47 protein-coding genes, 1 pseudogene and 1 riboswitch (1 of these 49 cut by a window edge) are annotated in these 57,112 nt (G+C 66.9%); of the genes and pseudogenes, 26 read left to right on the forward strand and 22 right to left on the reverse strand.

The features are described 5' to 3' along the window. A pseudogene (locus tag ACE3P9_RS09020) lies at positions 1-337 on the reverse strand (transposase); the annotation flags it as partial. 55 nt (positions 338-392) lie between these two features. Continuing rightward, positions 393-2,087, reverse strand: coding sequence for an ArnT family glycosyltransferase (locus tag ACE3P9_RS09025; protein WP_374493494.1), 1,695 nt, complete (start codon positions 2,085-2,087; stop codon positions 393-395). Between the two features lie 305 nt (positions 2,088-2,392). Between ACE3P9_RS09025 and ruvB the strand changes: the two genes are divergently transcribed. From ruvB to metF, 11 genes are all read left to right on the forward strand, one after another. Continuing rightward, entirely contained in the window at positions 2,393-3,460 is a 1,068-nt protein-coding gene (ruvB, locus tag ACE3P9_RS09030; protein WP_374493495.1) for a Holliday junction branch migration DNA helicase RuvB, read from the forward strand. A gap of 413 nt (positions 3,461-3,873) precedes the next feature. Next, positions 3,874-5,304 carry a glycosyltransferase family 2 protein gene (locus ACE3P9_RS09035; protein ID WP_374493498.1) on the forward strand — a complete coding sequence of 477 codons (1,431 nt, stop codon included), beginning with the start codon at positions 3,874-3,876 and terminating at the stop codon, positions 5,302-5,304. Beyond that, a complete protein-coding gene (locus tag ACE3P9_RS09040; RefSeq protein ID WP_374493499.1) occupies positions 5,301-6,002 on the forward strand; it encodes a hypothetical protein in 702 nt (233 codons plus the stop codon). Before ACE3P9_RS09035 ends, ACE3P9_RS09040 begins: the two co-directional genes overlap by 4 nt. Continuing rightward, positions 5,999-7,054, forward strand: a complete 1,056-nt coding sequence (locus ACE3P9_RS09045) for a hypothetical protein (protein ID WP_374493501.1) — start codon at positions 5,999-6,001, stop codon at positions 7,052-7,054. The genes ACE3P9_RS09040 and ACE3P9_RS09045 overlap by 4 nt, the downstream gene beginning before the upstream one ends. Then, positions 7,051-8,928, forward strand: a complete 1,878-nt coding sequence (locus ACE3P9_RS09050) for a hypothetical protein (protein WP_374493502.1) — start codon at positions 7,051-7,053, stop codon at positions 8,926-8,928. Before ACE3P9_RS09045 ends, ACE3P9_RS09050 begins: the two co-directional genes overlap by 4 nt. Before the next feature lie 64 nt (positions 8,929-8,992). Further along, on the forward strand, positions 8,993-10,228 hold the full coding sequence (wecB, locus tag ACE3P9_RS09055; RefSeq protein ID WP_374493504.1) for a non-hydrolyzing UDP-N-acetylglucosamine 2-epimerase: 1,236 nt from the start codon (positions 8,993-8,995) through the stop codon (positions 10,226-10,228). Positions 10,229-10,239: 11 nt separating this feature from the next. Continuing rightward, on the forward strand, positions 10,240-11,142 hold the full coding sequence (locus ACE3P9_RS09060; RefSeq protein ID WP_374493506.1) for a YaiO family outer membrane beta-barrel protein: 903 nt from the start codon (positions 10,240-10,242) through the stop codon (positions 11,140-11,142). A gap of 24 nt (positions 11,143-11,166) precedes the next feature. Continuing rightward, positions 11,167-11,949 carry a hypothetical protein gene (locus tag ACE3P9_RS09065; protein ID WP_374493508.1) on the forward strand — a complete coding sequence of 261 codons (783 nt, stop codon included), beginning with the start codon at positions 11,167-11,169 and terminating at the stop codon, positions 11,947-11,949. Positions 11,950-12,009: 60 nt separating this feature from the next. Next, a riboswitch (S-adenosyl-L-homocysteine riboswitch) is annotated at positions 12,010-12,097 on the forward strand. A gap of 78 nt (positions 12,098-12,175) precedes the next feature. Continuing rightward, the gene (gene ahcY, locus ACE3P9_RS09070) at positions 12,176-13,612 is read left to right on the forward strand and encodes an adenosylhomocysteinase (RefSeq protein ID WP_374493511.1); all 1,437 of its coding nucleotides are present in this window, start codon (positions 12,176-12,178) and stop codon (positions 13,610-13,612) included. A gap of 92 nt (positions 13,613-13,704) precedes the next feature. Beyond that, the gene (locus ACE3P9_RS09075) at positions 13,705-14,460 is read left to right on the forward strand and encodes a TlyA family RNA methyltransferase (protein WP_374493513.1); all 756 of its coding nucleotides are present in this window, start codon (positions 13,705-13,707) and stop codon (positions 14,458-14,460) included. Positions 14,461-14,570: 110 nt separating this feature from the next. Next, positions 14,571-15,413, forward strand: a complete 843-nt coding sequence (metF, locus tag ACE3P9_RS09080) for a methylenetetrahydrofolate reductase [NAD(P)H] (RefSeq protein ID WP_374493515.1) — start codon at positions 14,571-14,573, stop codon at positions 15,411-15,413. A 70-nt stretch (positions 15,414-15,483) separates the two neighbouring features. Here metF and ACE3P9_RS09085 read toward each other — a convergent pair whose 3' ends face one another. Continuing rightward, a complete protein-coding gene (locus ACE3P9_RS09085; RefSeq protein ID WP_374493516.1) occupies positions 15,484-16,395 on the reverse strand; it encodes a DUF808 domain-containing protein in 912 nt (303 codons plus the stop codon). Positions 16,396-16,465: 70 nt separating this feature from the next. Further along, the gene (gene tyrS, locus ACE3P9_RS09090; RefSeq protein ID WP_374493518.1) at positions 16,466-17,716 is read right to left on the reverse strand and encodes a tyrosine--tRNA ligase; all 1,251 of its coding nucleotides are present in this window, start codon (positions 17,714-17,716) and stop codon (positions 16,466-16,468) included. 395 nt (positions 17,717-18,111) lie between these two features. Here tyrS and ACE3P9_RS09095 point away from each other — a divergent pair, with 395 nt between their 5' ends. After that, complete coding sequence (locus ACE3P9_RS09095; RefSeq protein WP_374493520.1) at positions 18,112-19,683, forward strand: M23 family metallopeptidase; 1,572 nt, start codon at positions 18,112-18,114, stop codon at positions 19,681-19,683. A 48-nt stretch (positions 19,684-19,731) separates the two neighbouring features. Next, positions 19,732-20,934 carry an anhydro-N-acetylmuramic acid kinase gene (locus ACE3P9_RS09100; RefSeq protein ID WP_374493522.1) on the forward strand — a complete coding sequence of 401 codons (1,203 nt, stop codon included), beginning with the start codon at positions 19,732-19,734 and terminating at the stop codon, positions 20,932-20,934. Between the two features lie 161 nt (positions 20,935-21,095). Here the strand turns inward: ACE3P9_RS09100 and ACE3P9_RS09105 are convergent, their stop codons facing one another. Then, positions 21,096-21,989: a 23S rRNA (adenine(2030)-N(6))-methyltransferase RlmJ gene (locus tag ACE3P9_RS09105; RefSeq protein ID WP_374493524.1), complete on the reverse strand. Its 894-nt coding sequence runs from the start codon at positions 21,987-21,989 to the stop codon at positions 21,096-21,098. Between the two features lie 305 nt (positions 21,990-22,294). Between ACE3P9_RS09105 and rplM the strand changes: the two genes are divergently transcribed. Further along, complete coding sequence (gene rplM, locus ACE3P9_RS09110) at positions 22,295-22,723, forward strand: 50S ribosomal protein L13 (protein WP_374493526.1); 429 nt, start codon at positions 22,295-22,297, stop codon at positions 22,721-22,723. A gap of 12 nt (positions 22,724-22,735) precedes the next feature. Beyond that, on the forward strand, positions 22,736-23,128 hold the full coding sequence (gene rpsI / locus ACE3P9_RS09115; protein WP_374493528.1) for a 30S ribosomal protein S9: 393 nt from the start codon (positions 22,736-22,738) through the stop codon (positions 23,126-23,128). A 317-nt stretch (positions 23,129-23,445) separates the two neighbouring features. On the opposite strand, the gene ACE3P9_RS09120 is transcribed toward rpsI, so the two are convergent. After that, a complete protein-coding gene (locus ACE3P9_RS09120; RefSeq protein ID WP_374493530.1) occupies positions 23,446-24,408 on the reverse strand; it encodes a LysR family transcriptional regulator in 963 nt (320 codons plus the stop codon). An 18-nt stretch (positions 24,409-24,426) separates the two neighbouring features. Here ACE3P9_RS09120 and lysA point away from each other — a divergent pair, with 18 nt between their 5' ends. Next, complete coding sequence (lysA, locus tag ACE3P9_RS09125; protein ID WP_374493531.1) at positions 24,427-25,677, forward strand: diaminopimelate decarboxylase; 1,251 nt, start codon at positions 24,427-24,429, stop codon at positions 25,675-25,677. 312 nt (positions 25,678-25,989) lie between these two features. On the opposite strand, the gene glmS is transcribed toward lysA, so the two are convergent. Next, positions 25,990-27,852 (reverse strand): glutamine--fructose-6-phosphate transaminase (isomerizing), encoded by a 1,863-nt coding sequence (glmS, locus tag ACE3P9_RS09130; protein ID WP_374493534.1) that lies wholly within the window; start codon positions 27,850-27,852, stop codon positions 25,990-25,992. Positions 27,853-28,075: 223 nt separating this feature from the next. On the opposite strand from glmS, the gene ACE3P9_RS09135 reads away from it, so the two are divergent. From ACE3P9_RS09135 to ACE3P9_RS09150, 4 genes are all read left to right on the forward strand, one after another. Further along, positions 28,076-28,594 carry an Lrp/AsnC family transcriptional regulator gene (locus ACE3P9_RS09135; protein ID WP_374493535.1) on the forward strand — a complete coding sequence of 173 codons (519 nt, stop codon included), beginning with the start codon at positions 28,076-28,078 and terminating at the stop codon, positions 28,592-28,594. Between the two features lie 140 nt (positions 28,595-28,734). Beyond that, positions 28,735-29,730: a DnaJ C-terminal domain-containing protein gene (locus ACE3P9_RS09140; RefSeq protein ID WP_374493537.1), complete on the forward strand. Its 996-nt coding sequence runs from the start codon at positions 28,735-28,737 to the stop codon at positions 29,728-29,730. 29 nt (positions 29,731-29,759) lie between these two features. Further along, positions 29,760-30,116, forward strand: coding sequence for a MerR family transcriptional regulator (locus ACE3P9_RS09145; RefSeq protein ID WP_374493539.1), 357 nt, complete (start codon positions 29,760-29,762; stop codon positions 30,114-30,116). 55 nt (positions 30,117-30,171) lie between these two features. Beyond that, the gene (locus tag ACE3P9_RS09150) at positions 30,172-30,843 is read left to right on the forward strand and encodes a glutathione S-transferase family protein (protein WP_374493599.1); all 672 of its coding nucleotides are present in this window, start codon (positions 30,172-30,174) and stop codon (positions 30,841-30,843) included. A gap of 45 nt (positions 30,844-30,888) precedes the next feature. On the opposite strand, the gene ACE3P9_RS09155 is transcribed toward ACE3P9_RS09150, so the two are convergent. The 7 genes from ACE3P9_RS09155 to ACE3P9_RS09185 form a co-directional block, all read right to left on the reverse strand. Next, on the reverse strand, positions 30,889-31,203 hold the full coding sequence (locus tag ACE3P9_RS09155; protein ID WP_374493540.1) for a hypothetical protein: 315 nt from the start codon (positions 31,201-31,203) through the stop codon (positions 30,889-30,891). An 86-nt stretch (positions 31,204-31,289) separates the two neighbouring features. Further along, positions 31,290-32,693, reverse strand: coding sequence for a bifunctional UDP-N-acetylglucosamine diphosphorylase/glucosamine-1-phosphate N-acetyltransferase GlmU (gene glmU, locus ACE3P9_RS09160; protein ID WP_374493542.1), 1,404 nt, complete (start codon positions 32,691-32,693; stop codon positions 31,290-31,292). A gap of 42 nt (positions 32,694-32,735) precedes the next feature. Beyond that, positions 32,736-33,311: a signal peptidase II gene (gene lspA, locus ACE3P9_RS09165; RefSeq protein ID WP_374493543.1), complete on the reverse strand. Its 576-nt coding sequence runs from the start codon at positions 33,309-33,311 to the stop codon at positions 32,736-32,738. Next, positions 33,312-36,143, reverse strand: coding sequence for an isoleucine--tRNA ligase (gene ileS / locus ACE3P9_RS09170; protein ID WP_374493545.1), 2,832 nt, complete (start codon positions 36,141-36,143; stop codon positions 33,312-33,314). 136 nt (positions 36,144-36,279) lie between these two features. Next, entirely contained in the window at positions 36,280-37,335 is a 1,056-nt protein-coding gene (locus ACE3P9_RS09175) for a bifunctional riboflavin kinase/FAD synthetase (protein WP_374493546.1), read from the reverse strand. An 86-nt stretch (positions 37,336-37,421) separates the two neighbouring features. Next, positions 37,422-38,288 carry a hypothetical protein gene (locus ACE3P9_RS09180; RefSeq protein ID WP_374493549.1) on the reverse strand — a complete coding sequence of 289 codons (867 nt, stop codon included), beginning with the start codon at positions 38,286-38,288 and terminating at the stop codon, positions 37,422-37,424. 84 nt (positions 38,289-38,372) lie between these two features. Beyond that, on the reverse strand, positions 38,373-39,644 hold the full coding sequence (locus ACE3P9_RS09185; RefSeq protein ID WP_374493551.1) for an NRAMP family divalent metal transporter: 1,272 nt from the start codon (positions 39,642-39,644) through the stop codon (positions 38,373-38,375). 213 nt (positions 39,645-39,857) lie between these two features. Here ACE3P9_RS09185 and purN point away from each other — a divergent pair, with 213 nt between their 5' ends. Together purN and ACE3P9_RS09195 are read left to right on the forward strand one after the other, a co-directional pair. After that, a complete protein-coding gene (purN, locus tag ACE3P9_RS09190) occupies positions 39,858-40,472 on the forward strand; it encodes a phosphoribosylglycinamide formyltransferase (protein WP_374493553.1) in 615 nt (204 codons plus the stop codon). Beyond that, the gene (locus tag ACE3P9_RS09195; protein ID WP_374493554.1) at positions 40,469-41,275 is read left to right on the forward strand and encodes a hypothetical protein; all 807 of its coding nucleotides are present in this window, start codon (positions 40,469-40,471) and stop codon (positions 41,273-41,275) included. Before purN ends, ACE3P9_RS09195 begins: the two co-directional genes overlap by 4 nt. Before the next feature lie 423 nt (positions 41,276-41,698). On the opposite strand, the gene ACE3P9_RS09200 is transcribed toward ACE3P9_RS09195, so the two are convergent. Beyond that, positions 41,699-42,865, reverse strand: coding sequence for an NAD(P)/FAD-dependent oxidoreductase (locus ACE3P9_RS09200; RefSeq protein WP_374493556.1), 1,167 nt, complete (start codon positions 42,863-42,865; stop codon positions 41,699-41,701). A gap of 230 nt (positions 42,866-43,095) precedes the next feature. After that, positions 43,096-46,617 carry a transcription-repair coupling factor gene (mfd, locus tag ACE3P9_RS09205; protein ID WP_374493558.1) on the reverse strand — a complete coding sequence of 1,174 codons (3,522 nt, stop codon included), beginning with the start codon at positions 46,615-46,617 and terminating at the stop codon, positions 43,096-43,098. A 302-nt stretch (positions 46,618-46,919) separates the two neighbouring features. Here mfd and ispD point away from each other — a divergent pair, with 302 nt between their 5' ends. Then, positions 46,920-47,675, forward strand: coding sequence for a 2-C-methyl-D-erythritol 4-phosphate cytidylyltransferase (ispD, locus tag ACE3P9_RS09210; protein WP_374493560.1), 756 nt, complete (start codon positions 46,920-46,922; stop codon positions 47,673-47,675). Between the two features lie 60 nt (positions 47,676-47,735). Then, positions 47,736-48,248, forward strand: coding sequence for a 2-C-methyl-D-erythritol 2,4-cyclodiphosphate synthase (ispF, locus tag ACE3P9_RS09215; protein ID WP_374493562.1), 513 nt, complete (start codon positions 47,736-47,738; stop codon positions 48,246-48,248). A gap of 106 nt (positions 48,249-48,354) precedes the next feature. Here ispF and ACE3P9_RS09220 read toward each other — a convergent pair whose 3' ends face one another. After that, positions 48,355-50,001, reverse strand: a complete 1,647-nt coding sequence (locus ACE3P9_RS09220) for an ATP-binding protein (protein ID WP_374493564.1) — start codon at positions 49,999-50,001, stop codon at positions 48,355-48,357. A 175-nt stretch (positions 50,002-50,176) separates the two neighbouring features. Beyond that, positions 50,177-50,917 carry a two-component system response regulator OmpR gene (gene ompR / locus ACE3P9_RS09225; RefSeq protein ID WP_374493566.1) on the reverse strand — a complete coding sequence of 247 codons (741 nt, stop codon included), beginning with the start codon at positions 50,915-50,917 and terminating at the stop codon, positions 50,177-50,179. Positions 50,918-51,199: 282 nt separating this feature from the next. Here ompR and ACE3P9_RS09230 point away from each other — a divergent pair, with 282 nt between their 5' ends. Together ACE3P9_RS09230 and ACE3P9_RS09235 are read left to right on the forward strand one after the other, a co-directional pair. After that, positions 51,200-51,562 (forward strand): hypothetical protein, encoded by a 363-nt coding sequence (locus tag ACE3P9_RS09230; RefSeq protein ID WP_374493568.1) that lies wholly within the window; start codon positions 51,200-51,202, stop codon positions 51,560-51,562. Positions 51,563-51,636: 74 nt separating this feature from the next. After that, a complete protein-coding gene (locus tag ACE3P9_RS09235; RefSeq protein WP_374493569.1) occupies positions 51,637-52,374 on the forward strand; it encodes an SIMPL domain-containing protein in 738 nt (245 codons plus the stop codon). A gap of 154 nt (positions 52,375-52,528) precedes the next feature. Here the strand turns inward: ACE3P9_RS09235 and lapB are convergent, their stop codons facing one another. From lapB to ACE3P9_RS09255, 4 genes are all read right to left on the reverse strand, one after another. Then, the gene (lapB, locus tag ACE3P9_RS09240) at positions 52,529-53,707 is read right to left on the reverse strand and encodes a lipopolysaccharide assembly protein LapB (RefSeq protein WP_374493570.1); all 1,179 of its coding nucleotides are present in this window, start codon (positions 53,705-53,707) and stop codon (positions 52,529-52,531) included. 302 nt (positions 53,708-54,009) lie between these two features. Then, positions 54,010-54,342 carry an integration host factor subunit beta gene (locus ACE3P9_RS09245; protein WP_374493572.1) on the reverse strand — a complete coding sequence of 111 codons (333 nt, stop codon included), beginning with the start codon at positions 54,340-54,342 and terminating at the stop codon, positions 54,010-54,012. A gap of 205 nt (positions 54,343-54,547) precedes the next feature. Then, complete coding sequence (gene rpsA, locus ACE3P9_RS09250) at positions 54,548-56,233, reverse strand: 30S ribosomal protein S1 (RefSeq protein ID WP_374493573.1); 1,686 nt, start codon at positions 56,231-56,233, stop codon at positions 54,548-54,550. 149 nt (positions 56,234-56,382) lie between these two features. Then, positions 56,383-57,112: the final stretch of a bifunctional 3-phosphoshikimate 1-carboxyvinyltransferase/cytidylate kinase gene (locus tag ACE3P9_RS09255; RefSeq protein ID WP_374493576.1), read on the reverse strand. It continues 1,358 nt past the right edge of the window; only the last 730 of its 2,088 coding nucleotides appear in the window; the start codon falls outside the window, past its right edge; it ends in the stop codon at positions 56,383-56,385.

The following is a 57,112-nucleotide window of genomic DNA, read 5'->3' on the forward strand; positions in this document are numbered from 1 at the left end:
CGCGTCGCAGATCAAGAACTTGCTTGAGGCGCTGCGCCCCAGTCTCTTGCGGGCCGCGCCAACCTGATTTTTTTAATGCCTGCTCGAGCAGGCTCACCCCATCCCTGTCCACCTCGCTCCACTTGGCAAAGTACGAATGCACCGTACGCCACTTGGGAAAGTCACTGGGCAGCGCTCGCCACTGGCAGCCCGTGCGCAGCAGGTACAGCACAGCGCAAAACACCTCGTACAGATCCACCGTCCTGGGCTTGGTCTTGCGACGGGCAGTTTCCAGCAAGGGCAGGATGTGGGCAAACTGGGCGCGGCTGATGTCGCTGGGGTAGGTCTTGGTGCGCATCCATCGATTCTCTCTGAATCTGCTATCGGATCGTGAACACGTTCTTAGCCTCGTCCTATCGTGAGACCGGCGCGGGGCATCCGGCCAGCCGGTGGGCATCTGCCGGAGTGAGCTGCCACAGCCGGCGGTGGTCGCGGTCCGAGGCGGGGGCCTGCCACACGAGCGGAGCATGGGCCAGCAGCGGCAGAGTGCGTTCCACATCGACACTGCCCCAGAGCCACAGGGTGTGGGTCAGTGTGGGGCTGCACAGGCGCTGGCGGAACTGCGTGAAGGTGAGCAGGTTGTCTTGCCGGACGGCGGGATCGAACTCCCCGGCATCCCATAGCTCCTTGCGCCAGGTGTCGCCCCACATGGCTTCGGGGTCGTCCCATACGCTGACGATCCAGGAGGGGGTGGGCTTGGCCAGATGGAACTGCAGGTCGGAGGCCAGGCTGTCGAGCATGACCACCTGATCGCCCGGCTGCAGGCGCGGGGCGAGCCAGCGTGCGGCAGCAGCGGCAGGCTGCGGGCGCATGAGCGTGATGGCGATCACCGTGGCCAGGCACAGCGCCACTGCGCCCAGCACCGTGGCACCGACCAGCCGCGGGGAGGGGCTGCAGGCATTCGCTGCCATCTGCTCGGCTGAGGCTGAAGAACTGCGGGGCTGTTCGCTCGAGATGCCCATCCCGATGCGCACCACCAGGAAGGCCCAGGCCGGCAGCACGGGCAGGATGTAGCCCACCAGCTTGGATTCGGGCATGGAGAAGAAAAGAAGAATGAGCAGCAGCCAGACCACGGCCAGGCGGTCGAGGCCGGCGGCGCTGTCGGGCGGGACGGGGCGGCCCCAGGCTCCCATAGCCGGCAGACTGCGTGCCGCCGGGCCGGAGGACCGGCGCCAGAGCGGGCGCAGGAACCAGAGGGTCCAGGGCAGGCACATGAGGATCAGCGTGGCGGGATAGAACCAGGCCGGGTGGGCATTGTTGAAGCCGCCTGCGGCAAAGCGCTGGAACTGCTGGTAGACGAAGAAATAGTGAAAGAAGCCCGGAAAGCGCTGTTCCATGGCTCCATACCATGGCAGCACCACGACCGCAAAGAGCCCCATGCCCACGGGCGAAAGCAGTCGCAGGATATCGGCTCCGCGCCGCTGCCAGGCCAGCCACACCAGCAGCACCCCGCCGGGCAGCACAATGCCGATCAGGCCCTTGGCCAGCACGCCCAGTCCGGCCAGTCCGTAGGCGATCCAGACCCAGCGGCGGAACGGGCGCTGCCGTTGCGCCTGCAGCACGGCATGGGCGCCCGCCAGAATGGTGACGCTGATGAGCGCGCCGACCAGCATGTCCAGATTCAGGTATTGCCCACCCCCGAACAGCAGCGGCATGGTGGCGAGCACGAGCAGGGTCCGGCCGGCAATGCGCGGGCCGGCATGGCTGCGCAGGAAAAGGTAGGTGCCCATGCTCATGGTCCAGGCGGCCAGGGCAGCGGGCAAGCGGGCGACCCAGGGTGCCGCCCCCAGCAGCTGCATGGCTCCGGCAGCAAGCCAGTAGTACAGCGGAGGCTTGTGAAAGAAGGGCATGCCGTCGAGGCGTGGGGTGATCCAGTCCCCGCTGAGCAGCATGTGCAGGGCCACGCTGCCGTAGCGCCCTTCGTCCGGCATGGCGAGGGGGCGTATCCCAATGGTGGCCAGCAGCCACAGCGCCAGCAGCACGCCCGGCACAAGAAAGGGATGGCGCGCGCAGCGGGCGCGCCAAGGGCACAGGGAGAGGGAGGGCATGGGCCTGAGGGAGTGGGGTAAGGCGGAAAGACCGTAGGGCACCGAGCAGACGGTGCCGCCGCCAGCGGGCTTCGATGTACCACGCCAACAGCCGAACTGGAGCCGCAGAGCGGTTGCGCATGCTACAGGAAAAACGTGACGCCTAGATGACATTTGCGTGACGCGAATATGTCATCCGGGTGTCGTGCGGCATGACCTGCCTCCGGAGGGGATGCTGGGGGATGGGGGCTTTGCACAACCGCGCCCATCTGGCCGACAATGGGCGGCCTGTGTTTCGCCCCCGGTGGGCGCCGATGGATACCCCCATGCCCCTGCATACCGACAGTCTTTCCACCCTGGATTCCGAACCGGCACCGCGCATGGTGTCGGCTGCCCCCGTGTCGACGGGCGAGGAGGTGCTTGAACGCGCCCTGCGTCCGCGCCTGCTCGATGAATATGTGGGGCAGCACAAGGTGCGCGAGCAGCTCGAGATCTTCATCGGTGCGGCCCGCAAGCGGGGCGAGGCGCTCGACCATGTGCTGCTGTTCGGTCCGCCGGGGCTGGGCAAGACCACGCTGTCGCACATCATTGCGCATGAGCTGGGCGTGAACCTGCGTCAGACGAGTGGCCCCGTGCTCGAAAAGCCCAAGGACCTGGCAGCCCTGCTCACGAACCTCGAGCCCAACGATGTGCTGTTCATCGACGAGATCCACCGACTGAGTCCGGTGGTCGAAGAAATCCTCTACCCGGCGCTGGAGGACTACCAGATCGACATCATGATCGGCGAGGGCCCGGCGGCCCGCTCGATCAAGCTCGACCTGCAGCCCTTTACCCTGGTCGGAGCCACCACGCGCGCGGGCATGCTCACCAATCCGCTGCGGGACCGCTTCGGAATCGTGTCGCGGCTGGAGTTCTACACGCCGGAGGAACTGGCCGCCATCGTCACCCGCAGTGCGCGTCTCATGGAGGCGCCCATCGACGCCGAAGGCGCCTTCGAGATCGCGCGCCGCAGCCGCGGCACCCCGCGCATTGCCAACCGCCTGCTGCGTCGGGTGCGCGACTATGCCGATGTGAAGGGCACCGGGCGCATCACGCTGGACATGGCCCGCAGGGCACTGGCCATGCTCGATGTCGATCCCCAGGGCTTCGACCTGATGGACCGCAAGCTGCTGGAGGCCGTGGTGCACCGTTTCGATGGCGGGCCGGTGGGACTCGACAACATTGCGGCAAGCATCGGGGAGGAGCCCGGCACCATCGAGGATGTGATCGAGCCCTACCTGATCCAGCAGGGCTTCCTGCAGCGCACCCCGCGCGGACGGATCGCCACATCGGCCGCCTACCGGCACCTGGGCGTGCTCCAGCCCGAAGGGGCGCAGCCGGGAGGGCTGTTCTGAGTGCGCCGCCCAGTGAGGGGATGTCGTCTGGGGGGGCAAAGAGGGTTTCTGGCCTTGTGGAGCGGCTGGTTTGATGCATAAAAGATGATTCAAATCATGGGGTTGCTCCGCTCGGCTGGCGTTGCGTTGCGGAAACATCTCTCCTTGAGATGACGCAAAGTGAGGGGGATTTCACAGGAAGAAACCATGATGGGAACGGTTCGCACCGGGAGCGGATGCACTGCACTTCTACAATGTCATGACCGCCAGTTTTAAGGAAGGACATGTACATGCATGCAGCTTCTCATGCTGGCAAGGGCTCCCCGTCGGGACATTCTGTCTGCGATGCGTCATGAGGGGCAGGCCCTGGGAATGGCAGCTCCGATGCAGGTGCCATGTCGGTGGGCAATGGTTGCAAGGAGGGAAGACAGGGCATGATGGGGCTGTCGTCCGGATTCTGGGAAGTGCTGCGCGGTGCCCTGATGGGCATCGTGGTGCTGCTCGCCTTCTATACCGCGCGCCATGTCATGTTTTCCCTGCAGCGGCTGTTCGGGAGGCAGCGCGGGCTGTATGCGCCCGTGGCGCTCGGGCCCTGGCCCCGGGTGACGGTGTTCATTGCAGCGCACAACGAGGAGGAGGTGATTGCCGACTGCCTCGAATCGCTGCTCGCGGTGGACTATCCGCACGAACTGCTGACGCTCATGCCGGTCAATGACCGCTCCAGCGACGGAACCTACGACATCATCGAGTCCTATGTGCGCCGCTATCCCGGGCGCATCCGGCCCTTTCACCGCAAGGACGGCAAGCCGGGCAAGGCGGCAGCCCTCAAGGACGCCACGCAGATCGTGCGCGACCACGGGCTCGGGGACATCATTGTGGTCTTCGATGCCGATTACACCCCCAGCCGCAGTCTGCTCAAGCAGATTCTGGCGCCATTCTTCGATCCGGAGGTGGGCTGCGTGATGGGGCGCGTGGTGCCGCAGAACGCGGGGGTCAATCTGCTCACGCGCATTCTCGACCTCGAACGTTCGGGCGGCTACCAGGTCGACCAGCAGGCGCGGGAGAACATTGTGGGCGTGCCCCAGTATGGCGGCACCGTGGGCGGTATCCGGCTGCGTGCGCTGGCCGATGCCGGAGGCTGGCACGACGACGTGCTGGCCGAGGACACGGATCTGACCTTCCGGCTGCTGCGCACCGGCTGGCGCACGGTCTACATCAACCATGCCGAGTGCTACGAGGAAGTGCCCCAGAGCTGGGCGGTGCGGGCCCGCCAGATCGGCCGCTGGGCCAAGGGGCACAACCAGGCACTCGCCCGTCACGGCTGGCGCGTGCTGCGCCAGCGCACCATGCCCTTTGTGACGCGGATCGACGCCACGGCGCTGCTGGGCGTCTACATCATGGCCCCCATCCAGATGCTGGGATGGATGCTGGCCCTGCTGATGTTCTATGGGGAGCAGGGGGCGAATGTGCTGGCATATCTGTCGCTTGCCACGGTGATGGTGTTTTCGTGCTTCGGCAACTTTGCTGCGTTCTTCGAGGTGGCAGCGGCCGTGCATCTGGATGGACACCGGGGGCGGCTGCGGCTGTTGCCCCTGCTGGGCGAGGGCTTTCTGGTGAGCGTGGTCAGCATCACCAAGGCGACGCTCGACCTGATGGTGCTCGACCGCCTGCTGAACCGGCAGTTTCAGTGGGACAAGACGGCCCGCTACCGCCGTTCGCAGGGGGCAGCGGCCTTGCCGGGCAGCGTGCCGGTTTCTGGGGGGGGCCTGTCGCCGGCATTGCCCGCGCCGGGAGGACTGCCTGCCGGACATGCCGCTGCACCCGGCCCGGCTGCCGTGCCTGCGACGGAAGGGAGGGCGGCATGAATCTGCCTTCCTGGGGCTGGGCCATTCTGCTGCTTGTGCTGACACTGGTCTGGTTTGTGCTGCCGCTCGTTCCCGCGTTCTGGGAGCTGTGGCGCAACCGCGATGCAGATCCCGTGGAGGTCGATCCGCTGGGCTCGGCGCTGATTCCCCTCTCGGACGGCAGCCTTGATGTCGATGGCGCGGCGGGGCCCGTGAGGCTGGCGGCAGGCCAGCGGTTTTACCGTGTGCAGGGAAGCTGCATCCGTTTTGGACGGGGGCCGTGGCTGGAGGATCGTCCCGATGCCCTGGGGGTGCATGTGGCCTTCGATGAGCGCCCGACCACCCACGCGGGGTCGCTCACGATCCCGCGCGGACAGACGCTGCAGGGCAGTCAGGTGGTGCATGGCGATCTCGTGATGGAGGAATCCAGCGTGCTCGATGGCAGCGCCAAGGTGCATGGACAGGTGCGCATGGCGCGTGGCTGTCTGGTGACTGGCACGGTGTTCGGCATGGACCGCATGGCCGTGGGGCCGGGCGGGCGTCTGCGCGGGACCGTGTCGGTGCAGGAGTCGCTGCACATCGCGGCGCATTGCGCGCTGGGCTGGGCCGACCAACCCGTCAGTGTGTCGGCCCGGCGCATCGTGGTGGGTGAAGGCACCACCGTGCATGGCGTGATCTGGGCGCTGATCCAGGGACGGGTGGAGGCGGAGGCTGCATGAAGGCGCCACGGACTTCCCTGCTGGTGGCGTGCCTGGGGCTGGGCACCGCCCTGGCGTTCGGCAGTGGCCAGGCGCAGGCGGCCGGTGCTGAAGGTGTCGCCGGCGCGCCTGCAGCGGCCGCATCGCCGGGGCTGTCCGCCTTTGTCACGCCCGACGGCGCCCTGCGGATCCGTTCCCGTGGCCACGCCTCGCTCCCCGGCCAGCCCGAGATCGACCCCTATTTCGCCACGCAGGCGCTGATCATCGAGCGCCGTGCGGGCAACCGGCAGGCCGATGCACTGGTGGTGGGCTGGCTGCGCTGGCTGCTGCCCCGGCAGGGGGCCGATGGCCGCATCGCCCGGTTCTGCGGTGCGGACGGGGTATGGCGAGCCTGTGCTCCGGCGGATGCGGACGATGCCATGGCGGCTTCGCTCATCGAGCTGCTGGCGCGCAGCCGCGACCTGCTGCCGGCAGCGATGCACGCGTCTGCGGATGTGGCCGACCGCCGGGCCCATGCCCTGCTGCGCCAGCTGCGCCGCCCGGATGGGCTGTACCGGGCCCATGCAGGAGAAGGCCCGGCCTATCTCATGGACAACGCCGAGGTGCATTCGGCCTTGCTGGCTGCGGGCCAGCGGCAGGAAGCCGCAGCGCTGCAGCGTGCCATGGAGCATACGTTCCATCACGGGCCGGGACTCTGGTCGCCCGCCGATCCGGCCTATGCGGAAGGGCCGGCGTTCTATCCGCATGCTGTGGCGCCGACCTATCGGTGGCGCGAGGGGCTCATCGATGCACCGGCGCTGCAGGCGGAGGCGGCAGCCTGGCTTGCCCTGTACGGGCGGGCATGGCTGGAACGCACGGCCGACCCCTATCCGTGGGGCATCGTGGCCTGGGCCATGCATACCACCGTGCCACGGGCGGCCGGCTGCTGGCGGCTGCGGGCCCGTGCCGTATGGCCCACGGCGTACTGGACTGTGCTCGATCAGGCAGTGGAAGATGCGCTGGCGCTGCAGGGCATCGTTCCGGCCGTGGCGCCCGAACTGTGTCCCGCCACCGGCAGGGGGGAGGGGGCATGACTGCGACGCGTCCCCAATTTCTGCGCTGGGAGGTGATGCTGGCCCTTGTGGTGCTGGCTCTGGGCTATTTTGCGTGGCAGGACCAGCGTGCCGCGCCGGTGCAGGAGGGGGCAGTCGTGCTGCTGGTGCCGGACGGCATGTCCGCCAGCGCGCCGCAGGCCCGCATGTGGCGCGACGCTGCCTCCGAGGAGGGGGTGCAGCTCCAGGTGCTGGCGGTGAGCGAGTGGGCGCGCGCCGTCACGCGGCACCACCGGCAGTGGCCTGCGCTCATCGTGCCCGACACTTTTCAACGCAGCCTCGATGACACGGCGGTACGCCTGCTGCGCGAACAGGTGCGTGCCGGCACGCGGCTGATGCTGGTGTACGACGCCGGCCTGCTGGACGGGCAGGGGCACTATGCGCCCGGAGCGTCGCGCTTCTCGGACCTGACGGGGATGCAGTATGGCCTCTATGACACGCTGCACGCGGGCATGACCACATCGAGCCAGATCCGGGGTTCGGCCGCCATGATGGAGCATCTGCAGATTCCGCCGGGCCGGTATCTTGATCTTCATGCCGATTTCCAGCATGACTCGGTGATGTTCAGCGGGCGGCCCATGAGCCGCGAAGTGGCCGTCAACGGCTACCGGCAGGGCGATGAGGGGCAGACCTTCCCGGTGCTGGTCACGCGGGGCCAGCCGACGCAGGTGCTGCTGCACTCCGAGCAGGGCTACCCCATCCTGTCGCGGCAGGTGCTGGGCAAGGGCGAGACGCTGTTCGTCAACCTGCCCATCGGCTATCTCAAGCAGCGCACCGACGGCATCTTTCTGTCGGGCATGCTGCGCTATTTCGTGCAGGACATGCTCGGCTGGCCACGTCTGGCCAATACGCCGGACGGCAAGGGCGGCATCGTGCTGAACTGGCACGTCGATTCGACTCCCGCCATTCCTGCACTGCAGGAGCTGCAGAAAGCTGGAGTGCTCGACGAAGGGCCGTACTCCTACCACTTCACCGCCGGGCCCGATGTCTACCACCCCGGCGATGGCGCCGGCATGAACGTGCCGGCCAATCCCGAGGTGCGGGCCCTCATCCAGGATCTGGCGCGCAGGGGCAATGCCATCGGCGACCATGGCGGCTGGATCCACAACTACTTCGGCGAGCGCATCAACGACAGCAACGGCCCCGAGTACGTGCAGTATCTCGACCTCAACCAGCAGGCCCTGACCGCGGTGCTTGGCTACGCTCCGCGCGAATATTCAGCGCCGGTTGGCAACACGCCGCGCTGGACCCTGCGCTGGCTCGAGCAGCACCACTTTCTGGGCCTGTATCTCACCGGCGACATCGGCATGGGCACCACCCGCACCTGGCTGGGGCAGGAGCGCCTCAGCCCCACACTGTGGATGTTCCCGGTGCTCACCATGGGGGAGCTTGCCACGGCCGAGGACGTGCACCAAGAGGGCGTACCATTGGCGCTCTACAGCGACTGGCTGGGGGCCGTGGTCCGTTTCGTGCGGGAGAACCAGGCCGTGCGGCTGGTGTATTTCCATCCGCCGGGCGCCGTCATGGTGCTGCCGGCCGTGCGGACCTTCGTGCAGGAGATGCGTGCCTGCCGGCTCGCCGGTGACTGCCGCTGGTTCACGCTCACCCAGATGGCGGATTTCATGAACCGGCGCGAAGCGGTCCAATGGACGCACACCCTTGCGGCGGAGGGAGACGTGCTGTCCGCATCCGCACCGCAGACGCTGGCGCAGATGAGCTGGTGGGTGCCCCAGGCACGGTTCGGCCGGCCGGAGGTGCTCTCCGGACAGGTCCGGATCGACGCCCATGGGAACCAATGGCGCATCACGGTCCTCTCAGGAAAGGACATCCGCGTGCGCCTGCCGCATGCACGATGAGCTGCAGTCACGAACATCACAAGAATGTCACAGGGCCTCGTGCCCCTACAGGGAGGAAAAGAACATGCATACCCTTCATAGCGCGCCGGTCGTGCTGGCCATGGGCACACGGCCCGAGATCATCAAGATGGCCCCGGTGGCCCTGTGTCTGCAGCGGCTGGGTGTTCCCGTGCGGATCCTGCATACCGGCCAGCATGACGAGGAGATGGCCCTGCCGCTCTACCGCTTCTTCGGCCTCGTGCCCCACGCCAGCCTGACGCTGGAGCGCCGGCAGCCGGGGCTGGCTGCGCTCTCGGCCGAGCTGCTCGACATCATCACTGCCCAGCTCACGGACTGGCGTCCCTCGGCCGTGCTGGTGCACGGCGACACCAGCAGCGCGGCCATGGCGGCACTCGCCGCGTTCTACCAGCGCATTCCCGTGGGGCACGTCGAGGCAGGGCTGCGGTCGGGGCAGATCTATGAGCCCTTCCCCGAGGAAATGAACCGCCGCCTCATCGGGCAGCTGGCCACCTGGCACTTCGCGCCCACGGCCCGGGCCGTGTCCAATCTGCGCCGCGAGGGGCTGGAGGAGGGCGTGTTCGAGGTCGGCAACACCGTGGTCGATGCCGTGCGCTGGGCCGATGCCCGCCTGCGCCGCATGGCCGAGGAGGGCGCGCCCCTCGATGTGCCTGCGCTCGACTGGTTTGCCCGCACGGGCTGCAACCGCCTGGTGCTCGTGACCGCCCACCGGCGGGAAAACTGGGAGGCCATGAGCCAGATCGCCAGTGCCGTCAACGACATTCTGCTGGCCGAACCCGGGCTGGCCGTGGTCTGGCCCCTGCACCCCAATCCCGCCGTGCAGCAGGCCGTGCGCACCGTGCACGACGCCGTGCCCGAGGCCGTGCGTCGCCGCTGGCTGCTGGTGGCGCCCCAGGACTATCCGTCCATGGTCTCGCTGATGGTACATTCCGACGTGCTGCTGTCCGACTCTGGCGGCGTGCAGGAAGAGGGCGCCTCGCTGCACCGGCCGGTGCTCGTGCTGCGCAACGTCACGGAACGACCCGAACTCATTTCGAGCGGTGCGGGGCGCCTCGTCGGCACCGACCGCCGCCAGGTCGCCGCGCACACCCTGGAGCTGCTGCGCGATGCAGCGGCCCGGCAGCGGATGCAGACGCCCGTCAATCCCTTCGGGGATGGCCAGACCGGCCAGCGCATTGCCCGGCTGGTGGCGCAGGGGGTGCGACGTGGCGGGGCGGTGCCTCCCCAGGCCGCCGAGCCGCCTGCCGCACCCCGCAGCGTTCCTTCCGTTCTTCCTGCCTGAAGCGTTGTCCCATGCGTATGTCCCTGTCTGTTTCCCTGTTCCGCCCCGTCGGGCTGCTGCTGGCCACCGTGTGTGCGGGGTCGGCGCTGGCCGCCGAAGCCGCCGACACGCCAGCCGTGGCCCCCGCCGCTGCAACCCCTGTGGTGCCTGCGGCCACGGCAGCCGAAACCACCGCGCCCGTGGAGGCAGTGGCTGCAGCCACCGCCCACGAGATCGAGATCGGCGGCAGCCATGCCGGGCTCAGCGACGGCAGCGCCAGCTGGCGCGATGGCTACGTCAAGGGCACGCACGGCTTCGGGACCCAGGGCACCCTGGCGTGGGAACTCGATGCCCAGCGGCACTTCGGCGAGCAGGGTACTCTGGGCAGCATTGCCTACACGCGCGACCTGACGCCCGACTGGTATGGCTCGGCCGGCCTGAGCGCTGGCTCTGCCAGCTACATGCCCCGTGTGCGCACCGACCTGTCGGTGTACCGCAAGTGGCTGGAGCGCCGGCAGCTCGTCACCGGGCTGGGACTCATGTGGTCGCGCAGCGGCGATGGCGTCCACCACGACCGTGCCGCCACCCTCAGCGGGTCCTATTACTTTGCCGATCTGCCGCTCGTGGCCCAGACCGGCGTGGTGGTCAACACCTCCAGCCCCGGCTCCGTCACCACGCGCCGATGGTTCGGTGCCGTCACCTACGGACAGGCCCGCCATTACTACCTCACGCTGCGGCACGACGTGGGGCATGAGGGCTACCTGCCCGCCGGGCAGGATGCTGGCAGGGCATTCGATTTCTACAGCCGCGTGACCACGGCCTCCTGGCGCCAGTGGATCACGCCGCGCATGGGCTTTGTCGTGGGCGGCGAGCACTACGTCAATCCCTACTATCGCCGTCAGGGCGTCACGGCCGGGCTTTTTGCCGATTTCTGAGCGGCTCCCGCAGCGCTGCAGTCCATGCCGGCCGGTCCTCCCCATTCGCCCTTCAGCCGGCCTCCACCTCCGCGGGCCAGCCGACGCTATCCGCTGCGTGCCACGACCGTGGTCGGCAATGTGCTGCTCACGGCAGCGATGCTGGCGCTGGTATGGCAGCTCTGGCCCTCCATTGCCCGCTGGTGGTTCGAGGGGCTGCAGTTCTGGCTCACGCGGATCGATCTGCCCGGCCTGAGTCTGCAGCGCCTGCCGCCGCGCCTGCCGTGGGACGAGGCACCGCTGCGCATCCGGCTCGACACCCCCCTGCCCACGGGCACGCAATGGTGGGGCTGGGTGGTGGTGAGCGCCGCAGCCTTTGGGCTGTCCCTGCGGCTGTCGCGCGAGCGGCTGCCGCTCATCTATCTGCTGCGCCTGCTGGTGCTCATGCAGGTCAGTGCGCTGGTGTACTTCTGGTTCTGGCCCGCCCGCCTGCCGCTCACGCTGGCCCATTTTGCCGAAGACGTGGTGCAGGTGGCAGGCACGCTGCTGTTCGTCACGCCGCTGCTGCACGGCATCATCCTGTACGTGTTTCCCATTCCGCTGTGGCATAAAGTGCTGGCCACGGGGCTCTCGCTCGGCTTTGTGGTGGTGGCACTCCCCCTGCATGTGAGCGTCCTGATGCTGCTGGTCTCATGGGGCTCGGCCATGCTGCTGCCGCTGCTGTACTTTCTGGGGACGCTGCTGCCCTATCTGATGGGGCTCATCGGCATCTACGGCGACATGCTGTCGCTGGCGCCGGGCGAGCATTCCCTCCGGCATGAGTGGTGAGCGCGCGGGGCAAGGGCCGGGCAGCTGGCGGGGCATACGGGGCGCCGCTATAATCGGGCTCCTTCCAAGGAGCGTTGCAACACCGGGCCCCGTGCAGAGCCATCCGGTGTCAGGCTTGGCATCATTTCCTCAACGACGCTCACCCCCCTTGATCCGGTGCGGTGAGCCTGCGTGTTCCTTCAGGAACTCCGTACCGGTAGTCATTACCGTTTTTCAGGAGTCTCCCATGAATGCCCCCCACGCTCCCGTGGCCCCTTCCGACAGCGCCATCGCCGACATCCAGCTCGCCGACTGGGGCCGCAAGGAAATCCGCATCGCCGAAACCGAAATGCCTGGCCTGGTGGCCATCCGCGAAGAATACGCGGCCCGCCAGCCGCTCAAGGGCGCACGCATTGCCGGCAGCCTGCACATGACCATCCAGACCGCCGTGCTCATCGAGACGCTGCAGGCGCTCGGTGCCCAGGTGCGCTGGGCTTCGTGCAACATCTTCTCGACCCAGGACCATGCTGCCGCCGCCATCGCGGCCGGAGGCACGCCGGTGTTTGCCATCAAGGGCGAAACGCTGGAGCAGTACTGGGACTACACCCACCGCATCTTCGAATTCGGCGCAGCCGGCACGGAAGGCGAAGGCCCCAACATGATCCTGGACGACGGGGGCGATGCCACGCTGCTGATGCACCTGGGCATGCAGGCCGAGCAGGACGCCAGCGTGCTCGATCATCCGGCGAGCGAGGAAGAACGCATTCTGTTTGCCGCCATCCGCAGCCACCTGGCCGCCGACGCAAGCTGGTACAGCCGCAAGAGCGCCCAGATCCTCGGCGTGACCGAAGAAACCACCACCGGCGTGCACCGCCTCAAGGAAATGTCCGCCAAGGGCACGCTGCGCTTCCGCGCCATCAACGTCAACGACAGCGTCACCAAGAGCAAGTTCGACAACCTGTACGGCTGCCGCGAGTCGCTGGTCGACGGCATCAAGCGCGCCACCGACGTGATGGTGGCCGGCAAGATCGCCGTGGTGTGCGGCTATGGCGATGTGGGCAAGGGCTGCGCACAGGCCCTGCGGGCACTCTCTGCCCAGGTCTGGGTGACCGAGATCGACCCCATCTGCGCTCTGCAGGCCGCCATGGAAGGCTACCGCGTCGTCACCATGGAATACGCCGCCGACAAGGCCGACATCTTCGTCACCACCACCGGCAACCGCGATGTCATCCGCTACGAGCACATGGCGCGGATGCAGGACCAGTCCATCGTCTGCAACATCGGCCACTTCGACAACGAAATCCAGGTGGCCGAGCTGGAAAAGCACTGCCGCTGGGAAGAGATCAAGCCGCAGGTCGACCACGTCATCTTCGAGGACGGCCACCGCATCATCCTGCTGGCGCGCGGACGCCTCGTGAACCTGGGCTGTGCCACCGGCCACCCGAGCTACGTGATGAGCAGCAGCTTCGCCAACCAGACCCTCGCGCAGATCGAGCTCTTCTGCCACGCCGACTCCTACGACGTGGGCAAGGTCTACGTGCTGCCCAAGCACCTCGACGAGAAGGTCGCGCGCCTGCAGCTCAAGAAGCTCAATGCCCAGCTCTCCGAGCTCACCGACACGCAGGCAGCCTACATCGGCGTGCCCAAGGCCGGCCCCTACAAGCCCGACAGCTACCGCTACTGATCGGGACGGCCGTCCGTTCGCCTGTCCGCCCATTTGCCCGCCGCAGTCTCGTCCTGTGGCGATCCCGACCTTCCTCGTCCTCCGAACTGCCCATGCGCGCCGATCAGCTCCTCGTGGAACGTGGCCATGCCGCCAGCCGCAGCCAGGCCCAGCGTCTCATCGCGGCCGGCGTGCGCTGGCGGCTGCCCGGTGCTGCCTGGCAGACTGTGCGCAAGAACGGCGAGGAGCTGTCCGCGCAGGCCGAGCTGCAGCTGCAGGATGCCGCCGAGGCCCGCTACGTCAGCCGTGGCGGACTCAAGCTCGAAGGGGCACTGCAGGCCACGGGGCTGAACCCCGCAGGCTGGCAGTGTCTCGATGTCGGCCAGTCCACCGGCGGCTTCACCGACTGCCTGCTGCATGCGGGGGCCGCCCATGTGGTGGGGCTCGACGTCGGCCAGGGCCAGCTCCACGAGCGCCTGCGCCACGACCCGCGCGTGACGGTGCACGAAAAGGTCAACGCACGCGACCCTGCCGCGCTGGCCACCGTGCTCGGTGCGTCCGGCAGCGGCTTCGACCTGCTGGTGGGCGACGTGTCCTTCATCTCGCAGACGCTGGTGCTGCCGGCGGTGCTGCCCCATCTCCGCCCGGGCGGGCAGCTGCTCATGCTGGTCAAGCCGCAGTTCGAGCTCCAGCCCGGGCAGGTCGGCAAGGGCGGCATCGTGCGCGATGCGCGGCTCCATGCCGAGGTGGAGCAGCGCATTCGCGCGGCCTGTGCCGCCCTGCAGGTGCAGGTGCTGCACTGGCTCGACAGTCCCATCGAGGGCGGCGACGGCAACCACGAATTCTTCGTGCACGGCAGGCGGGCCTGAGGTCCAGAGTGCCGGGCTCCTCCGCATGGCGTGTGCCCGGACTGCCGGCTTGTCTGGTCGATGCCTGACCGTCCATTTTCAGAACACCCCCATTCCTTTCGAGAGATGCCATGACCGCTCCCTCTTTCAGCTTTGAATTCTTTCCGCCCAAGACCCCCGAAGGCGCCGAAAAGCTCCGCACCGTGCGCCGCCGGCTCTATGCGCTGCAGCCCGAGTTCTGCTCGGTGACCTACGGAGCCGGGGGCTCCACCCAGCAGGGCACCTTCGACACCGTGTGCGCCATCCATGCCGAGGGCATGGCGGCCGCCAGCCACTTCTCGTGCATCGGCGCCACGCGCGAGCGGGTGCGCGAGCAGCTCGACGAACTGCTGGCAGCCGGCATCACCCGGCTGGTGGCCCTGCGCGGCGACCTTCCCAGCGGCCACGGACTCGGGGGCGAATTCCACCATGCGAGCGATCTGGTGAGCTTCATCCGGGTGGAAACCGGCGACGCCTTTCACATCGAGGTGGCAGGGTATCCCGAGGTGCATCCCCAGGCGCGCAGCCCCCAGGCCGACCTGCGGGCGCTCAAGGCCAAGGTCGATGCCGGAGCCAATGGCGTCATCACGCAGTATTTCTTCAACGCCGATGCCTACTTCCGCTTTGTCGACGACGCGCGGGCACTGGGCATTGCCACGCCCATCGTGCCCGGCATCATGCCCATCACCAGCAGCAGCCAGCTCATCCGGTTTTCCGATGCCTGCGGCGCCGAGATTCCCCGCTGGCTGCGCCTGCGACTTCTGGAGCTGGGGGACGACACCGAGAGCATCAAGGCTCTGGGCACCGAGGTGGTGGCCGGCATGTGCGAGCGCCTGCTTGCCGGAGGTGCGCCAGCCCTGCACTTCTACACCATGAACCAGAGCGCCGCCACCCTGGCGATCTGTGCCCATCTGGGACATGCACCGGCTGCGTAACGCAGGGGGCTGAGCGGAGGTCCGGCGGCCTGGCTGCCGGACGGTTTGTGGCGGAGGAAAATTCGGCCGTTCAGCTGCGGCGGGGGATCAGCCGCCGGGCCAGGCTCACGCCGGCGAGCACCACCGCTCCGAGCATCAGCCCGACGCCCATGTGGGCGCCCATCACGGCCACCGAGCCGGCCAGACCGCCCCAGTGCAGCTCCACCCCATGCAGCCCGTGGGCCAGCGGTCCGATGCCGTGGGACAGAATGCCGCCGCCCACCAGGAACATGGCCAGCGTGCCCAGCACCGAGAGCACCCGCATCAGCCAGGGCATGGCGTTCACCAGCGCATCGCCCAGCCGCTGCCCTGCTGCCGTGCGGGAGCGGCGGCGCAGCCAGAGCCCGAAGTCGTCGATCTTCACGATGGCCGCCACGATGCCGTAGACCCCGAGCGTCATCAGCACGGCCACCAGGGCGAGCACCGTCAGGCGTTCCGTCAGCGTGGCCTGGGCGGGCAGGGTGCCCAGGGTGATGACAATGATCTCGGCCGACAGCACGAAGTCCGTGCGGATCGCGCCACGGATCTTGTCGCGCTCGGCCGCTGCCACATCGGGGGCCTCGTTGGCGCGCACCACTTCGGCATGGTGGGCGGCCACCTCGTCCGGGTGGGGCCGCAGCGAGTGCATGACCTTCTCGACGCCTTCGAAGCACAGGTAGGCCCCGCCCAGCATCAGCAGCCCCTGCACCAGCGCCGGCCAGAGCGTACTGACGAGCAGCGCCAGCGGCACCAGAATGGCCTTGTTCACCAGCGAGCCCTTGCACACGGCCCACACCACAGGCAGCTCGCGCCGGGCATCGACTCCGGCGACCTGCTCGGCATTGAGCGCCAGGTCATCGCCCAGCACGCCAGCCGTCTTGCCGGCGGCCACCTTGGTCATGGCCGACACATCGTCGAGCAGGGTGGTGATGTCATCGAGCAGGGCGAGGAGACTGGTGGCCATGGGGCAGACTGGGAAAGGGGGGCTGCAGGGAGCGGAGTGGGGCGAAGAAAGACCGGCTGGGCGGCTGCGCTCAGGCCAGCGTCGCGCGCAGGAACTTGCGCTTGCCGACCTGCAGCACATAGGTGCCGGCGCCGAGCTTGAGCCCGCGGTCGCTCACCACCGAGCCATCCACCCGCACGCCACCGCCGTCGATGAGACGGTTGGCTTCGCCCGTGCTCGCCGTGAGGCCGCTCATCTTGAGCAGCACGCCAATGCCCAGTGCTCCACCGTCACCCAGCGCGAGCGTGCGCTCGTCGATCTGGTCCGGAATGCCGCCCTTGCTGCGGTTGATGAAATCCTGCTCGGCCGCGTCGGCCGCAGCGGCGCTGTGGAAGCGGGTGGTGATCTCGCGTGCCAGCATCACCTTGGCGTCCTTGGGGTTGCGTCCGGCCTCCACCTCGCGGCGCAGGGCGGCAATGTCGTCCTCGCTGCGGAACGACAGCAGGGTGTACCAGCGCCACATCAGCGCGTCGCTGATCGAGAGCACCTTGGCGAACATGCTGTTGGGCGCTTCGGTGATGCCGATGTAGTTGCCCTTGCTCTTGCTCATCTTGTCCACACCGTCGAGCCCTTCAAGCAGCGGCATGGTCAGGATGCACTGGGGTTCCTGCCCGTATTCCTCCTGCAGGTGGCGGCCCATGAGCAGGTTGAACTTCTGGTCGGTGCCGCCGAGCTCCAGGTCGGCGCGCAGGGCCACCGAGTCATAGCCCTGCATGAGCGGGTAGAGGAACTCGTGCACGCTGATGCTCTGCCCGGCATGGAAGCGCTTGTGGAAGTCGTCGCGTTCCATCATGCGGGCCACCGTGTACTTGGCGGCGAGCTCGATCATGCCGCGCGCGCCCAGCGCATCGCACCATTCGCTGTTGTAGCGGATCTCGGTGCGCGAGGGGTCGAGCACCCGGCTGGCCTGCTGGTAGTAGGTTTCGGCATTGGCCTTGATCTGCTCGGCAGTGAGGGGCGGGCGGGTGGTGTTGCGCCCGCTCGGATCGCCGATGAGGCTCGTGAAGTCGCCGATCAGGAAAATCACCGTGTGCCCCAGGTCCTGGAGCTGCCGCATCTTGTTGAGCACCACCGTGTGGCCCAGGTGGATGTCGGGCGCCGTGGGATCGAGCCCCAGCTTGATGCGCAGAGGCTGGCCGCTGCGTTCGGCCTTGGCGAGCTTGCGCACCCAGTCGTTCTCGGGCAACAGCTCGTCGCAGCCACGCCGCGTGACCTGCAGCGCATGCGCTATCTCAGGAGTGATTTCCAACTGCTTGTTTTCGCTGATATCGGGGGTGTGCATAAGAAAATTCTGAAGCGCGGCAGGAGCTTGGGAACCCCCGCCGGATGATGGGCCTTGTTGCAATTTTTCAGGCTGGCGACAGAGAAAACTGCCATACTGCCGCTCGCGGGGCATGTGCATCGGGCCGTGCCACACGGCCATGGATGCCCCGCAGGTCGCCCGCCATTTTATGCTTTTGCCATGGGGCCGGGGGGTGTGCTCCCGGCACGCTGTGTGCCGCTGCACTTCCCTGCCGACCGTCCGTGAGACAGGCGGTGCGGGTGACCCATTCCCCTTTTCTGCCCGGCGCGCCGCGCCCCTGCGACAGGTGTGCATGTCACACTGTCGGGGCCAGGGAGCCTCTTTCCGTGAAGGCCACGGACGTCGCGCCCTGCATGCCATTGTCGCCTGTGTGTATGACCTTGCCCGATCAGTTGCCCGTTTCCGTTTCTCCCAGCGTTCCGTCTTCCTCCCCCTCCACGGCTTCCGATGGCCCCACCGAGGCGTCCGTTGCCGCCGTGCCCTCTGCACGTCTGTCCGGCATCACCCGGACCCTGGCGGAGGCTGCAGCCGAGGCGCGTGACTGGCTGCGGCGCCATCCCCTGATGGGCGCGGGAGCGGCTGGGGTGTCGCTGCTGCTGGGAGCCGGAGCGGCCTACGCTGTGGCCACACCCACCCTGTCGGGGCCTGTCACCGTGCGCCAGGTGCGCGAGCAGGTACAGCCCCTGTTTGCCCTCGACGAGCAGGAAGCGGCTCTCCAGGCCCATCCCTCCACCTTCTACCGCAGCACCGAAACCCGCGAATCCGACACCGCCTCCTCCCTGCTGTCGCGCCTCGGGGTGAGCGATGCCGCAGCCGAGGACTACCTGCGCGCCACACCCGAAGTGCGCACCACCGTGCTGGGGCTGCAGCGCCGCCTCGTGCAGGCCGCCTATACGTCCGATCTGCGGCTGCAGAGCCTGCGGGTGCAGTGGCTCGATGCCCAGGACCCCCATCTCAGCCATCTGCTCGTCATCGAGCGCGATGCGACCTCGGGGGCGTTCGGGCATCGCACCGCTATTGAGGTGGCCGACGTGCAGCCGGCCCTCGCCACCGTGCCGCTGGGGGGCAACTTCTTCCGCGATGCGGCCGCCGCACAGGTGCCGACCGCCGTGGCCGAGCAGGTCCTGCGCATCTTCGATCCCGTGGTGGACACGGCGCGCATGGCCCGCAAGGGCGACCACCTCACCGTGGTGTACGAGCAGATCTCGCTGGGGGGCCAGGTCGTCGGCCATGGCCGCGTGCTCAGCGCCACCGAGCATGTGGCCGGCAAGGATTACCGCGTCGTGTGGTTCCCAGCCAAGGGGACGGCAAACACCTCCCGCACACCGGTACCGGCAGACGCCGATCTGCAGGCCCCTGCCGGCGATGGCCAGACCGCCGACGCCACCCCCGAATACTTCACCCCCGAGGGACACAGTCTGGCCGACCGCCCGGTCTACCGCGCGCCGGTGCCCGGGGCGCTGGTCACCAGTCCCTTCGAGCCCTACCGCATCCACCCGCTGTTCGGCACGGCCCGCCCCCATACCGGCATCGATCTCGGGGCGCCTGTCGGAACTCCCGTGCACGTGGCTGCCGACGGACGGGTGCGCTTCGCGGGCGAGCAGACGGGCTACGGCAACGTCATCATCGTCGAACACGGCAAGGGCCGTGCCACCCTTTACGCCCACCTGAGCCGCATGGACGTGCGCGCCGGACAGCGTGTGCGCGCCGAGGACGTGATCGGCGCCGTGGGCACCAGCGGCTGGACCACCGGCCCGCACCTGCACTTCGAGACCCGGGTGCGCGACGTGCCCATGGATCCCCAGGTCGCCCTCAAGGAAGGACACACCGAGCGCATTGCCGCCGGCCAGCGTGCCGCCTTCCGGCGCGTCGTGGCTGCGGCCGAGCGCGACTGGCACTATGCCCAGGACGCCCTGCCGCAGACCCAGGTGGCCCGCGCCGACTGACATCGCATCGCGGCTGCAGGGCAGGGCCTATCGCCTATCATCCCTGCCATGAATGCCCCGACTTTGCCCGATCTCCGTTCTTCGTCGTCGCCCGCGCCTGCTGCCCATGATCCGGCAGCGTCGGCAGGGGTGCTGTGCATCGGGCTCATGTCCGGCACTTCGCTGGACGGGGTCGATGGCGTGCTTGTGCGCATCGCCCCCCATCGGGCGGATGCCCCCCTGCAGCTTGCCACCCTGGCCTTTGCCGGCATCGACATGCCGCAGGCCCTGCGTGCCGAGCTGCTGGCCCTCAACACCCCGGGCGAGCACGAACTCCACCGCGCCGCGCTGGCTGCCAACGCTCTCATGCGGCTCTATGCCGACTGCATCCACACACTCTGCGCCCAGGCAGGGGTGCCGCCTGCCGCCGTGGCGGTGGCCGGGGCCCATGGCCAGACCGTCCGGCACCGGCCCGGACTGTACGACGGCACCGGCTACACCCTCCAGCTCGTCAATGGGGCCCTCCTCGCTGAGCTGGCCGGCATGCCGGTTGCCTGCGATTTTCGCAGCCGCGACGTGGCAGCAGGAGGGCAGGGGGCACCTCTCGTGCCGGTCTTCCATCAGGCGCTGTGGGGCCGGCAGGGGCAGGCGCTGGCCGTGCTCAACCTGGGAGGCATTGCCAACCTGACCCTGCTGCAGCCAGGACAGCCACCTCTGGGCTTCGACTGTGGCCCGGCCAATGCCCTCATGGACCACTGGTGCCTGCAGCACACCGGCCTGGCCTATGACGCCGATGGCGCCTGGGCCGCGCAGGGCCGTGTGCACGCGCCGCTGCTCGCACGGCTGCTGGCCGAGCCCTTCATCGACCAGCCTCCGCCCAAGAGCACGGGGCGCGATCTCTACAACCCCGCATGGCTCCTGCAGCAGCTCGAACCCTTTGGGGCGCTGGCCCCGGTCGACGTGCAGGCCACGCTGACGGCCTACACGGCCCAGGCGGCCGTGCTGCATCTGCAGCGCCATGCCTCGGCGGTGCGGCAGCTGGTGGTGTGCGGGGGCGGCGTGCGCAACGGCCAGCTCATGCGCCATCTGGCCGCGGCCCTGCCGGAGGTGCAGGTGCAGTCCTCTGCCGCATTGGGGGTCGATCCCCAGGCTGTCGAGGCCACTGCCTTTGCCTGGCTGGCACACTGCACGCTGGCCGGGCAGCCGCTCGACATGCGTGCCATCACCGGCGCACGGGGACCGCGCGTGCTTGGCTGCCTGTACCCGGCCTGAGCCATCGCCAAGGGCGATGGCAGTGTGGGGGCTGGCTGTGTGCAGGAGGGCAGGGGCAGATCAGGGAGCAGCGCTTCGTCGCACTGAGGGCAGGCGTGCCCATGCCGCATGCGCACCCACATCCGCCCCTGCAGCCGTTGGCAGTTTCCGTCGGCGCTTGTTTACTTGGACGTGTCCACCGTCCATGCCGCTCCGCCTCCCCGGCGCAGCATGCGATGCACCACGGGCAGCGCCTGCTCCAGCTCTGCCTTGAGCACAAAGGGCGGATTGATCATGAACACCCCGCTGGCGCGCAGGCCGTCGCGGCCCGACACATCCTGATCGCCACGGCCAATCGAGAGCGTGGCGTGCAGCCATGGCCGGTCGGCCTGCTGCGCCAGTGTCCTGAGCCGCCGGGGCAGCTCGTGGGCCTCGGGGCGCGGAATGACCGGGTACCACACCATGTAGCAGCCCGTGACAAAGCGCTGCATGGCATCCTGCATGCAGCTCATGACCTGCGCATAGTCTGTCTTGAGCTCGTAGCTCGGGTCGATCAGCACCACCCCGCGCCGGCTGGGCGGGGGCAGCAGCGCCTTGAGCCCCGTGAAGCCGTTGTTGCGCACCACCTGAATCTGCCCCGCGTTGGGCAGCTCGGCCACGTTCTTGTCGAGCAGGCGGCTGTCGGTGGGATGCAGCTCGAACAGGCGCAGCTGATCCTGCGGCCGCATCAGCGCTGCCGTGATGAAGGGCGATCCGGGGTATCTGCGCAGCGTGCCGCCGGCATTGAAGCCCGCCAGCAGCCGCAGGTAGGCAGCCAGCGCCTCGGGCGCCTTGGCCTCGTCCGGTGCGCCGGGGCCATACTGTTGCCACAGCGGCAGCACCCCTTCGAGTGCCTCTCCGCTGGTCTGTGCATCGCCGCCATCGAGGCGGTACAGGCCGGTACCGGCATGGGTATCGGCCACCAGCAGGGGCGTGTCCTTGGCCGTGGTGAGGTAGCGCAGGGTGGCAATCAGGGCCATGTGCTTGAGCACATCGGCGTGGTTGCCGGCATGGAAGGCGTGTCGGTAACTGAACATGGTCCCGCCATCCTATCGCACCTCCGGGCAGATCGGGGCGCCGCCGCTCCGGCGGACGGCATCGGCATAGCCGTCGTGCCGGGACGACGTTCCCGTGCATAGCCATTGCCCCACGGCCGGCTCCTTGGCTATAATGGAGAGCTTGCCCGCGGCTGGGCTCCGCAGCAAGAGCAGTACCCCCACCTAAGAGGTTCTCACCAGAAGAACACCGACCGTGGAATAGAGCCCACGCACGTGGCCGCAGGTGTTTCTGTGGCCGCAGGCTTGCGAAAAAGCCGTCAAACCACCTCCCTTAAGGAAAACACATGAAAACATTCAGCGCAAAGTCCGCTGAGGTGCAACATGAGTGGTTTGTGATTGACGCCACCGACAAGGTGCTCGGACGGGTAGCCAGCGAAGTTGCCCTCCGTCTGCGCGGCAAACACAAAGCCATCTATACGCCTCACGTCGATACCGGCGATTTCATCGTCGTCATCAACGCCTCCAAGCTCAAGGTGACCGGTACCAAGTCGCTCGACAAGATGTACTACCGTCACAGCGGCTTCCCCGGCGGCATCTATGCCACCAACTTCCGCGATCTGCAGGCCAAGCATCCCGGCCGTGCGCTCGAGAAGGCCGTCAAGGGCATGCTGCCCAAGGGTCCTCTGGGCTACGCCATGATCAAGAAGCTGAAGGTCTACGGCGGTGCCGAGCATCCGCACAGCGCCCAGCAGCCCAAGGCGCTGGAAATCTAAAGGAGCGTTGCAATGATTGGTGAATGGAACAATGGCACCGGCCGTCGCAAATCCAGCGTCGCCCGCGTGTTTCTGAAGAAGGGCTCCGGCAAGATCACGGTCAACGGCAAGGACATCGAACAGTTCTTCGGCCGCCAGACCTCGATCATGATCGCCAAGCAGCCGCTCGTGCTGACCAACCATGTCGAAACCTTCGACGTGATGGTCAACGTCCAGGGTGGCGGTGAATCCGGCCAGGCCGGCGCCGTGCGCCACGGCATCACCCGCGCGCTGATCGACTATGACGTCAATCTCAAGCCCGAGCTGAGCAAGGCTGGCTACGTCACCCGCGACGCCCGCGAAGTGGAACGGAAAAAGGTCGGCCTGCACTCCGCACGCCGCGCCAAGCAGTTCAGCAAGCGCTGATCCTGCCCGCCCCCTCAAAAACCGCACCAGGCCCCGGCCGGTGCGGTTTTTTTTGTTCTGATCATCCGAATAGGGGCATGCAGTGCATCTGCATGGGGTTGCCCCGCGCACGCGGGGATAGGTCCAAAATCATTGGCATACGGCGGGTCGCATAGTGGCCTCCTTCAATGCTAATGGGATTGAATCCTACTCCCGCAAGGCCACCTGTCCAGCCTGCCGACGCTGCGGCATATTTTCATTTTTTGCGGCAAGGCGTTTCACGTACCGGCAGTGTCCCTGGAAGTGGTGTAACAGCGTAAGGAATGAGTCCATGGAACTCATAGTGAGTGATGATGCTGGTTCAAGGCGGCACAGGCTTTGCGGACGGTGTCTGCGAGAACGCACTGCAGGGGGTGCGGAGCTGCGATTTCCGGCAGAAGCATATTCACTTGGTAACTGATGGCAACGGTAAGCGGCCGCACTACCAGGTCCGGTCCGCTGAGTTCCAGTGCGGTGATCGGATTTACGATGGCAACGCCCAGGCCCTGACGCACCATGGCGCAGACGGCCACTGCGCTCGTGGTTTCAAGCAGGGTTGCGCGATGTACTTTAGCGTCTTCGAACATTGCATCAATGGCGGTTCGATACGGGTCGCCAACCGCGAGACTGATGAAGCGCTCGCCTGTAAAGTCGTGTGGTTGCAGTCGAGCCTTGTGGCACAGGCTGTGATCACGTGGCAAAACAGCCACTTCATTGACTTTCAATAAGGGCTGCAAGGCAACTCCAGCAGGTGCTTCTTGGGTTTCACTCAGTCCAAGGTCAAAACGCTGTTCACTCATGGCTTGCTCCAGCCAGGGCGACTCTAAGGGATGCACGCTGACTCCTAGTTCAGGATGTGCATGTGAGAAATATACCAGTGCGCGGGGTACCAAGGCATGGGCCAACGCCGGCAAACACGCAATGCGCAAGCGACCTGTCACTTGCGTGCGCAATTCGCTGGCGCGCGCTGCGATCTGTTCCAAGCCTATAAACGAGCGCTCTACTTCTTGCATCAGCGCAAGTGCCCGCACGGTAGGACGTAACCGGCCCCGCACCCGGTCAAAAAGGTTAAACCCCAGTAACTGCTCCAGACGACCCAGCTCGCGACTCAAAGTGGGCTGGCTTGACGCGCACGCGTCCGCTGCACGCCCCAGGTTGCCGTGCAGCATGATGGCGCGAAACATCGTCAGCTGGCGATGAGTCAAATTCATATCAATATTGAATAGGTGTGCAACAAGAATAGCATTGATTGAATCAACCATGAAGAGGATCATCCACCCATGAACCCTTTTACTCCCGCCACCATCGCTCCTTTGGCCCTGCGGTTCGGTACCCCGCTGTGGATATATGATGCAGACACCATTACGCGCCAGATTGCTTCTCTGCGGTTGTTTGACGTAGTGCGTTTCGCTCAGAAAGCCAACTCCAATACACACATCCTTCGCCTTATGAAGCGACATGGCGCAGTGGTGGACTCGGTGTCTTTTGGGGAAATCGAACGCGCGTTGGCTAGTGGTTTTACGCCGGGGTTGCACAACGGGCACGCAGACATCGTGTTCACGGCCGATCTGCTGGACCGCGCTACGCTTGCGCGCGTGGTGGAACTCAATATTCCCGTGAACTGCGGTTCCATGGACATGCTAGACCAATTGGGTGCGGTCAACCCGGGGCACCCGGTGTGGCTACGCATCAACCCAGGGTTCGGGCATGGTCATTCCAAGAAAACAAATACCGGTGGCGAGCACAGCAAGCATGGCATCTGGCATGGCGATCTAGTACGCGCCTGCGAAAAGATTAAGTCCAACGGCCTGGCCTTGCAGGGGCTGCACATGCACATCGGCTCAGGCGTGGACTATGCGCACTTGCAGGAAGTGTGCGGTGCCATGCTGAAGCTGGTAGAGGTAGTGAATGAGCAGGGTTTGGATCTGCACGCCATCTCTGCGGGCGGCGGTCTGTCCGTTCCCTACCAGGCCGGTGAATCCACGATTGATACGGCGCACTACTTTGCATTATGGGATGCCGCGCGCCATGCCGTGGAACAACTGCTGGAGCACCCAGTGAAACTGGAAATAGAGCCGGGCCGCTATTTAGTGGCCGAGTCCGGCGTGCTGGTCACCGAGGTACGCGCCACGAAGCAACAGGGTACCAACCATTTTGTGATGGTGGACGCCGGCTTCAGTGATCTGGTTCGCCCGGCCCTATACGGCGCCTACCACGGCATGGGGTTGATTCACTCTGATGGCACAGCGGTTAATAGCCTGCAGTTTGACACGGTGGTTGCAGGGCCTCTGTGCGAGTCGGGAGATGTGTTTACGCAGGGAGACGGTGGCGAGGTGTTGCACCGGTCCTTGCCGCAGGCGCAGGTAGGAGATCTGCTGGTGTTGCACGACACCGGTGCGTATGGTGCCTCCATGTCATCGAACTACAACGCACGCCCACTGATTGCCGAAGTGCTGATGGAAAATGGTGAGCCCCGGCTTATTCGACGAAGGCAGACGGTGGCTGAGCTGCTCGCGCTGGAGGCGGTGTAAGGTATCTATGGTCGAAAGGCTGCTTAGGAGAAAGCTGACTGGCTGCTTGGGGGCAGAAGTTGGCCTTCGCTGGATGGGAAAGCTGCCGTTCAAGGGCTCCCAAGGCAGAACTGCAGTAAACGACAGATTGCCGCCCGATTCCGCGCATTAGGCCAACGGCTGGATTGACTGAAAAACAGCCGTCCAGTATGCCTTCAACTATGGCCCCTTCACACGCGCCCCTAACTAAAAAGTAGGGGGGCATCGGCCTCCTCTCTTCGCTCAGAGTCCGACTAACTTTATTTGTTCCGGTCAGGATGGGCTTGTCAGCCCTTACTCCACCGTCACGCTCTTGGCCAGGTTGCGGGGTTTGTCAACGTCGGTGCCTTTGGCGCAGGCGGTGTGGTAGGCCAGGAGCTGCAGGGGGACGACGTGGAGGATGGGGCTCAGGGGGCCGTAGTGTTCGGGCATGCGGATGGCGTGGATGCCTTCCTCGCTGTGGATGTTGCTGTCGGCATCGGCGAGGACGTAGAGTTCGCCGCCACGGGCGCGCACTTCCTGCATGTTGCTCTTGAGCTTGTCGATGAGTTCGTCGTTGGGGGCAACGACGACCACGGGCATGTCCTTGGTGACGAGGGCGAGAGGGCCGTGCTTGAGTTCGCCGGCGGGGTAGGCTTCTGCGTGGATGTAGCTGATTTCCTTGAGCTTGAGGGCGCCTTCCAGTGCGATGGGGTAGTGCAGGCCGCGGCCGAGGAAGAGGGCGTTGTCCTTCTTGGCAAAGGTTTCGGACCACTGGATGATCTGCGGCTCCAGCGCGAGCACGGCCTGCAGGGCCATGGGCAGGTGGCGCATGTGCTGGAGGTAGTCTTCCTGGTGGGCGTCGTCGACGGTGCCCTTGACGCGTCCGAGTGCCACGGTGAGCAGGAACAGGCCGGCGAGCTGGGTGGTGAAGGCCTTGGTGGAGGCGACTCCGATCTCGACGCCGGCGCGGGTGATGTAGGCCAGCTGGCATTCGCGCACCATGGCGCTGGTGGCGACGTTGCAGATGGTGAGGGTGTGGGTCATGCCCAGGTGCTGGGCGTGGCGCAGGGCGGCGAGGGTGTCGGCGGTTTCGCCGCTCTGGCTGATGGTGACCACGAGCGTGCGCGGATCGGGGACGCTGGTGCGGTAGCGGTATTCGCTGGCGATTTCGACGTCGCAGGGCACGTGGGCGATGGCTTCGAGCCAGTACTTGGCGGTGCAGCCGCTGTAGTAGCTGGTGCCGCAGGCAAGGATGAGCACGCGGTCGATTTCGGTGAAGACGGTGCGTGCGTCCTTGCCGAAGAGTTCGGGCACGATGGCCTGCACGCCTTCGAGGGTGTCACCCAGGGCGCGGGGCTGCTCGAAGATTTCCTTCTGCATGAAATGGCGGTAGGGGCCCAGCTCGGCCGCACCGCTGTGGGCGTGCACGGTCTTGACGGGGCGGTCCTGCGGGCCGAGGCGCTGGCCGGCGTTTTCGATCCAGTACTTGCCGATCTGCAGGTCGACCACATCGCCTTCTTCGAGGTAGATGATCTGGTCGGTGACGCCTGCCAGGGCCATGGCGTCGCTGGCGAGGTAGTGGGCGCCGTCCTGCCCCACGCCCATGATGAGGGGGGAGCCCGCACGGCCGCCGATGACGCGGTGCGGCTCGTCGCGGCACATCACCGCCACGGCATAGGCGCCGTGCAGCTGGGCCAGGGCGGCCTGCACGGCGGCAAAGAGATCGCCGGTGTAGAGGGAATCCACCAGGTGCGCGATGACTTCGGTGTCGGTCTGGCTGGCGAACTGGTAGCCCTTGGCCTGAAGCTGCTGGCGCAGGAGCTCGTAGTTCTCGATGATGCCGTTGTGCACCACGGCGATGTGGCCGGGGCGCTGCTCCGGGTTGGCGGGCGGCACGCCGGGGCCGTAGCTGAAGTGGGGGTGGGCGTTGTAGACGGCAGGGGCGCCGTGGGTGGCCCAGCGGGTATGGGCGATGCCGGTGTGACCGGTGAGATGCTCGTGCTCGACCTGCGTGGCCAGCTCGGCCACGCGCGACGTGCTGCGGGCGCGCTGCAGGCCCTGGTTCCAGACGGCGACGCCGCAGGAGTCATAGCCCCGGTATTCGAGGCGCTGCAGGCCCTGCACCAGGAGGGGAACGACGTTGGAGGTGGCGACTGCGCCGACGATACCGCACATGGAAATGCTCCCGAAAGGAGAGAAAAAAGGAGAGGGGCAGGGGGCGAGGCCCCCAGGGCCGGAACGGGCTCCACAGGCTGTGCACCTCCGCTGTCTTGGCATCATACGGGGAGGTGGTGGAAATGAAATTTCAAAAACAAAGACTGTGTGGAATAATAAATTTCATAGTGCATTGCGAAAAATAATATTTCACATGAGTCGATGTTTATGAGCTTTTATTGCCATGCCTGAAGCAAATGATTCCCATGCGGTGCTCGATGCCGTGGACTGGCGCCTGCTGCGTCAGTTGCAGGCCGATGCCAGCCTGACCAACCAGGCGCTGGCCGAGCGCTGTCACCTTTCGGCACCCACCTGCCTGCGGCGGGTGCGGCGTCTGCATGAGCTGGGGCTCGTGGAGCGCACGGTGGCCATTCTGGATGGCGATGCGCTGCGCGCGCAGGGGGTGCCGAGTCTCACCGCCGTGGTGGAAGTGACTCTGGATGTGCAGGCCGAGGAGCAGCAGCGGGCGTTCGAGGCGCGGGCGGTGGCCGATGTCGCGGTGCAGCAGTGCTACCGCACCTCGCCGGGGCCGGATTTTGTGCTCATTCTGACCGTGGCGGACATGCCGGCCTTTGCCGAGGCCAGTGCCCGGCTTTTCACGGCCGATGCCAATGTGCGCAACGTGCGGGCCTTCTTCAGCCTGCGTCGGGCCAAGTTCACGGTGGAGCTGCCCCTGGGCGATGGGGGGGCTGCCCAGGGGTGAGGCGGAAGACGCAGGAGCCGGTGCGGTTGCGCTATGCTGGAACCTATTGATGCGGGGGCAACTGGCACCATGTATCAAAAAGATGAATGACTTCCGGCTGCAGGGTCTCCGTGCAGCCGGCCCCAGGAGATGCAGCCCTCATGAAATTCAAGGACTACTACGAAGTGCTCGGCGTGGACAAGAGCGCCACTGCCGACGAGATCAAGAAGGCCTACCGCAAGCTGGCCCGCAAATACCATCCGGACGTGAGCAAGGAGCCCGATGCCGCGCAGCGCATGGCGGAGGTCAACGAGGCCAATACCGTGCTGTCCGACCCCGAAAAACGGGCCGCCTACGACAAGCTCGGTGCCGACTATGCGCAGGGCATGGGGGCAGGCGGCGCAGGGGGCAACGGCAACTACCAGCCGCCGCCCAACTGGGACGCCGGATTCGACTTCCACGGAGGCGAGGGCTTTGGTGGGGGCGATGCGCAGGGCTACAGCGATTTCTTCGAGCAGCTCTTTGGCCGTGCTGCCCGTGCGCGTGGGGCGCAGGGCGGGGCACGGGGCAGCGCCGGTGCGCACACCACCAGCATGCGCGGCGAGGACCAGCACGCCAGAATCGAGCTCGATCTGCAGGACGCCTACCAGGGCGCCGAGCGCACCCTCACCCTGCAGGGTGCGCGTGCCGATGCGCAGGGGCACATGGTGCCCGAGCAGCGCACGCTGCAGGTCAAGATTCCCAAGGGGGTGCGTGAAGGGCAGATGATCCGCCTGGCAGGGCAGGGGGGACCGGGGTTCAATGGAGGGGCGGCTGGCGATCTGCTGCTGCAGGTGGTCTTCAAGCCCGATGCGCGCTGGCGTGCCGAAGGACGCGACGTGTACCAGCGGGTGCGCGTGGCGCCCTGGGAGGCCGCCATCGGTGGGCCGGTGCAGGTTACCACGCCTTCCGGATCGACGGTCGAGGTGTCGGTGCCTGCGGGTTCCGGCGCCGGGCGCAAGCTCCGCCTCAAGGGGCGCGGGCTGCCGTCCAGAGAGCCGGGCGATCTGTACCTCGAACTCGAACCTGCGATTCCCGGTGCCGTCACGCCCGAGCAGCGCGCAGCCTGGGAGGCCTTGGCCAAGGCCTATCCCGGCTTCGATCCCCGCGTGGCCTGAGGGCCTGAACGAACAGGAAGTGTACAGACATGGCTGAAAATTCCCAAACCCTTCCCCCCGTGAGCGTGCCGGCCGATCTGACGGAATTGCTCTCCGACCATTCTCTGTCCCTGGAGGATCTGGCCCGGGCCTGCCGCCGCGCGCCCGAATGGGTGTCGTCCCATGTGCGCGAAGGCGTGCTGGCGGTCACCCAGACGGCAGACGACCCCGCCGTGTCGGCCGAGGACTGCGGGAGCTGGCGGTTTTCCTCCTTTACCGTGGTTCGCGCACGCCGCATTGCCGATCTGGAACGCATGTTCGATGCCGATCCGCAGCTGGCAGCCCTGACCGTGGATCTCATGGAAGAAGTGGACGCCCTGCGGCGCCGGCTGGCGCCCTATCAGTGACAGTGAGCACCGTGTGAGCCCTCCCATGTGTTCTTCCGATGCATCTCCGAAAGCCATGGAGCCCTCTGCGACCTCGGGCGCGGGAGGTGGCGCTCCCGCCACGCCGCTCGTGGTGATGGGGCGGCGGCCTTCGATCAATGTGCGCAAGGTGCTCTGGACCTGTGCGCTTCTGGAGTGTGACTACACACTGGAGGAGTGGGGCACCGGGGATCTGCGCCTGCAGTCGGAGGCGTACCGCCAGATCAATCCCAATGGGCTGATTCCGGCCCTGCGTGACGGAGACCTGGTGCTCTGGGAGTCGAACACCATCTGCCGCTATCTGGCCGCCCGCCATGGACGTACCGACCTGCTGCCCACAGAGGCCGCCGCCCGGGCGCGGGTGGAGCAGTGGATGGACTGGCAGGTCGCCGAGCTGGCTCCGGCCTGGCGCTATGCCTTCATGGCGCTGGTCAAGCACAGCCCGGCGCATGCGAGCCCGTCGGCCCGCAAGGAGAGCGTGGCGCAGTGGAACCGGCTCATGGCCATTCTGGACGATGGACTGCGTCGCCACGGCCCCTATGCCGCCGGCGAGCACTTCACGCTGGCGGACGTGGTGCTGGGCCTGTCGACCCACCGCTGGCTGTCCACCCCCATGCCCCGGCCTGTGCTGCCGGCGGTGGAGGAGTACATGGCACGGCTGGCGCAGCAGCCTGGATTTGCCGACTGGGTCGCCAACGGCCAGCCGTGAGCCGCACGGCTGCCGTGTGAGCTCTGCACTGGCGGGGAGGCGGAGTCAGGGCTCCGCAGCAGGCTGCGTCGTGACAGGTGCAGCGCCTGTGCTTGCGTCTGTGGGCCAGGCCACCTGCCAGCGCGAGAGGGCGAAATAGGCCTGGATGTCTGCCATGTCGTACATCCATGCATCGAAGGGATCGGCCATGTCCGGCGTGCGCGACACATACACCATGTAGTGCTCGCCGTCCGGGACCACCTGGACGTGACAGCCACATTCTTCCCCCGCCACGATGCGCCCCACGGCATGCAGATGCTGCGGGTCGAACGCCAAGGTGGTGGAGACCGGGGAGGGGGCGGGGGCGGGGGCAGTGGGCATGGCTTGGAACGGAGCTGGGCAAGGGGCGGAAAGGCAAAGGCACGCCAGCGACATGGCAGGGAGCCATGTCGTGGGAGCGCGTCCGTTCAGGCGGGCTTCTTCTTGACCGGGCGCTGGTAGCCCATTTTCTGGTGCAGCGGGCCCCGCACCACGGTGAGTGCGCCCGGCGGGGTGTCGCGGCCCACGGTGCTGCCGGCGCCCACGGTGCCGCCGGCACCGATGGTCACGGGAGCCACCAGCACGCTGTTGCTGCCGATGTGCACGTCGTGCTCGATGACCGTGCGGTGCTTGTTGGCGCCGTCGTAGTTGGCCGTGATGCTGCCCGCGCCGTAGTTGACGCGCTCGCCCACGGTGGCATCGCCCAGGTAGGCCAGATGATTGGCCTTGGCGCCGTCGGCGAGGGTGGAGTTCTTCACCTCGACGAAGTTGCCGATGTGCACCTCGCGGCCCAGCCGGGCGCCGGGACGCAGGCGGGCAAAGGGGCCGATGAGGTCGCCCGCGCCGATTTCCACGCCGAGCTTTTCGCCGTCCACGTGGGTGAAGGGATGGATCACGGCATCGTCCGCGACGGTGCAGTTGGCCAGCACGCAGTGCGCACCGATGCGCACGCGGTTGCCCAGCGTGACGGTGCCCTCGAAGATGCAGTTGATGTCGATTTCCACGTCCTGCCCGCAGGTGAGCGCGCCGCGCACGTCGAGTCGGGCAGGGTCGCGCAGGCGCACGCCGGCCTGCATGAGGCGGTCGGCCGTGCGCTGCTGGAAGGCACGTTCGAGCGCCGCGAGCTGCTGCGGGCTGTTGACGCCAGCCACCTGCACGGCGTCGTCGATCTGGTGGGCGACCACCGGCACGCCGTCGGCCACGGCCAGACGTACCACGTCGGTGAGGTAGTACTCCTGCTGGGCATTGTGGTTGTCGATGCGGGTAAGCCAGTCCTTGAGCAGGCGGGCCGGCGCAGCCATGATGCCGCTGTAGATTTCCTGGGTGGCGAGTTCCTCCGGGGTGCCGTCCTTCTGCTCGACGATGCGGGTGACATGGCCCTGGGCATCGCGCAGGATGCGGCCGTAGCCGAAGGGGTCCTGCATGCGCAGCGTGAGCAGCGCGAGCCGCTCGCCCGCGCAGGCCTGCACCAGCGCCTCGATGGTGGCGGCCTCGGTCAGGGGCACATCGCCGGAGAGCACCACCACGATGCCGTCATCGCCCAGCACCGGCACGGCCTGCTGCACGGCATGCGCGGTGCCGAGCTGCGGCATCTGGCGCACGAACAGGCGGCGGGGGCCGGTGGCGTCGGGGCGGGCCAGGGCTGCCTCGACCTGTTCGGCACCGTGGCCGGTGACCACCACCACCTGACGGGCCTGCAGCTGCGCGGCCGTGTCGAGCACGTGCTGCACCAGCGGCTGGTGGGCGAGCTGCTGCAGGACCTTGGGGATGGCGCTTTTCATGCGCGTGCCCTTGCCGGCAGCCATGATGACGATGTCGAGGGGGGTGTTCATGGGGGAGGGTCTCTCAGGGGAGAAGGGGGCCGTGCGCCAGGCTCAGCGGCTGCTGGAGCGCACGCGGAAAAGCTCGTCGAGGATCAGGCAGATGGCACCGATGGTGATGGCCGTGTCTGCCACGTTGAAGGCCGGGAAGTGCCCGCCCACGAACAGCGGCGAGAGCCAGCGCCAGTGGAAGTCGAGAAAGTCCACCACGTAGCCGTGCCACACGCGGTCGAGCACGTTGCCGATGGCGCCCCCGAGCAGGCTCGCCATGGCGAAGCTGAAGAGCTTCTGGTGCGGGTGGGTGCGCAGCATCCAGACGATGAAGGCTGCCGCCCCCACGCCGATGCCCATGAACAGCCAGCGCTGCCAGCCGCCCGCGTGCGACAGAAAGGAAAACGCAGCCCCGTAGTTGTGCACGCGCACGACGTTGAAGAACCCCGTCACCACGGTGCCGTCGCCGAGGCCGTAGGTGGCCACGATGAGGTACTTGGTGAACTGGTCGAGCATGAGCCAGAGCGCCGCGAGCGACAGCCACAGCGCCAGGCTGGCATTGCTGCTGCCATGGCTGTTGCTGCCGCGAGCACTGTGCACGCGGCGCACGCCGTTGGAGCGGGAGCGGGTGGCGGCCATTCAGGCAAACTCCCGGGTTTCGCCGCTGCCGAACAGGTTGCTCACGCACCGGCCGCAGAGGGTGGGGTGGGCGGCATCGTGGCCGACGTCGTCGCGGTAGTGCCAGCAGCGCTCGCACTTGGCGTCCTGCGACGCACTCACTTCCACCGACAGGGCCTCGCCGCTGCGCAGGGTGACCTGGGAGGTGATGAGCACGAACTTGAGGTCGCTGCCCAGGCTGGCAAGCAGGGCGTGGTCCTCGGGCGCGGCGGTGATGACGAGGTTGGACTGCAGCGAGGAGCCGAGCTGGCCGGCGGTACGCAGTTCCTCGATCTGCTTGTTGGCCACATCGCGGATCTGGCGCAGGCGCTCCCACTTGGCAAGCAGGGCATCGTCGCCCGAGGGCAGGCCATGGAAGGTTTCCAGGAAGATGGAGGGGCTGTGGCCGATGAGCTTCCAGGCCTCTTCGGCGGTGAAGCTCAGGAAAGGCGCCATCCAGCGCAGCATGGCCTGGGTGATGTGCCACAGGGCGGTCTGGGCGCTGCGGCGGGCATGGCTGCCGGGGGCCGTGGTGTAGAGGCGGTCCTTGAGCACGTCGAGGTAGAAGCCTCCCAGATCCTCGGAGCAGAAGAGCTGGAGCTTGGCCACGACGGGGTGGAATTCGTAGACCTGGTAGTGGGCCAGCACCTGGGACTGGAACTCGGCGGCACGGGTGAGGGCCCAGCGGTCGATTTCGAGCAGCTCGTCGAAGGGCAGGGTCTGCGTGGCCGCATCGAAGTCGCTCGTGTTGGCGAGCAGGAAGCGCAGGGTGTTGCGGATGCGGCGGTAGGCGTCGATCACGCGGGCCATGATCTTGTCGTCGCCGGCAATGTCGCCCGAGTAGTCGCTGGAGGCGACCCACAGGCGGATGATTTCGGCGCCCCACTTCTTGTAGGCGTCCTGCAGGTCGATGCCGTTGCCGAGCGACTTGCTCATCTTGCGGCCCTGGCTGTCCACGGTGAAGCCGTGGGTGAGCAGGCCGCGGTAGGGCGCGCGGCCGTTGAGGGCGCACGACAGCAGCAGCGAGCTGTGGAACCAGCCACGGTGCTGGTCGTGACCTTCGAGGTAGAGGTCGGCCTCGGGGCCCGTGTCGTGGTGCAGGGCGGGGTGCGAGCCGTGCAGCACGTGGCTGAAGGTGGAGCCCGAGTCGAACCACACCTCCAGAATGTCGGTGCTGCGGATGTAGTGCGGAGCGTCCTCGGGGCCGAGGATGTCTTCGGTGGGCGTGCGGCTCCAGGCCTCGATGCCGCCCTGTTCGATGATGCGGGCGGCCTGGTCGAGGATGTCCATGGTGCGCGGGTGCAGCTCGCCCGTGGCCTGGTGCATGAAGAAGGGAATGGGCACGCCCCAGCTGCGCTGCCGCGAGATGACCCAGTCGGGACGGTTGGCGATCATGTCGCGCAGGCGGGCCTTGCCGTTCTCGGGGTAGAAGCTGGTCTGGTCGATGGCGGCGAGCGCCATCTGGCGCAGGGTGTAGGGGGCCTTGTCTTTGGTGAACACGCCTTCGCCCTCGTCCATGCGGATGAACCACTGGGCCGTGGCGCGGTAGATCACGGGGGTCTTGTGGCGCCAGCAGTGCGGGTAGCTGTGGGTGATGGTTTCGGTGGCCAGCAGGCGGCCGGCGTTGCGCAGGGTGTCGAGAATGACGGGGATGGCCTTCCAGATGTGCTGGCCGCCGAACAGCGGAAAGTCCGGCGCGTACTGGCCGTTGCCCTGCACGGGGTTGAGGATCTGGTCGGTGGTCATGCCGTGCGCGACGCACGAGTTGAAGTCGTCCACGCCGTAGGCAGGAGCCGAGTGCACGATGCCGGTCCCGTCGGCGTCGGTGGCGTACTCGGCCAGATACACGGGGGCAAGGCGGCGGTAGCCGGGGTCCACGTCGTACAGGGGGTGCTCGAACTCCAGGCCGTCAAGCGCCTGGCCCTTGACCGTGGCCAGCACGGTGCCTTCGAGGCCATAGCGCTGCAGGCACGACTCGACCAGCGAGCGGGCCAGTACCAGCAGACCCTTGGACGTGTCGACCAGCGCGTAGTCGATCTCGGGGCCCATGTTGAGGGCCTGGTTGGCCGGAATGGTCCAGGCCGTGGTGGTCCAGGTGACGACGTAGGCATCGCGCTCGAACGGGGCCACGCCGAAGGCGGCCGCCAGTCGGGCGGGGTCGTGCGCGCGGAAAGCCACGTCGAGCGTCTGGCTCTTCTTGTCCTGGTACTCGATCTCGAACTCGGCGAGCGACGATCCGCAGTCGAAGCACCAGTACACGGGCTTGAGTCCGCGGTACACGAAGCCGCGTTCGATCACGCGCTTGAACACGCGCAGCTCGTTGGCCTCGTTGGCGAAGTTCATGGTGCGGTAGGGGTTGTCCCATTCGCCGAGCACGCCCAGCCGCTTGAAGTCGGCCTTCTGCTGGGCGATCTGTTCGGTGGCGTAGGCGCGGCTCCTGGCCTGCATCTCGTCGCGGCTCAGGCCCCGGCCGTATTTCTTCTCGATGGCGTTCTCGATGGGCAGGCCGTGGCAGTCCCAGCCCGGCACGTAGCCGGCATCGAACCCGTCGAGCTGGCGGGCCTTGTTGATCATGTCCTTGAGGATCTTGTTGACCGCATGGCCCATGTGCAGCTGGCCGTTGGCGTAGGGCGGGCCGTCATGCAGGATGAACAGCGGCGCGCCATGCCGCGCGGCGCGCAGGCGGGTGTAGAGGCCTTCGTCCTCCCACTCCTTGATCCAGCCCGGTTCCCGCTTGGGCAGGTCGCCGCGCATGGGGAAGGGGGTGTCGGGGAGGTTGAGGGTCTTGCGGTAATCGTGTTTCTGGTCGGACATGATGGTGGAGAGATGAAAGGGGGTGTCCAGGCTGCGTGCGGCAGGGGAGGGAGAAGGCGGAAGGGAGCGGACGGATGCGGGCCGGATGCTCAGGCGGCAGCCGGCGCAGCCGTGGCGCCGTCGGGCTCGGCCGCCGTCAAATTCGGTCGCGTGTGGTCTGGCGGCGCGTCTCGCTGTGGCGCGAGGCAAACCAGTCGCGTGCGTCGGCGCAATCCTGGGCAATGCCCTGTTGCAGGGCTTCCAGACCGTCGTATCTGCGCTCTTCGTGCAGTTTGTGCAGCAGTTCCACGCGCACGATTTTACCGTATGCCCCTTCCGGGCCCAGGGCGGCCGGCCATTCGAGGCAGTGGGTTTCGAGCAGCACGCGGCCGCCGTTGACATCGTGGGGATCGAGGGAGGGGCGCACCCCCATGTTGGCCACGCCGGGCAGGGGACTGCCATCGGCGGTGAGTCCGTGCACCCGCACCACGAAGATGCCGCTGGCAGCAGGCTTCCAGTGCGCGAAGCGCTGGTTGAGGGTGCGGATGCCGAGTTCGCGACCGAGCTTGCGGCCGTGCACGACGTGTCCGCTGATGGTGTAGGGGCGGCCGAGCAGGCGCGCGGCTTCGGCCATGTCGCCCCGCGCCAGGGCCTCGCGCACCTCGGTGCTGCTCACGCGGATGCCGGGATCGGCCGGCAGGGCCTGTCCGGGCGTGGCGGGACGGGGCACCTCGTAGCTGTTCATGCGCGAGACCTCGAACCCCAGGGTGCGGCCGGCCGCGTCGAGCATGGCATAGTCGCCGGCGCGCCGTGCACCGAAGCGGAAGTCATCCCCCACGAGCACGTACTGCGCGCCCAGGCCGTCGACCAGCACCTGGCGGATGAACGCTTCGGGCGACAGGCTGGCCAGAGCCTCGTTGAAGGGCAGGATCACGGTCTGGTCGATGCCTGCGGCCGCCAGCTCGCAGAGCTTGTCGCGCAGGGTGGCGATGCGGGCCGGGGCCAGTTCGGGTCTGGAGAACTTCTCGGCAAAGAAGTCGCGCGGATGCGGCTCGAAGGTGAGAGCGCAGGCGGGAAGGCCCCGGTTGCGGGCCTCGTTGCGCAGCAGGGCCAGCATGGCCTGGTGGCCGCGGTGCACACCGTCGAAATTGCCGATGGTGAGTGCGCAGGCAGGCGCCAGGTCGGGGTGTCGGAAGCCGCGGAAGATTTTCATGACGGGCTATTATCCACCGACCGCCCGCCGTCCATCATGGCCGGCAGCATCCAACCCCGCAACCCGTTGCGCATCGGGCCGGGCCATCATGGCTGATCGGCCACGAGCAGGGCCTTGTACCGGGCGGCCGTCTGGCTGCAGATCGGAGCGGTGCCGGGCTGGGCAGCCAGCTGCAGCAGGGGACGGTCCCAGCTGGCGGTGTACTGCTGGCGCAGCTGCCGGATGTCGTACCCATGGGCCAGGGCCTGCTGGGCTTCCGGGGCAAGGAGGGGCGTCTGGCCCGGCAGGCAGCTGGCCAGCATCACGTGCAGGGGCAGCAGGTCGCGGGCGGTGTTTTCGACCGTGTGGGCCTTGATGTCGGCTGGGCGAGGCACGGCGGTGCGTGCCACTTCCAGCCAGTGCTGCGCGGCATCGGCATGGCCGCTGCGTGCGGCATGCATGGCGAGGGCCTCGGCCGTGCGCAGCTGCTGCAGCGCGGGAAGGGAGGAGCGGGAAGCCGGGGCGTCGAGCACCTGGGCCAGCCACGCGGCGAGCCGGTCTGCGAGTGCGGTCCGCGAGGTCTCGGCCGGCAGGCGCACCAGATCGGCCAGCATCTGCGTCTGGGCCTGCAGCGCCACGGCGGACAGGCGTCCATCGGCCTGCACGGGGGGCTGCGCGAGCCAGGGGGCGACGCGCTGCTGGAAGCGCTCGGCCCGCTGCTGCAGCTCGGGCAGGTCGGCCATTTCGGATTCTTCGCGCTGGCGGTAGTGGGCCACGGCCAGTCGGGTGCGGGCCGCATCTTCGGCGGACACGAGTCCGGGCACTACCGTGGTCCAGTAGGCCAGATTGGCCACCAGTCCGCTGGCTTCCTGCTGGTCGTCCATGGCGCGCACCAGGGCGCGGGAGCTGTAGATGCTGCTCACGGCCAGCGCCACGAGGGCGGCGGCCGTGGCGGCGACGGTTCTGGCTTTCATGGCGGACGATTATCCCCGAACTCTCCGGGGCGGTCCCCTCACGGGGGAGAGTGGAGTGTGGCTGGCAGTGGAAAAGCCGCCCGGTCAGGCTGCTCCGACGACGCTCCAGAGCATGGCCATGACGGCGAACAGCATGACCGCAGTGGCCACCCAGCCCAGCACTTCCAGTCGGATCGAGAGCGTGAATTCGCCCAGGATGTCCTGCCGGCGGCCCAGCCACATCATCATGGCCATGATGGGCACGGCCGCGACGCCGTTGACGATGGCGCTCCATACCAGGGCCTTGATGGGGTCGAGCGGGGTGAAGTCGAGCAGCAGCCCGCCGATGGTGGCGAGCACCAGCACGGTGTAGAAGCCCTTGGCTTCGGTCATGCGGTGGTTGAGGCCCGAGCGCCACTGGAACACGTCCGCCACCGCGTAGGCGGCCGATCCGGCCAGCACGGGCACGGCGAGCATGCCGGTGCCGATCACGCCCAGCGAGAACAGCAGGAAGGTGAAGTCGCCGGCAATCGGGCGCAGCGCCTCGGCGGCCTGCTTGCTGCTCTGGATGTCGGTGACGCCGTGCTGGTGCAGGGTGACGGCCGTGGCCAGCATGATGCAGAAGGCGATCACGTTGGAGAACAGCATGCCGACGTTGGTGTCGAGCTGGATGCGCGAGAGGTGTTCGCGCATGAAGAGCTGGTCCTGTGCCACGGGCTGGGCATTGAGCTGCTGGCGCAGCTCGGCTTCCTGAGAAGCCTGCCAGAAGAACAGATAGGGGCTGATGGTGGTGCCCAGCACCGCCACCACCATCATCCAGTACTCCGAGCTCTTCTGCATCTTCGGCAGCAGGGCCGTGTGCACCATGATGCGCCAGTCCACCTGGAGCATGAGCAGCACCGCCACATACGAGAGCAGGGCCAGCGTGAACCACTTGAGCACGCGCACCATGGACTCGTAGTTGAGCCAGACCGGAATGACGGCACACAGCAGCCCGAAGATGAGGGCATGTCCATGCTGCGGACCGCCCACCACGAGCTGCAGGGCCTCGCCCATGGCAGCGATGTCTGCGGCGATGTTGAGGGTGTTGGCCAGAACGAGCAGCAGCACCATGGCCAGAGCCAGCCAGCGCGGCATGACGCGGCACATGCTGCTGGCCAGGCCCTTGCCGGTCATCCAGCCGATGCGTGCGCTCACCATCTGGATCCCGATCATCAGCGGCGCCGTGAAGATCAGCGTCCACAGCAGCCCGCCGCCGAACTGGGCACCGGCCTGCGAGTAGGTGGCGATGCCGCTGGGGTCGTCATCCGCCGCACCGGTGATCAGCCCGTTGCCGAGCTGGTTGGTGAGTTTCTTGGCGTGGCGGAAATACTGCATGCAATCCCCTGGGAAAAAGAAAGAGACGACGGGGCGCGGCGCACCCTGGGGGCAGGGTGCTGAGGCTGGGCGGGATTATCCACGAGTATGTGACGGATGTGTGTCCATCTGTCTGCTGCAGGTGGCCTGGCAGAGTCGGTGGTGGCCTCTGGCATGCCCGGCGTTCCCATGGCGCCGGAAGCGCGGGCGGGACGCATGCCGGATAATGGCAGGATGGTTCAGCGCAATATCGTCATACTCATTTCCGGCGGCGGCAGCAACATGGCCGCGATCGTGCAGGCATCGCTGCGCGCACATTGGGCACAGCGCTTCGGCGCACGGGTGGCCGCCGTCATCAGCAACAAGGCAGAGGCGGGCGGACTGGCATTTGCCCGCGAACACGGCATCGCCGCCGAGGTGGTGGATCACAAGGCCTTTCCCGACCGGCAGGCCTTTGATGCCGCCCTCGCGGCATGCATCGACCGCCACGAGCCGGCACTGGTCGTGCTTGCCGGGTTCATGCGCATCCTCACGCCGGAATTCGTCGCCCGCTATGAGGGGCGCCTCCTCAACATCCATCCCTCCCTGCTGCCGGCCTTCCCCGGTCTGCACACGCACCAGCGCGCCATCGAGTCCGGGTGCCGCTTTGCCGGTGCCACGGTGCACCAGGTCACGGCCGAGCTCGACCACGGGCCCATTCTGGCTCAGGCCGTCGTGCCTGTGCTGCCGGACGATACAGCCGACACGCTGGCCGCCCGGGTCCTCACCCAGGAACATCTGATCTATCCGGCCGCCGTAACCTCCTGGCTGGAGCAGCAGATGGCACGCGCCGCACGGGAGCTGGCATGAGCGCGCCCCATCAGTCCGACCGGCCGGATACGCCGGACGTCCCGGACGTGCTGGTGACCGTGCCCGCACCCTCCGACATCGTGGTGGCATGGTCCGAAGCGCCGCAGCTGCTGTTTCTGCTCTTCCACGCGGCGGGCGAACAGCCTGCTTCCCTGCTGCCGCTGGCCCAGCGGCTGGCCGCCCAGTTTCCGCAGGGCGTGGTGGCCTGCGTGGCAGCGCCCCATGCGTGGGACGAAGGGGCAGGCTTCCAGTGGTATTCCCTGCGCGGCCTCATGGCCGGCAATCTGCGCGAACGTACCCAGCCAGCGCTGGCCGAATTCGCCTCCACCGTCCGCGCCTGGCAGCGGCAGTGCGGGCTGGGCCCCGAACGCACGGCCATCGTGGCCCATGGGCAATCGGCCATTCTGGGGCTTGAGGCACTGGCCCAGCTGCCGCCTTTCTGTGCACGGCTGTTTGCCATCGGTGGGCATTTCGTGACCTTGCCTGCGCACCTGCACGACCAGACCTCCCTGCACTGGCTGCACGGCCGGCTCGACGCCACGGTGCCCTACCAAGCCGCCATCGAGGCCGCTGCACACCTCAAGGCCCTCGATGCCGACTTCTCCGTCGACGTGTTCGCAGACACCGCAGCGGGCCTCACCGACGAAATGGGCGACCGCATCGTGCACCTCCTGCAGAACCACGTGCCCCAGCGCATGTGGCGCGAAGCCATGGCCAGCGCCGGCGCAGCCGCCGCCGCTACAGACGAAGACGGCGAAGCCTCTTCCAGCCATCCGCCCGCACCCGGCCCCACACTGCACTGAATGCCTGCGCGCCCATGGGGTGCAGAGGGATTGTGCACGTCTGTCCAATGCCGTGAGTTCGTAGACCCTCTGGCCCTGCCTCGTCTCCACGGACATCCAGTCATGCAGCCAGACGGCTGCACCCCCGGATTACCCGAGGCATGAAACCGTTGGCCGAATGTTTCCCCTGGGCAGCTCTCCAATCCGAAGTGCCACACTGCCCAACCGGGCAATGTCCGCATATGGAATCGAGATACAGACATTTGCAAGCTGAAGTTGGCATCGCGTCAGTTGCGGAGTGTTTCGGCGACCAGCAAGGTGTGAGCCATGGAACCCGGAGCCAGTCTGTTTCTATGCTCCATTCCAAAAGACACAGGCCCCTTCAGGGGCTGAAGGGGCCTGTGGGCAGTCCAGGGCACTCGGCCTGCTGGCCGGGTGCGGAAGTCAGGCTGCGTCGGTCTGGGCCGGGGTGCGCAGGCGGGCGGCGCCGAGGGCTTCCTCGGTCAGGCCATGCCGTTGCAGCAGCTCCGGCAGCGGCTGGCGCAGGGCCAGCGCGGCGGCGGCCATGCCCATGGCGGGGCTGGACTGGATGCCGTAGCCTCCCTGTCCGGCGACCCAGAAGAAGTCGCTGATGGCATCGTCGTAGCCGTTGACCATGGCGCCGTCGGACGAGAAGGTGCGCAGGCCGGCCCAGGTGTGGCTGGGGCGGCGGATCTGCAGGGTGGTCATTTCCTCGATGTGGTAGATGCCGGTGGCGACGTCGAGTTCTTCGGGTTGCACGTCATGCGGCGTGGTGGGGTCGGCGTTGGCGGGAGAGCCGAGCAGCTGGCCGGCGTCGGGCTTGAAGTACCAGTCTTCGCCGATGCCCATGACCATGGGCCAAGCATGCACGTCGACGCCCTCAGGGGCAGGGAAGGTGAAGGCCGAGCGGCGGCGGGGTTCGAGCCCCAGGGGCTGGACGCCAGCCATGGTGGCGATGGTGTCGGCCCAGGCGCCTGCCGCATTGATGAGCACCTTGGCGGTGTAGGTGGTGCCGCCGGCCGTGACCTGCCACAGGCCATCGTCGCCCCGGGCGATGGCTTCGACGCCCGCGTTGCACACGAGGTGGGCGCCCTGCTGGCGTGCGCCGTGCAGATAGCCGCCGTGGATGGCGTGCACGTCCATGTCGGCAGCCTCGGGGTCGATGATGCCGCCAAGCACTTTGTCGCGCCGCAGCACCGGAACCAGCGCACAGGCTTCGTCGGCGGTCAGCTTGCGGGTGCGGGGGTTGAGGTTGCGGAACACTTCCCATTCGAGTTCGAGCATTTCGGCCTGCTGGGGCGAGGCCACCGTCAGGGCTGCCCGCGGGATGACGAGCTCGTGTTCGCTGAACCCTTCGGGCGGGTGCAGGAAGAATTCCTGGCTGGCGACCGACAGGCGGCGGACCTGCAGCGGGCCGTAGCCTTCCATGAAGTGGGCGGCCGATCGTCCGGTGGAGTGGTAGCCGGGCTGGGACTCGCGTTCGAGCAGGATGATGCTCGCGTGGGGGGCAAGCCAGTAGGCGGTGGATGCGCCGGCAATGCCTGCGCCGATGATCAGATAGTCAGCATGGGTCGGAGTGGTGGAGGTCATGATGCGTGAGGGGAGGCCTGAGGGTCAGGAAAAGCGCCGGTGTCAGCGCAACCGGGTTGCACCAGCTTTGTGAGTGGGTGTCCGGTTGTCAGCTTCATGCAATATTCGCGCCAGTTTGGCGCTCTTTTGGTCTGCTCCATGCTGGTGCACCCAGGGGCGGAGACACAGCGCCCCATCCCGGGGGTGCAACCGCGTCTTCTGCTCCAGGATGGCGCACCGGGAAGTGGCGTTCAGGCCGTTTCGGCACAGGAGGCGTCCGCGGTGCGGGTGGGTTGGCCGAGGCTCTTGAGGATGTCGCGCACCAGCATGGCGCGGTCCACGGGCTTTTCGAGTGCACGCTCGATGCGCAGCTTCTCGTTGCCTGCGAGCTTGACGGCCCTGTTGCCCTGGATGAGCCGGATGATGGCGAGCGGATCGACCGGGGGCTGGGGCTTGAAGGTGATGGTGATGACGCTGGGAGCGGCTTCCACCTTGGCCACGCCATAGGGCTGGCTGAGCACGCGCAGGCGATGGACCTGGATGAGCGTTTCGGCCTGCGGGGGGAGCTTGCCGAAGCGGTCGACCAGCTCCTCGACCAGACGGTCGATCTGCCCTGAAGTCTGGGCGGTGGCGAGTTTCTTGTAGAAGGACAGGCGCAGGTGCACGTCGCCGCAGTAGTCGTCCGGCAGCAGGGCAGGGGCGTGCAGGTTGATTTCGGTGACGGCATGCAGGGGGCTGAGCAGATCCGGCTCCCGACCGGCCTTGAGGGCCTTGACGGCCTCGGCCAGCATCTCGTTGTAGAGCTGGAAGCCGATTTCCATCATGTTGCCGCTCTGGTTCTCTCCCAGTACCTCGCCAGCGCCCCGGATTTCGAGGTCGTGCATGGCCAGGTAGAAGCCGCTGCCGAGCTCTTCCATCTGCTGGATGGCTTCGAGGCGCTGGGCCGCCTGCTTGGTGAGGCTTTCCAGGTCGGGCACCATGAGGTAGGCATAGGCCTGGTGGTGGCTGCGGCCCACCCGCCCGCGCAGCTGGTGGAGCTGGGCGAGGCCGAACTTGTCGGCGCGGCTGATGAGAATGGTGTTGGCGCTGGGCACGTCGATGCCGGTTTCGATGATGGTCGAGCACAGCAGAATGTTGAAGCGCTGGGCCACGAAGTCGCGCATCACCCGTTCGAGCTCGCGCTCGGGCATCTGGCCGTGGGCCACGGCGATGCGGGCTTCGGGCAGGATTTCCTGCAGCTTCTGGCGCCGGTTCTCGATGGTTTCGACCTCGTTGTGCAGGAAGTAGACCTGGCCGCCGCGCTTGAGCTCGCGCAGCACGGCCTCGCGGATGACGCCGCTGCTCTCGCTGCGCACGAAGGTCTTGATGGCCAGGCGGCGCTGCGGTGCGGTGGCGATGACCGACAGGTCGCGCAGTCCTTCGAGCGCCATGCCCATGGTGCGGGGAATGGGGGTGGCAGTGAGGGTGAGCACGTCGACTTCGGCGCGCATCTTCTTCATCTGCTCCTTGTGGCGCACGCCGAAGCGGTGTTCCTCGTCGATGATGAGCAGCCCCAGGTCCTTGAAGTGCACGTCGCTCGACAGCAGCTTGTGCGTGCCCACCACGATGTCCACGGTGCCGTCGGCCACGCCGGCGAGTGCGGCCTGGACTTCCCTGGAGTTGCGGAAGCGGGAGATTTCGGCCACCTTGATCGGCCACTTGGCAAAGCGGTCCTTGAGGGTCTGGTAGTGCTGCTCGGCCAGCAGCGTGGTCGGAGCCAGAAAGGCCACCTGCCGCCCGCCGGTGACGGCCACGAAGGCCGCACGCAGGGCCACCTCGGTCTTGCCGAAGCCCACGTCTCCGCAGACCAGACGGTCCATGGGACGGGGCGAGACCATGTCCTGGATCACGGCGTGGATGGCCGCCTTCTGGTCGGCGGTTTCCTCGAAGCCGAAGTCGTTGGCAAAGACCTCGTAGTCGGCTGCCGAGAAGCGGAAGGCGTGGCCTTCGCGGGCGGCGCGGCGGGCATAGATGTTGAGCAGCTCGGCCGCGCTGTCGCGCACCTGTTCGGCCGCCTTGCGCTTGGCCTTTTCCCACTGGCTGCCGCCGAGCTTGTGCAGGGGTGCTTCGTCCGGGCTCACGCCGGTGTAGCGGCTGATGAGGTGGAGCTGGCTCACGGGCACGTAGAGGGTGGCGTCGCCGGCGTATTCGAGGTGCAGGAATTCCTGCAGCTCGGGCTCGCCCTGGGCGTTCTTCTGCCCCATGTCCATGTTGACGAGGCCCTGGTAGCGCCCGATGCCATGGGCGCTGTGCACCACGGGATCGCCCACCTTGAGTTCGCTGAGATCCTTGATGAGTGAGTCGACATCGCTGGCATGTTCCTGCCGGCGGTGCCGCCGGTGCTGGGCGCTGCCGTTGCCGGCAAACAGCTCGGTTTCGGTGACGAGGTCGATGCCCCGTTCATTCCACGCGAAGCCTTCGGCCAGCAGCGAGGTGGCCAGCGCCACTTTTTCGGGGCTGGCCTCGAACTCGGCCAGCGTGTCCATCACCACGGGCTGCACTCCGCTGGCCCGCAGAAAGTCGAGCAGGCTCTCGCGGCGGCCGGCGCTTTCTGCCAGCAGCAGCACCCGGTGCGGGGTGGCGCGGATGTGTGCCTGCAGGCGCACGAGCGGATCCTCGGTGCCGCGGCGGGCCGCCACATCGGGCAGGCGGTCGAATTCGGGGTAGGCGGAAGGCTGGGGCTCGCCCCCATCGGCCAGTGCCTGGCGCCGCAGCGAGAGCTGGGGGAAGGGCTTGGCATGCAGGTAGAACTGGTCGGCGCTCAGGAACAGGGTCTCGGGCGGCAGGGCCGGGCGGTCGGGGTCTCCCGAAAACAGGCGATAGCGCTCGCGCGTGTCCTGCCAGAAGCGCTGGAAGGGCGTTTCCAGATCGTCGTGCAGCACCACGGTGCTGCCTTCGGGCAGGTAGTCGAACACCGTGGCGGTCTGCTCGAAGAACAGGGGCAGGTAATACTCGATGCCTGCGCCGGCCAGACCGTCGCCCATGTCCTTGTAGATGCGGCTGCGCGTGGGGTCACCCTCGATGCACTCGCGCCAGCGGTGGCGGAAGCGCTGGCGCGCATCCTCGTCCATCGGGAACTCGCGTCCCGGCAGCAGCCGCACTTCGGGCACCGGGTAGAGGCTGCGCTGGCTGTCGGGGTCGAAGGTGCGGATGCTGTCGATCTCGTCGTCGAACAGGTCCACCCGGTAGGGCTGGGTCGAGCCCATGGGGAACAGATCGATCAGGCTGCCCCGCACCGCATACTCGCCGGGGCTCACCACCTGGCTGACATGGGCATAGCCGGCCAGCGTGAGCTGGCGTCGCAGTGCGGCTTCGTCGAGCTTCTGGCCGGTCTTGAAGTGAAAGGTATAGCCAGCCAGAAACGAGGGCGGCCCCAGCCGGTAAAGCGCCGTCGTGGCCGGGATCAGCACCACGTCCGCCCCATCCTCGCGGTGATGCTGGCTGATGCGCCACAGCGTGGCGAGCCGTTCGCTGATCAGGTCCTGGTGGGGCGAAAAGCTGTCGTAGGGCAGGGTCTCCCAGTCCGGGAACATCACACATCGCAGGGCGGGATCGAAAAAGGGCAGCTCCTCCTGCAGGCGTCGGGCATCGGCCGCATCGGCCGTCACGATGGCCGTGCACCGGCCCTCCGCCTTGTCGCGCGCGGCCATCTGGGCCAGCAGGGCCGCATCGGCCGATGCGGGCGGACGTGGGAGGGTGTAGCGATGACCGGGAGTGAGCTTGGGGAGATCCATGGGGCAGACAGACAGAACGACAGGCGATGCGAACGACAGCGGACAGAACGGATGGGGCGCCACCGCACAGCCGCGCAACAGCAACTCCACCCCATCACCGCCCGGCATGGAAATGCCGGCCAGGGCAGGGAGAGCCGTGCCGCATGGCAGCCCAGACCGCTGGCAACCATTGTAGAGATGGGGATGCGGGGCTGCCCTCGCAAGGGTGCCCGCCCCCTGGGGCGGCAGGGTTGCGCCACAATACGCCCACCTCAGCGCCTGCAGCATGGCTGCTGCGCATTCCTTTTGTTCTTCAGTCTGTCATGTCGAACCCTTCAGATACTCCCCGCATCCTGGCGCTTGTGCCGTGTGCCGGCAGCGGCAGCCGCGCGGGCACCGCCATGCCCAAGCAGTACCAGCCCGTGGCAGGCCGCGCCATGCTGTGGCACGCCCTCGTGGCATTCGCGCAGGCCCCCTCGGTCGACGCCAGCCTGCTGGTGCTGGCGCTGGACGATGCGGGCTTTGCAGCCCAGCCCTGGCCTGCAGAGCTGGATCCTGCGCGCCTGCAGGTTGCCCGCTGCGGCGGCAGCAGCCGTGCCGAATCGGTGCGCAACGGACTCCTGCATCTGCGCACGGCCGGGTATGGGGAGCAGGACTGGGTGCTGGTGCACGACGCCGCGCGCTGCCTGATCACGCCCGAACAGATCGAGACCCTGGTCACAGCCTGCCGCAGCGATCCCGCGGGGGGGCTGCTGGCCCTGCCGCTGCCGGACACGCTCAAATCGGCTGTGGTGGATGCAGCGGCACCGCGCGTGCACGGCACAGTCTCCCGCGCCGACAAATGGCTGGCCCAGACGCCCCAGATGTTCCGTCTCGGACTGCTGCTGCAAGCCCTCGATGCCGGCCTGTCCGAAGCGCCCGAAGCCATCACCGACGAATCCAGCGCCATCGAACGTCTGGGACATGCCCCGTTGCTTGTGCGCGGAAGCGCCCAGAACTTCAAGGTCACCTATCCCGAGGACTTTGCCCTGGCCGAAGCCGTGCTGCAGGCCCGCGCCCATCCGTCCCTCGCCAGCTGACGGCTTTCGGCGCTCAGAGGCAGCGCAGGCACTCCGGCCGGCGATGCGACAATGCATCCCATGACGCATATCGCCCATTCCCATCCGGTTCCCTTTCGCATTGGCGAGGGCTGGGACACCCATCAGCTCGTCGAAGGTCGCGCCCTCTGGCTGGGGGGCGTCCTGATTCCCCACGCCAAGGGGCTGCTTGGCCATTCCGACGCCGATGCCCTGCTGCATGCCGTGACAGACGCTGTGCTCGGTGCGGCCGGCATGGCCGACATCGGCACCCTGTTTCCCGATACCGATGCCGCCTTCAAGGGGGCAGATTCCCGTGTCCTGCTGACCGAGGCCATGCGCCGCGTGGCGGCGTCCGGCTGGGTGGTGGGCAATGTGGACTGCACGGTCGTGGCCCAGAAGCCGCGGCTTGCGCCCTACAAGCAGGACATGGCCGCGCAGATCGCCACCTGTCTGGGCATTGCGCCCGCTCAAGTCAACGTCAAGGCCAAGACGGCCGAGAAGCTCGGCCCGGTGGGCGAGGAGCGCAGCATCGAGGCGCGCGCCGTGGCGCTGCTCGTGCGCCAGCCCGACTGACCGGGAATCAGCCCGGCGCCGGGGCCGTCAGGACATCCGGCAGGCTCGGGGCTTCCGGCAGAGCCGCTCCCGATCTCACTCCCTGAGATGCACGCCCCTCAAAATGTCAGGGGCGCAGGGGAGCTGTCTTGTGCAGCAGCACATCGGCCTGCAGGCCTCCCTGGGGCCGGTTGCTGAGCACAAAGGTGCCCCCCATGTGCTCCACCACTTTCTGCACGATGGCCAGTCCGAGCCCACTGCCCACGGCCGAGGTACGCGCCTCGTCGGCCCGATAGAAAGGCTGGGTGAGGCGGTGCAGGATGTCCTCGGGCACCCCGGCGCCGTGGTCAAACACCTGGAGGTGCACCAGCGAGCCTTCCATGCGGGCATGCACTTCCAGCTCGGTCACCTCGGTGCCGGGCGTCTTGCCATAGCGGCGCGCATTTTCCATGAGGTTGGACACCACACGTGCCAGTTCCACCTCGTCGGCATAGACCTGGAGCGATTCCGGCACATCGACGTGGATGTGGATGTCTTCCGAGTTGCGGTACGGATAGGCGCTCGCCACCACCACATCCGAGAGCGCAATCACCGACATCTTCATGGAGTCCGGGCGCGCATAGTCCATGAACTTGTTGATCACGGCGTCGAGCTGTTCGATGTCGGCCACCATGTAGTCGCGCGCTTCCTGATCGGTCACGCTCATCTCGGCCTCGAGCCGCAGGCGTGCCAGCGGCGTGCGCAGATCGTGCGAGATGCCGGCGAGCATCACGGCGCGCTCCTGCTCGACCTTGGCCATCTGTTCGGCCATGCGGTTGAAGCCCACGTTCACCTCGCGCAGTTCCTTGACCGAGACGGTCTCGTCCAGATGTCCGGCGTTGAAATCCCCGCGCTTGATCTTTCCCATGGCCATGCTGAGCTGCTTGAGCGGCCGGTTCACCAGACCGGCAATCACCGCAGCGCCCAGCAGAGAAAGCACCCCTGCCATCGCCATCCAGATCAGCCAGGTAGCCCCGCCGACGGGATTCACGCGGGAGGCATCGGTCAGCAGCCAGTAGGCGTCGGTGTCGATCGTGAAGCCGATCCACAGTCCTTCCTCGCCGTTGACCGAATCCGCCACGATGGTCTCCGGCCCCAGCCGCGCGCGCAGCTGCTGAATCACCCGTTCGTTGAGCTGATCCTGCGAGATGCGCTCGATCTTGTCGTCGGGCTCGCGCGGCAGGATGCGCACGCCTTCCTCTTCGGCCAGCGTTTTCATGAGCGCATAGCGCGTGATGGAATCCGAATAGATCAGCGCGGCGCGACTCAGGTTGACCAGCGATGCAATCTGCTGGGCCGTCTGGGTGGCACGCGGTCCGAAGTCCAGCCATCGAATGGTCATCAGCCAGCCCGTGGTGCTCACCGTCAGCATCAGACCAATCATGAAGAACGAGCGCCAGAACAGCGTGAGCTGCCAGTGCGGCGCGGCCGTGCTGCGGCTGGCGTCCACCGGCTGGCGTGTGGTGCCTGCAGACAGCTGTCCCATCGTGCCCGAGCGCGGGCGGGGAGAGGATGCGTCCGGGGTGTCGCTGTCAGGATTTCCGGGCGTCAGCGAGGAGGGCGCCATGCCGTCGTCCGCACCAGTGGCGGTGCTGCCATCCGCCGCATTTGCGGCAGGCGATGCAGAGACAGGGGCATTGTCGGGTTCTGCTCCTTCCAGCGCCGCAGCGCGTGCAGACTCCTCGCCATCCTCGGGCGGCGGGGCTGGGAGAGAGAGGGTAGGGGGCAGTTTCACGTCGATGGGGCTCGGAACGAATCATCAGGGCATGAAAATGTCACACACTCACGCCGTGAGTGGAACTTTGTCGTTCGGTTCTGGCAGAGACCTCGCCATGCCAGCAGAGCACAGCACGGCGAGAGGTCGAGACCATGGAAAACGGCGAGGCGTGGAATTTTCCAGCGTCAGGCGATCAATTGCTGTTGCCGCCATCCGGCACGAAGACATACCCCACGCCCCATACCGTCTGGATATAGCGGGGCGATGCCGGGTCGGTCTCGATGAGCTTGCGCAGTCGCGAGACCTGCACATCGAGGCTGCGGTCGAAGGGCTCGAACTCCCGTCCACGCGCCAGCTGGGCCAGTTTCTCGCGCGACAGCGGCTGGCGCGGGTGCCGTACCAGCGCCTTGAGCATGGCAAACTCACCCGTGGTCAGCGGCAGGTCCTCGCCGTCCTTCTTGAGGGTGCGGGCGCTGAGGTCGAACACGAAGTTGCCGAAGCTCACGCTTTCCGATTCGGTCGAGGGGGCACCGGGTGCTTCCACGGTCGGGCGACGGCGCAGCACGGCATGTACGCGGGCGAGCAGCTCGCGGGGGTTGAAGGGCTTGCCCAGATAGTCATCGGCACCGATCTCCAGTCCGACGATGCGGTCCACATCCTCGCCCTTGGCCGTGAGCATGATGATGGGGGTGCGGTCATTGGCTGCACGCAACCGGCGGCAGATCGACAGACCGTCCTCGCCGGGCAGCATCAGATCCAGCACGATCAGGTCCACGGTTTCGCGCAGCATGATGCGATTGAGGGTCTTGCCGTCTTCCGCGACCATCACCTCGAAACCTTCCTGACTCAGGTAGCGGCGCAGCAGGTCGCGAATGCGTGCATCGTCGTCGACGACCACGATTTTGTCCGGCCGCGCAGGGTTTGCCTGGTTCATGGAGCTCCTCCGTCAATTTGTAACACGAGAAGATATTAGGCGCCAAAAGGGCAAAATCCAGTGTTTTTAGTCGGCTTTTCACACTGTTACACATCTTTCGGCGCAGGGCATGTTGTGACAGTGCGTGGTCTGGATTCGCGGGGCCTACGGGGTATCCTTGGACTCAACCACGCCTGACCAGTCATCAGGAGAAAGCGAACCCTCCACACGGGGACGCTCTTTCGCAGTGCGGTTCGCAGCAGGCGTGCTGGCGGGCCGAGAAAGAGATCCACGGACATCATCATGAGCAGTACCTTTTCATTGCGTGCCGTTCTTGCAGGAGCACGGCATGTTCCGATCCCTGCCGCCGTCCCCAGCGGCGTGCACACCCGCATGCTGGCCGCCCTGGCAGGGCTGCTTGGCCTGTGCATGGCCAGTGCCGCGCACGCGCAGTGCCCCATTTCCGTACCGCGCCAGGACGTGCAGTTCCCCGGCCCACCCGCCCGCTATGACCTGCGGGAGAGCGTCAGCGCCCAGCGCGACAAGGAGTGCATGCAGGGCGTGCATCCGCGGCGGCTCTCCAAGCAGGAGCTGCGCGAGCTGCGCAAGGCCGTGAGAACCCAGATGATGTACTCGCGCCGACAGGCCGCATCCCATTCCCGCTGACGGCGGTGGCAAGGCAGCGCAAGCCGGCTTGCCTGCCATTCCCGTTTCCCATTTCTTCGATTGCTGGGATTCCCATGACGACACGAACCCTTTCTGTTTTCCGCCCCATGCTGTGCGTGGCTGTCTGTGCAGCTGCCGCCACGGCCACGCTCCCTGCCCGGGCCGCCGAAGATTCCTCTCCGATGATGAATGTGGTGGAGCTCAGCGGCAAGGGGGCGGTGCAGGTGCAGCAGGACATGCTGCGCATGGTGCTCGAAACCACCAGGGATGGCAGCGATGCCGCAGCCGTGCAGTCCACCCTCAAGCAGGCCCTGGATCAGGCGCTGCAGGTGGCACGGCCCCAAGCGGCGCCCGGGCGTCTGGATGTGCGCACGGGGGCCTTCAGCCTGTATCCGCTGCGGGATGCCAAGGGGCGCATCACGGGCTGGCAGGGCCGGGCGCAGCTGATTCTGGAGGGAACCGACATTGCCCGCATCAGCAGTCTGTCGGGACGCATTCACAGCATGACGGTGAGCGACATCGGATTCGACCTGAGCCCCGCAGCACGCCGCAAGGCCGAGTCGCAGGCGCAGGAGGAAGCGATTGCCGATTTCAGGGCGCGTGCCTCCACAATCGCGCACAGTTTCGGTTTCCAGGCGTACACCGTGCGCGAAGTGGCCGTCCGTGCCGACAATGGCGGCCTGCCGCGTCCCTACATGGCCCGCATGGCCGTGGCATCGACCCGGGCGGTGGATGACGCAACGCCCATGCCAGTCGAGCCCGGAGCCACCACGGTGCAGGTGACGGCGAGCGGCGCCGTGCGGATGCACTGAGCAGGAGCCTTGCCAGCCCGGCGCAGCGCCCTTGCCACAGGCGAGCAGCCTCCATCACAGTCACTGCATGGAGACGCAGCGAGGCGTGAAAGCCCGTGTCCTTTTGGGGGTCGACAGAATGGCTGGCTGTGCGCACGGGACAGCCCGCGGTCGCTTACAGCTCTTCGACGCGGCGCGGAGGATAGCTGTCCCAGCTCTGGCAGCCCGGGCAGTGCCAGAAATGCTGCTGTGCCTCAAAGCCACAGGCCGCACAGCGGTAGCGTGCCAGCGGCTTGATGGCGCGTTGCAGGGCGCGGTCCACCTCGGGCTGGTGGGGATCGTCGGCCAGTTTTTCCCGGTCGAGCCAGCGGGTGGCCGCGATCAGAGAGGGATTGTTCTCCAGGTGCGCGATATAGCGCTCTGCAGCGCCTGCGAGGGGCGCACCACCGAGGGCCGTGGGGGCATCGGGCGCGCCATCCAGCGTGACCAGTGCTTCGACCAGGTCGATCGATGGAGATTGGCCCTGCAGATCCTGCAGGACCTGCACGGCGTGTCGCGTGCGCTGCAGTGCCGGTGCCAGCCGTGCATAGGGCGTGGCGATCAGCGGCGCGAACGGAGGGATGGCACGCAGCGATTCTTCCAGCAGATCGAAGGCAGCGGCCGGCTCTCCCTGCGCGGCGTGGAGCTCTGCCAGCTGCAGCCGGGGACGTGCTGCCTGCGGTGCGGTCTGGCGGGCCTTTTCCAGCAGCGCCTGGGCGGCTTCGTGGTGCCCACCGGCAGCGAGCTGTTCGGCTTCTTCGCACAGGTAGTGGGCACGGCGCTGACTGAAGTCGCCCATGCCGCTGCGTTCGAGCTGCAGGGCTGCTTCGCCCGCCTGCTTCCAGTCGCGCGACCGTTCGTAGATGTGCAGCAAGGCCAGGTGGGCCTGCTGGGCATAGCGGCTGTGTTCGAGCTTGCGCAGGGCGTTTTCGGCATGGTCGAGCAGACCCGCCTTGAGGAAGTCCTTGGCCAGATCGTATTGCGCACGCTCGTGGTCTTCCGGCGGAAGGTCGGCGCGGGCCAGCAGATGTTCGTGCACACGCACGGCCCGCTCGTATTCTCCGCGGCGGCGGAAGAGGTTGCCCAGCGCAAAATGCAGCTCCGCCGTGTCAGGGTCCTTCTGTACCGCTTCGACGAAGGCGTCGATCGCGCGGTCCTGCTGTTCGTTGAGCAGGTAGTTGAGCCCTTTGAAGTAGGCGCGTGGCGCGCTGTGATGTTCGAGCCGCAGCTGGCGCAGGTCGAGGCGGGAGGCCAGCCAGCCCAGCCCGAAGGTGATGGGCAGCGCCAGCAGAAACCACAGGGAGTCGATTTGCATAGGTGTGCGTGAGAAAGTGCGCCCGAAGCAGCCGCAGTGTCAGGCGGTCCTGGCGACTGTCCTGTCCCCAGAGAAAACCATCCGGCAACAGGGACGCGAGGAGGCAAAAAACCAGTCTGACGCGGGAGTGGGCGCGATCAGGAGTCTACCGCCTTGCCGCCTGGCATGCGCAGGGGCGATCGGGGAGCGCTGTGGTGCTGCGCACAGGAAGTGCAGCAGAGCCCGCGACTCGGCGACGGGACACGGGAAGGACGTTCCCTGCGTGGCCAGAGAGGAAGGGGCGGCGCGCAGGATGAGCGGGTTCACCCGTTGGCCACGCGCGCTTCGCCGGCAGGGGGCGCGTCATCGTGGTCGCCCTGTCGGTCCACGGCTTCGCGCAGGGCCTTGCCGGGCTTGAAGTGGGGCACCCGCTTTTCGGGGATCTCCACGCTTTCGCCGCTGCGGGGATTGCGCCCCATGCGTGCAGGACGGTGGCTGATGGAAAAGCTGCCGAATCCCCTGATCTCGATGCGGTGACCCCGCGCCAGGGCGTCGGCCATGCAGTCCAGAATGGTCTTGACCGCCATTTCGGCATCGCGGTGGGGCAGCTGCGGAAACAGGGCGGCCAGTTCGTCAACGAGATCGGATCGGGTCATGAAAGAGGGAAAAATGCAGAGGCGTGGGCTTGCAGGGAAGGCCGGTACCACCGAGGTGATCCAGCCTGCTTTGCAAACCCCCCGCAGGGCCTGCTGCCACAAGGACAGGCAGGAGCGCGGGGAGCAGCTCCCGGCTCGGGCACCGGTCATCCGCAAAGGGATGCCGATGCACCGTGCCGGGCGGCAACGATGCCCGGGAAGGGGATCAGTTGCTGCCGTTGTCCAGCTTGGCACGCAGCAGGGCGCCCAGGCTGGTCGTGCCGGCATGGTCGCGGGCGGAGGACTGGTTGATTTCCGCCATGGCGTGTTGCTGGTCGACAGCATCCTTGGCCTTGATGGACAGCTGGATGTTGCGGCCCTTGCGGTCGATGTTGGTGATGACGGCGGAGACTTCGTCGCCGACCTTCAGCACCTGGCTGGCGTCCTCGATGCGGTCCTGGCTGATTTCGCTGACACGCAGGTAGCCGGTCACGTCGTCGCCCAGGTCGATTTCAGCGCCCTTGGCATCCACGCTCTTGACCTTGCCGCTCACGGTCTGGCCCTTGTCGTTCACGGACACGAAGGTCGTGAAGGCGTCGGCGTCCAGTTGCTTGATGCCCAGGCTGATGCGCTCGCGGTCGACATCCACACCCAGCACCACGGCCTCGACTTCCTGGCCCTTCTTGTAGTTGCGCACGGCGGCTTCGCCGGACTCGTTCCAGGACAGGTCGGAGAGGTGCACCAGGCCGTCGATGCCGGAGGGCAGGCCGACGAAGATGCCGAAGTCGGTGATGGACTTGATCGGGCCCTTGACGCGGTCGCCGCGCTTGGTGTCCTGCGCGAATTCCTGCCAGGGGTTGGCCTTGCACTGCTTCATGCCCAGGCTGATGCGGCGCTTGTCTTCGTCGATGTCGAGCACCATGACTTCGACTTCGTCACCCAGGGAGACGATCTTGTTGGGAGCGGCGTTCTTGTTGGTCCAGTCCATTTCGGAGACGTGCACCAGGCCTTCGATGCCGGGTTCGAGTTCGACGAACGCACCGTAGTCGGCAATGTTCGTGACCTTGCCGAACAGGCGGGTGCCCTGGGGATAGCGGCGGCTCACGCCCAGCCACGGATCGTCGCCGAGCTGCTTGAGGCCCAGGGAGACGCGGTTCTTTTCGGGATCGAACTTGAGCACCTTGGCGTCGAGTTCCTGACCAGCCTGCACCACTTCGCTCGGATGGCGGACACGGCGCCATGCCATGTCGGTGATGTGCAGCAGGCCGTCGATGCCGCCGAGGTCCACGAACGCACCGTATTCGGTGATGTTCTTGACCACGCCGTGCACGATGGCGCCTTCCTTGAGCGTTTCCAGGAGCTTGGCGCGCTCTTCGCCCATGCTGGCTTCGAGCACGGCACGACGGGACAGCACCACGTTGTTGCGCTTGCGGTCCAGCTTGATGACCTTGAACTCCATCGTCTTGTTTTCGTAGGGAGTCAGGTCCTTGGTGGGACGGGTGTCGACCAGGGAGCCGGGCAGGAAGGCACGGATGCCGTTGACCAGAACGGTCAGGCCGCCCTTGACCTTGCCGGTGGTGGTGCCGGTGACGAAGTCGCCGGATTCGAGCGCCTTTTCCAGGGCAAGCCAGGAGGCGAGGCGCTTGGCGGTGTCGCGGGAGAGGATGGTTTCGCCGAAGCCGTTTTCAGCGCTGCTGATGGCCACGGACACGAAGTCGCCTGCTTGGACTTCGACTTCGCCCTGGTCGTTCTTGAATTCCTCGATCGGCACGTAGGCTTCGGACTTGAGGCCGGCGTTGACGACCACGTGGTTGCGTTCGACGCGCACCACTTCGGCGGTGATGACTTCACCCGAGCGCATTTCGGCGCGCTTCAGGGATTCTTCAAACAGGGCGGCAAAAGATTCAGACATGGAGTTTCCTGATCTGCAGACGGGAACAGAGCGGCACCATCGCCGGTCACAAGTCGCCTGCAGCGGTCATTGCGACACGGAGGTCGCGGGGTTGGACTGCAAAAACACCGCAGCGGATGCCACGGAACGGATGCCTCCCGGGAAGGGCCTCACGCGGCAGGGTGTGCCGGGGTGGCGCTCCCGAAGGGGCGGGTTGCTTCCCACCAGGACAGCACCCGATCTACGGACGTGGGTACGTCCATGTCGGAGTTGTCGAGGAGGTGGGCATGGTCGGCCGGGCGAAGCGGTGCCACGGCACGCTGGGTGTCGCGCGCGTCGCGGGCTTCGAGGTCGGCCAGAAGGTCGTCTATTCTAGAGGGAATCCCCTTGGAAATCAATTGTTTATGGCGGCGCTCGGCGCGTGTGGCGGCGCTGGCCGTCAAAAAGACCTTGAGGGGGGCATCGGGAAAGATCACGGTGCCCATGTCCCGGCCGTCGGCCACGAGTCCGGGCAGGCGCCGGAAGCCGCGCTGCAGCTCCACCAGGGCGGTCCGTACGGGAGGCATGGCCGAGACGATGGAGGCATCGCGGCCCGCTTCCTCGGTGCGGATGGCCTCGCCGATGGGCTCGTCGCCGAGCCAGATGGTGCCGGCGCTGCCGAAGCGGATCTGCAGGCTGGCGGCCAGTGCTCCCACACGGGCGGGCAGGGAAGGCTGCGAGAGGGAGTCGGCATCGAGCAGGCCCGTGCGGCGGGCAGCGAGGCCGACGATGCGATACAGGGCGCCGGAGTCGAGCAGGTGGTAGCCGAGCTGCCGCGCCAGTTCCGCCGAGAGTGTGCCCTTGCCGCTGGCACTGGGACCGTCGACGCACAGGACGGGAATGTCGGCCGCCCGCGTGCTG

The sequence above is a fragment of the Allobrachymonas sp. genome (genome assembly GCF_041912815.1).
Taxonomy (GTDB): Bacteria; Pseudomonadota; Gammaproteobacteria; order Burkholderiales; family Burkholderiaceae_C; genus Brachymonas.

Coding starts and splice junctions, on each gene's coding strand:
- ACE3P9_RS09235 (WP_374493569.1), top strand. CDS start 51,637: ATGACGACACGAACCCTTTCTGTTTTCCGCCCCATGCTGTGCGTGGCT.
- ACE3P9_RS09085 (WP_374493516.1), bottom strand. CDS start 16,395: ATGGCCACCAGTCTCCTCGCCCTGCTCGATGACATCACCACCCTGCTC.
- ACE3P9_RS09135 (WP_374493535.1), top strand. CDS start 28,076: ATGCCTGAAGCAAATGATTCCCATGCGGTGCTCGATGCCGTGGACTGG.
- rpsI (WP_374493528.1), top strand. CDS start 22,736: ATGATTGGTGAATGGAACAATGGCACCGGCCGTCGCAAATCCAGCGTC.
- rpsA (WP_374493573.1), bottom strand. CDS start 56,233: ATGTCTGAATCTTTTGCCGCCCTGTTTGAAGAATCCCTGAAGCGCGCC.
- ACE3P9_RS09095 (WP_374493520.1), top strand. CDS start 18,112: ATGACCTTGCCCGATCAGTTGCCCGTTTCCGTTTCTCCCAGCGTTCCG.
- ACE3P9_RS09075 (WP_374493513.1), top strand. CDS start 13,705: ATGCGCGCCGATCAGCTCCTCGTGGAACGTGGCCATGCCGCCAGCCGC.
- ACE3P9_RS09140 (WP_374493537.1), top strand. CDS start 28,735: ATGAAATTCAAGGACTACTACGAAGTGCTCGGCGTGGACAAGAGCGCC.
- ACE3P9_RS09150 (WP_374493599.1), top strand. CDS start 30,172: ATGGAGCCCTCTGCGACCTCGGGCGCGGGAGGTGGCGCTCCCGCCACG.
- glmS (WP_374493534.1), bottom strand. CDS start 27,852: ATGTGCGGTATCGTCGGCGCAGTCGCCACCTCCAACGTCGTTCCCCTC.
- ruvB (WP_374493495.1), top strand. CDS start 2,393: ATGCCCCTGCATACCGACAGTCTTTCCACCCTGGATTCCGAACCGGCA.
- ACE3P9_RS09175 (WP_374493546.1), bottom strand. CDS start 37,335: ATGAAAATCTTCCGCGGCTTCCGACACCCCGACCTGGCGCCTGCCTGC.
- ACE3P9_RS09120 (WP_374493530.1), bottom strand. CDS start 24,408: ATGGTTGATTCAATCAATGCTATTCTTGTTGCACACCTATTCAATATT.
- ACE3P9_RS09065 (WP_374493508.1), top strand. CDS start 11,167: ATGCCGGCCGGTCCTCCCCATTCGCCCTTCAGCCGGCCTCCACCTCCG.
- ileS (WP_374493545.1), bottom strand. CDS start 36,143: ATGTCCGACCAGAAACACGATTACCGCAAGACCCTCAACCTCCCCGAC.
- ACE3P9_RS09100 (WP_374493522.1), top strand. CDS start 19,732: ATGAATGCCCCGACTTTGCCCGATCTCCGTTCTTCGTCGTCGCCCGCG.
- tyrS (WP_374493518.1), bottom strand. CDS start 17,716: ATGCACACCCCCGATATCAGCGAAAACAAGCAGTTGGAAATCACTCCT.
- ACE3P9_RS09045 (WP_374493501.1), top strand. CDS start 5,999: ATGAAGGCGCCACGGACTTCCCTGCTGGTGGCGTGCCTGGGGCTGGGC.
- glmU (WP_374493542.1), bottom strand. CDS start 32,693: ATGAACACCCCCCTCGACATCGTCATCATGGCTGCCGGCAAGGGCACG.
- ACE3P9_RS09025 (WP_374493494.1), bottom strand. CDS start 2,087: ATGCCCTCCCTCTCCCTGTGCCCTTGGCGCGCCCGCTGCGCGCGCCAT.
- ACE3P9_RS09040 (WP_374493499.1), top strand. CDS start 5,301: ATGAATCTGCCTTCCTGGGGCTGGGCCATTCTGCTGCTTGTGCTGACA.
- ACE3P9_RS09195 (WP_374493554.1), top strand. CDS start 40,469: ATGAGCGCGCCCCATCAGTCCGACCGGCCGGATACGCCGGACGTCCCG.
- ACE3P9_RS09245 (WP_374493572.1), bottom strand. CDS start 54,342: ATGACCCGATCCGATCTCGTTGACGAACTGGCCGCCCTGTTTCCGCAG.
- ispF (WP_374493562.1), top strand. CDS start 47,736: ATGACGCATATCGCCCATTCCCATCCGGTTCCCTTTCGCATTGGCGAG.
- ACE3P9_RS09155 (WP_374493540.1), bottom strand. CDS start 31,203: ATGCCCACTGCCCCCGCCCCCGCCCCCTCCCCGGTCTCCACCACCTTG.
- ACE3P9_RS09185 (WP_374493551.1), bottom strand. CDS start 39,644: ATGCAGTATTTCCGCCACGCCAAGAAACTCACCAACCAGCTCGGCAAC.
- metF (WP_374493515.1), top strand. CDS start 14,571: ATGACCGCTCCCTCTTTCAGCTTTGAATTCTTTCCGCCCAAGACCCCC.
- ACE3P9_RS09180 (WP_374493549.1), bottom strand. CDS start 38,288: ATGAAAGCCAGAACCGTCGCCGCCACGGCCGCCGCCCTCGTGGCGCTG.
- wecB (WP_374493504.1), top strand. CDS start 8,993: ATGCATACCCTTCATAGCGCGCCGGTCGTGCTGGCCATGGGCACACGG.
- lysA (WP_374493531.1), top strand. CDS start 24,427: ATGAACCCTTTTACTCCCGCCACCATCGCTCCTTTGGCCCTGCGGTTC.
- ACE3P9_RS09200 (WP_374493556.1), bottom strand. CDS start 42,865: ATGACCTCCACCACTCCGACCCATGCTGACTATCTGATCATCGGCGCA.
- ACE3P9_RS09230 (WP_374493568.1), top strand. CDS start 51,200: ATGAGCAGTACCTTTTCATTGCGTGCCGTTCTTGCAGGAGCACGGCAT.
- ompR (WP_374493566.1), bottom strand. CDS start 50,917: ATGAACCAGGCAAACCCTGCGCGGCCGGACAAAATCGTGGTCGTCGAC.
- ahcY (WP_374493511.1), top strand. CDS start 12,176: ATGAATGCCCCCCACGCTCCCGTGGCCCCTTCCGACAGCGCCATCGCC.
- ispD (WP_374493560.1), top strand. CDS start 46,920: ATGTCGAACCCTTCAGATACTCCCCGCATCCTGGCGCTTGTGCCGTGT.
- lspA (WP_374493543.1), bottom strand. CDS start 33,311: ATGGCCGCCACCCGCTCCCGCTCCAACGGCGTGCGCCGCGTGCACAGT.
- ACE3P9_RS09145 (WP_374493539.1), top strand. CDS start 29,760: ATGGCTGAAAATTCCCAAACCCTTCCCCCCGTGAGCGTGCCGGCCGAT.
- ACE3P9_RS09035 (WP_374493498.1), top strand. CDS start 3,874: ATGATGGGGCTGTCGTCCGGATTCTGGGAAGTGCTGCGCGGTGCCCTG.
- ACE3P9_RS09050 (WP_374493502.1), top strand. CDS start 7,051: ATGACTGCGACGCGTCCCCAATTTCTGCGCTGGGAGGTGATGCTGGCC.
- rplM (WP_374493526.1), top strand. CDS start 22,295: ATGAAAACATTCAGCGCAAAGTCCGCTGAGGTGCAACATGAGTGGTTT.
- purN (WP_374493553.1), top strand. CDS start 39,858: ATGGTTCAGCGCAATATCGTCATACTCATTTCCGGCGGCGGCAGCAAC.
- ACE3P9_RS09105 (WP_374493524.1), bottom strand. CDS start 21,989: ATGTTCAGTTACCGACACGCCTTCCATGCCGGCAACCACGCCGATGTG.
- ACE3P9_RS09060 (WP_374493506.1), top strand. CDS start 10,240: ATGCGTATGTCCCTGTCTGTTTCCCTGTTCCGCCCCGTCGGGCTGCTG.
- lapB (WP_374493570.1), bottom strand. CDS start 53,707: ATGCAAATCGACTCCCTGTGGTTTCTGCTGGCGCTGCCCATCACCTTC.
- mfd (WP_374493558.1), bottom strand. CDS start 46,617: ATGGATCTCCCCAAGCTCACTCCCGGTCATCGCTACACCCTCCCACGT.